The 47,480-nt window shown below is 42.9% G+C and carries 47 protein-coding genes, 1 tRNA gene and 1 pseudogene (1 of these 49 only partly in view); 47 read left to right on the top strand and 2 right to left on the bottom strand.

Annotated features, from left to right (window positions below; genetic code table 11):
• The 18 genes and pseudogenes from OI18_RS11310 to OI18_RS11230 form a co-directional block, all read left to right on the top strand.
• On the top strand, window positions 1-1,460 hold a 1,460-nt coding region (locus tag OI18_RS11310), incomplete at its 5' end, for a polysaccharide biosynthesis tyrosine autokinase (RefSeq protein WP_205410028.1).
• Window positions 1,461-1,526: 66 nt separating this feature from the next.
• The gene (locus tag OI18_RS11305) at window positions 1,527-3,320 is read left to right on the top strand and encodes an ABC transporter ATP-binding protein (RefSeq protein WP_039139916.1); all 1,794 of its coding nucleotides are present in this window, start codon (window positions 1,527-1,529) and stop codon (window positions 3,318-3,320) included.
• Window positions 3,293-3,763 (top strand): annotated as a pseudogene (locus tag OI18_RS25225) (glycosyltransferase family 2 protein); the annotation flags it as partial. The gene OI18_RS11305 and the pseudogene OI18_RS25225, both read left to right, overlap by 28 nt.
• 27 nt (window positions 3,764-3,790) lie before the next feature.
• Entirely contained in the window at window positions 3,791-4,222 is a 432-nt protein-coding gene (locus OI18_RS25220; protein ID WP_420806198.1) for a hypothetical protein, read from the top strand.
• Between the two features lie 374 nt (window positions 4,223-4,596).
• Window positions 4,597-5,349: a glycosyltransferase family 4 protein gene (locus OI18_RS11295; RefSeq protein WP_160290222.1), complete on the top strand. Its 753-nt coding sequence runs from the start codon at window positions 4,597-4,599 to the stop codon at window positions 5,347-5,349.
• Window positions 5,346-6,500 carry a glycosyltransferase family 4 protein gene (locus OI18_RS11290; RefSeq protein WP_039139914.1) on the top strand — a complete coding sequence of 385 codons (1,155 nt, stop codon included), beginning with the start codon at window positions 5,346-5,348 and terminating at the stop codon, window positions 6,498-6,500. The genes OI18_RS11295 and OI18_RS11290 overlap by 4 nt, the downstream gene beginning before the upstream one ends.
• A complete protein-coding gene (locus OI18_RS11285) occupies window positions 6,497-7,444 on the top strand; it encodes a glycosyltransferase (RefSeq protein ID WP_160290221.1) in 948 nt (315 codons plus the stop codon). Before OI18_RS11290 ends, OI18_RS11285 begins: the two co-directional genes overlap by 4 nt.
• Window positions 7,445-7,459: 15 nt before the next feature.
• On the top strand, window positions 7,460-8,368 hold the full coding sequence (locus OI18_RS11280) for a polysaccharide pyruvyl transferase family protein (RefSeq protein ID WP_082037931.1): 909 nt from the start codon (window positions 7,460-7,462) through the stop codon (window positions 8,366-8,368).
• A 29-nt stretch (window positions 8,369-8,397) separates the two neighbouring features.
• On the top strand, window positions 8,398-10,431 hold the full coding sequence (locus OI18_RS11275; protein WP_152616797.1) for a hypothetical protein: 2,034 nt from the start codon (window positions 8,398-8,400) through the stop codon (window positions 10,429-10,431).
• 27 nt (window positions 10,432-10,458) lie between these two features.
• Window positions 10,459-11,706 (top strand): hypothetical protein, encoded by a 1,248-nt coding sequence (locus OI18_RS11270; RefSeq protein WP_152616796.1) that lies wholly within the window; start codon window positions 10,459-10,461, stop codon window positions 11,704-11,706.
• Window positions 11,693-12,760: a glycosyltransferase gene (locus tag OI18_RS11265; RefSeq protein ID WP_039139910.1), complete on the top strand. Its 1,068-nt coding sequence runs from the start codon at window positions 11,693-11,695 to the stop codon at window positions 12,758-12,760. Before OI18_RS11270 ends, OI18_RS11265 begins: the two co-directional genes overlap by 14 nt.
• Before the next feature lie 95 nt (window positions 12,761-12,855).
• Window positions 12,856-13,905: a glycosyltransferase gene (locus OI18_RS11260; RefSeq protein WP_160290220.1), complete on the top strand. Its 1,050-nt coding sequence runs from the start codon at window positions 12,856-12,858 to the stop codon at window positions 13,903-13,905.
• Window positions 13,895-14,449, top strand: a complete 555-nt coding sequence (locus OI18_RS11255; protein WP_039139909.1) for a WcaF family extracellular polysaccharide biosynthesis acetyltransferase — start codon at window positions 13,895-13,897, stop codon at window positions 14,447-14,449. The genes OI18_RS11260 and OI18_RS11255 overlap by 11 nt, the downstream gene beginning before the upstream one ends.
• A 1-nt stretch (window position 14,450) precedes the next feature.
• A complete protein-coding gene (locus OI18_RS11250; protein ID WP_039139908.1) occupies window positions 14,451-15,203 on the top strand; it encodes a glycosyltransferase family 2 protein in 753 nt (250 codons plus the stop codon).
• A 5-nt stretch (window positions 15,204-15,208) separates the two neighbouring features.
• Window positions 15,209-16,324 (top strand): GDP-mannose 4,6-dehydratase, encoded by a 1,116-nt coding sequence (gmd, locus tag OI18_RS11245; RefSeq protein WP_039139907.1) that lies wholly within the window; start codon window positions 15,209-15,211, stop codon window positions 16,322-16,324.
• Window positions 16,325-16,355: 31 nt separating this feature from the next.
• Complete coding sequence (locus OI18_RS11240) at window positions 16,356-17,309, top strand: glycosyltransferase family 2 protein (protein WP_039139906.1); 954 nt, start codon at window positions 16,356-16,358, stop codon at window positions 17,307-17,309.
• 25 nt (window positions 17,310-17,334) lie between these two features.
• Window positions 17,335-18,261, top strand: a complete 927-nt coding sequence (gene fcl / locus OI18_RS11235; protein WP_039139905.1) for a GDP-L-fucose synthase — start codon at window positions 17,335-17,337, stop codon at window positions 18,259-18,261.
• Between the two features lie 67 nt (window positions 18,262-18,328).
• Window positions 18,329-18,979 carry a class I SAM-dependent methyltransferase gene (locus OI18_RS11230; protein WP_052273106.1) on the top strand — a complete coding sequence of 217 codons (651 nt, stop codon included), beginning with the start codon at window positions 18,329-18,331 and terminating at the stop codon, window positions 18,977-18,979.
• A gap of 19 nt (window positions 18,980-18,998) precedes the next feature.
• On the opposite strand, the gene OI18_RS11225 is transcribed toward OI18_RS11230, so the two are convergent.
• Window positions 18,999-19,961, bottom strand: coding sequence for a hypothetical protein (locus OI18_RS11225; protein WP_052273105.1), 963 nt, complete (start codon window positions 19,959-19,961; stop codon window positions 18,999-19,001).
• Between the two features lie 7 nt (window positions 19,962-19,968).
• Window positions 19,969-21,426 (bottom strand): MBOAT family O-acyltransferase, encoded by a 1,458-nt coding sequence (locus OI18_RS11220; protein ID WP_039139904.1) that lies wholly within the window; start codon window positions 21,424-21,426, stop codon window positions 19,969-19,971.
• Between the two features lie 84 nt (window positions 21,427-21,510).
• On the opposite strand from OI18_RS11220, the gene OI18_RS11215 reads away from it, so the two are divergent.
• From OI18_RS11215 to OI18_RS11075, 29 genes are all read left to right on the top strand, one after another.
• A complete protein-coding gene (locus OI18_RS11215; protein ID WP_039139903.1) occupies window positions 21,511-22,260 on the top strand; it encodes a tyrosine-protein phosphatase in 750 nt (249 codons plus the stop codon).
• A gap of 1,395 nt (window positions 22,261-23,655) precedes the next feature.
• Window positions 23,656-24,813, top strand: a complete 1,158-nt coding sequence (locus OI18_RS11210; RefSeq protein WP_039139902.1) for an acyltransferase family protein — start codon at window positions 23,656-23,658, stop codon at window positions 24,811-24,813.
• 375 nt (window positions 24,814-25,188) lie between these two features.
• Window positions 25,189-25,566, top strand: coding sequence for a LytR/AlgR family response regulator transcription factor (locus OI18_RS11205; RefSeq protein WP_039139901.1), 378 nt, complete (start codon window positions 25,189-25,191; stop codon window positions 25,564-25,566).
• Window positions 25,567-25,857: 291 nt separating this feature from the next.
• A complete protein-coding gene (locus OI18_RS11200) occupies window positions 25,858-26,424 on the top strand; it encodes a hypothetical protein (protein ID WP_039139900.1) in 567 nt (188 codons plus the stop codon).
• A 3-nt stretch (window positions 26,425-26,427) separates the two neighbouring features.
• Window positions 26,428-26,844: a DUF5675 family protein gene (locus tag OI18_RS11195; protein ID WP_039139898.1), complete on the top strand. Its 417-nt coding sequence runs from the start codon at window positions 26,428-26,430 to the stop codon at window positions 26,842-26,844.
• Window positions 26,845-26,856: 12 nt separating this feature from the next.
• Window positions 26,857-27,084: a hypothetical protein gene (locus OI18_RS11190; protein WP_039139897.1), complete on the top strand. Its 228-nt coding sequence runs from the start codon at window positions 26,857-26,859 to the stop codon at window positions 27,082-27,084.
• Between the two features lie 141 nt (window positions 27,085-27,225).
• On the top strand, window positions 27,226-28,176 hold the full coding sequence (locus OI18_RS11185) for a helix-turn-helix domain-containing protein (RefSeq protein WP_039139895.1): 951 nt from the start codon (window positions 27,226-27,228) through the stop codon (window positions 28,174-28,176).
• Between the two features lie 3 nt (window positions 28,177-28,179).
• Window positions 28,180-28,812 (top strand): hypothetical protein, encoded by a 633-nt coding sequence (locus tag OI18_RS11180; protein ID WP_039139893.1) that lies wholly within the window; start codon window positions 28,180-28,182, stop codon window positions 28,810-28,812.
• A 17-nt stretch (window positions 28,813-28,829) separates the two neighbouring features.
• A complete protein-coding gene (locus OI18_RS11175) occupies window positions 28,830-29,153 on the top strand; it encodes a LytTR family DNA-binding domain-containing protein (RefSeq protein ID WP_039139891.1) in 324 nt (107 codons plus the stop codon).
• 74 nt (window positions 29,154-29,227) lie between these two features.
• On the top strand, window positions 29,228-30,109 hold the full coding sequence (locus OI18_RS11170; protein ID WP_052273104.1) for a MerR family transcriptional regulator: 882 nt from the start codon (window positions 29,228-29,230) through the stop codon (window positions 30,107-30,109).
• A gap of 94 nt (window positions 30,110-30,203) precedes the next feature.
• Window positions 30,204-30,704, top strand: a complete 501-nt coding sequence (locus OI18_RS11165; RefSeq protein ID WP_039139889.1) for an RNA polymerase sigma factor — start codon at window positions 30,204-30,206, stop codon at window positions 30,702-30,704.
• A gap of 104 nt (window positions 30,705-30,808) precedes the next feature.
• Window positions 30,809-31,360 carry an isopentenyl-diphosphate Delta-isomerase gene (idi, locus tag OI18_RS11160; RefSeq protein WP_039139887.1) on the top strand — a complete coding sequence of 184 codons (552 nt, stop codon included), beginning with the start codon at window positions 30,809-30,811 and terminating at the stop codon, window positions 31,358-31,360.
• A complete protein-coding gene (locus OI18_RS11155) occupies window positions 31,293-32,168 on the top strand; it encodes an adenosylcobinamide-GDP ribazoletransferase (RefSeq protein WP_240312758.1) in 876 nt (291 codons plus the stop codon). The genes idi and OI18_RS11155 overlap by 68 nt, the downstream gene beginning before the upstream one ends.
• A 2-nt stretch (window positions 32,169-32,170) precedes the next feature.
• Window positions 32,171-32,782: an alpha-ribazole phosphatase gene (cobC, locus tag OI18_RS11150; protein WP_052273103.1), complete on the top strand. Its 612-nt coding sequence runs from the start codon at window positions 32,171-32,173 to the stop codon at window positions 32,780-32,782.
• A gap of 68 nt (window positions 32,783-32,850) precedes the next feature.
• Complete coding sequence (locus OI18_RS11145; RefSeq protein ID WP_039139884.1) at window positions 32,851-33,426, top strand: MarC family protein; 576 nt, start codon at window positions 32,851-32,853, stop codon at window positions 33,424-33,426.
• Window positions 33,427-33,457: 31 nt separating this feature from the next.
• Window positions 33,458-33,529, top strand: a tRNA-Arg gene (locus OI18_RS11140).
• Between the two features lie 274 nt (window positions 33,530-33,803).
• Window positions 33,804-34,079: a toxin-antitoxin system YwqK family antitoxin gene (locus tag OI18_RS24690; protein WP_160290219.1), complete on the top strand. Its 276-nt coding sequence runs from the start codon at window positions 33,804-33,806 to the stop codon at window positions 34,077-34,079.
• A gap of 411 nt (window positions 34,080-34,490) precedes the next feature.
• Entirely contained in the window at window positions 34,491-35,543 is a 1,053-nt protein-coding gene (locus tag OI18_RS11130) for a hypothetical protein (protein ID WP_039139881.1), read from the top strand.
• 22 nt (window positions 35,544-35,565) lie between these two features.
• Window positions 35,566-36,585, top strand: a complete 1,020-nt coding sequence (locus tag OI18_RS11125; protein WP_052273102.1) for an SDR family oxidoreductase — start codon at window positions 35,566-35,568, stop codon at window positions 36,583-36,585.
• The gene (gene murJ / locus OI18_RS11120) at window positions 36,572-38,104 is read left to right on the top strand and encodes a murein biosynthesis integral membrane protein MurJ (RefSeq protein WP_160290218.1); all 1,533 of its coding nucleotides are present in this window, start codon (window positions 36,572-36,574) and stop codon (window positions 38,102-38,104) included. The genes OI18_RS11125 and murJ overlap by 14 nt, the downstream gene beginning before the upstream one ends.
• 5 nt (window positions 38,105-38,109) lie before the next feature.
• Window positions 38,110-38,535, top strand: a complete 426-nt coding sequence (locus tag OI18_RS11115; RefSeq protein ID WP_039139879.1) for a cupin domain-containing protein — start codon at window positions 38,110-38,112, stop codon at window positions 38,533-38,535.
• 1 nt (window position 38,536) lies between these two features.
• The gene (locus OI18_RS11110; RefSeq protein WP_205410027.1) at window positions 38,537-39,646 is read left to right on the top strand and encodes a DegT/DnrJ/EryC1/StrS family aminotransferase; all 1,110 of its coding nucleotides are present in this window, start codon (window positions 38,537-38,539) and stop codon (window positions 39,644-39,646) included.
• Window positions 39,647-39,652: 6 nt separating this feature from the next.
• Window positions 39,653-40,438: a class I SAM-dependent DNA methyltransferase gene (locus tag OI18_RS11105; protein WP_039139877.1), complete on the top strand. Its 786-nt coding sequence runs from the start codon at window positions 39,653-39,655 to the stop codon at window positions 40,436-40,438.
• Window positions 40,439-41,509 carry a glycosyltransferase gene (locus OI18_RS11100; RefSeq protein WP_039139875.1) on the top strand — a complete coding sequence of 357 codons (1,071 nt, stop codon included), beginning with the start codon at window positions 40,439-40,441 and terminating at the stop codon, window positions 41,507-41,509.
• Between the two features lie 7 nt (window positions 41,510-41,516).
• The gene (locus OI18_RS11095; RefSeq protein WP_039139873.1) at window positions 41,517-42,821 is read left to right on the top strand and encodes a hypothetical protein; all 1,305 of its coding nucleotides are present in this window, start codon (window positions 41,517-41,519) and stop codon (window positions 42,819-42,821) included.
• Entirely contained in the window at window positions 42,802-44,031 is a 1,230-nt protein-coding gene (locus OI18_RS11090) for a glycosyltransferase (protein WP_039139870.1), read from the top strand. The genes OI18_RS11095 and OI18_RS11090 overlap by 20 nt, the downstream gene beginning before the upstream one ends.
• Window positions 44,031-45,116 carry a glycosyltransferase family 4 protein gene (locus tag OI18_RS11085; RefSeq protein ID WP_039139868.1) on the top strand — a complete coding sequence of 362 codons (1,086 nt, stop codon included), beginning with the start codon at window positions 44,031-44,033 and terminating at the stop codon, window positions 45,114-45,116. Before OI18_RS11090 ends, OI18_RS11085 begins: the two co-directional genes overlap by 1 nt.
• Window positions 45,106-45,867 (top strand): WecB/TagA/CpsF family glycosyltransferase, encoded by a 762-nt coding sequence (locus tag OI18_RS11080; RefSeq protein WP_052273101.1) that lies wholly within the window; start codon window positions 45,106-45,108, stop codon window positions 45,865-45,867. The genes OI18_RS11085 and OI18_RS11080 overlap by 11 nt, the downstream gene beginning before the upstream one ends.
• 12 nt (window positions 45,868-45,879) lie before the next feature.
• A protein-coding gene (locus tag OI18_RS11075) for a capsule assembly Wzi family protein (protein ID WP_082037929.1) crosses the window boundary here: on the top strand, window positions 45,880-47,480 show its 5' portion. Its footprint extends 58 nt past the window's final position; the window shows 1,601 of its 1,659 coding nt (coding positions 1-1,601); it begins with the start codon at window positions 45,880-45,882; its stop codon lies beyond the right edge, outside the window.

Genomic DNA, 47,480 nt, shown 5'->3' with positions numbered 1-47,480 from the left:
CTGAACTTTATGTCGGTTCGATGAACACACTGGATACCCGCTCAAGTGAAGTTGTTGTAAAGAAAAAAGTTCTGAATTGGCTGAAAAACTATCTCGCTGATGAAGCAAATAGAGAAAATACTGTACCTGTGAATCTCGGTATAGAGGAACCTACTTTAACGCCACTGATCGCTTCTTATAATGAAATTCAACTTCAAAGGTCAACACTGTTAAAGACGACAACTCCATTGAACCCTCGTGTTCAGGACATGGCAGTTACATTGAATAAATTAAAAGCAGATATCATCGAGGCATTGAAGAATGTAGAAAAGTCATATGATATTCTTTATACTCAATTACAACAAAAATATAACCAGGCACAGTCGAAAGCAACAAGTGTTCCGGGGAAGGCCCGTCAGTTAATTAATATTGAAAGGCAACAAAAAATAAAGGAAGAATTATATATTTTATTGCTTTCAAAAAAAGAAGAAGTAGCCATAGGTGCCGCAGCCCTGGTTCCTAATTCCGCTGTAATTCAGGCCGCAACAGAAAGGGCAAACCTGGTTTCGCCAATTGCAGCATCTGTATATCTGAAATTTTTACTTGGAGGATTGGCTATACCAATCTTAATAATAGCTGGCATCGAATTTTTTAATGATAAAATCACGGTTAAATCAGACATTGAAAATAATACCGAAACGCCGATTGCCGGTGAAGTAGGCAATTCTGATGATCCGAGTCCCCTTCTGGTCACTAAACAAAACAGAAGTTTTATAACTGAGCAATTTCGAGCTATACGGACGAACATGGCATTTCTGACGAAACAGAATGAGAAGCCGACTATTCTCGTCACATCCTCCATGAGTGGAGAGGGGAAATCATTTGTGAGCACCAATATAGGAGCAGCTTACGCTCTTGCAGGAAAGAAAACCCTGATCATGGAGTTTGATATCAGAAAACCAAAAGTAGCCTCAAATCTGGGAGTTACGAGCAGGCGTGGAATATCTACTTTCCTGGTTACCAACGACCAGGCGAATGATCTTATAATGAAGGTAAATGATGTTGATGGCCTATATCTGCTTCCTTGTGGAGTTATACCGCCAAATCCATCCGAAATGTTGCTCATCGATAAGATTGACGAATTGTTCGATTGGGCGAAGGCAAATTTCGATGTCATTATAGTTGACTCAGCTCCCGTTGGCGTTGTTAGCGATGCAATTTCATTAGGTCGGTTTGCGGATGTAACACTGTATATTATTAGGCAAGGGTATACTGTGAAAAAGGTTGTAGAAATGATCGACAAACTATACGCCAATAAAAGACTCCCGAATATGGCTATCATAATTAATGATGTATCTGCAAAACATGGCTATGGTTATGGCTATGGTTACGGATACGGCTATGGCTACGGAAAGCAGGACGGAGACTATTTCGATACCAGGCGCAAGAAAAAGAAATTTCCATTTTTAAGCAAAACCTGAGGTGGTTTAAGGCAATTGTGTAACCGTACCCTTCTTTTGAAGGCTCAAATCTAGTACTGATAAATTATGTTAAAGCGTACACTTGAAGGTCTTTTATTGATAAGAACCTTCAGGCTTCTGAGGAAAGTGATTCCGCCTCCCCTCAGGCGAAAAGGAATTGTTGCGTTGGGATCTGTATTCCTAAATTCAGTTACCGATTTAATAGGATTAGCAACCCTAATCCCACTATTTATGGTAATTATTGATGAGAGTAAAATTCATTCCAATGCATTTCTAAATTTTCTGTATAATTCATTTCATTTTAGCAGCAATAAGATGTTTGTTGTCTTTCTTTGTTGCGCAGTTTTGACCTTTATTATCATAAAAAACCTGGTCAGTATTTTCCTCATTTCTGTTCAAACTAAGTTTTCTTTTTCCTTATACAAATACTTTTCTTCAAGACTATATGCGTATTACTACTCACAGGGACTATTATATCTGAAGGAGCACAATTCAAATAAGATTGTAAATAATATATCATATAATGTGCTGAGCTTTGTTCAGAATGTGGTAATGGGGTGTCTTGGGTTGATCAATGAATTCCTGATTATCGGTTTGATAATCGTCGGGATCTTAGTTTATAACCCAACAGCAATCTTAATATTGTTACTAACTGTATTTCCAATTGTAATTATATTTTCACGGATTGTAAAAAGTAAATTGACTACACTTGGGAAAGAGATGAGTGGCTTGCACGTCAATTTGAATAAAGGTATACTTGAATCTCTCCATGGATATTCAGATTTCGTGATCAGAAATAAATCATACTGGACATATCAACGACTTTCCAGACTGTTGACTAAGATGAGTTCCAGGCAAATTAAAAAGTATGTTCTGTTACAGATTCCTGCCAAGGTTATAGAGACCGCAATAGTACTTAGCTTGATTGCAATCGTTTTGTTCAGCATATTTGTGAATGTCGACCTGGCGAATCTTAGCGTCCTGCTGGGTGTCTTTGGCTTGGCGGCTTATAGAATTTTACCGAGCCTGAATAAGTTGATGCTGTATATCATGAATATCCGCAATAATCAGTTTGTTTTTGAAATTATTGAGAAGACGGATTATAAGCAGGTTATTAAAGCCGCGCATTCCGTTCAACCAAAAGAGACAATTTCATTTAAAGAGAAATTGGAGTTGCGGAATATTAGTTTTTCATTTGACAGGATCAATAAGAAAGTGATCAAAGACTTTTCAATTGAAATACCAAAAGGTGAAAGGCTTGGAATCATTGGACGTTCAGGATCTGGAAAGACGACATTGTTAAATATCCTATTGAGATTTTATAATCAACAGTCAGGGGAGATTCTGGTTGATAACGTTGTGCTTAACGAGGAGCAGACCAGCAGGTGGCGGAATATTATTGGCTATGTGCCTCAGGAGGTTTTTATAATGGATGCAAGTCTGGCAGAGAATATTGCATTAGGTGAAGATCTTGAGAACATAGATTTCGAATGGCTTGATGTTGTTATAAAATTGGCCAGGCTTCAACCTGTAGTCAATGCACTGGATGAAGGAGTCAGGACCAATATAGGTGAACGGGGAGGTAAGTTGTCTGGTGGTCAAAAGCAAAGGCTTGGTATTGCCAGGGCATTGTACAACCGTGCGCAGATATTGTTTTTTGATGAGGCAACATCATCACTTGACAGTGAAACAGAAGAAGAAATTAATAATTCAATCTTGCATCTATCCTCCATAAATAAGGATTTGACAATAATTATAATAGCACATAGGATTTCCAGCCTTAAACATTGCTCGAGGATCATTGAGTTAGAAAATGGTTCAGTTAAAAAAGAATGGAATTACGCAGATCTGATACAGTAGTGAATATGGCAAGTTTGTTGGAGAAGCCGGTCGTAACAGTAGTTGTTCCGTCGTATAATTCAAGTTCTACAATTGAACGGACGCTACAGTCAGTTATAAAACAGACGTATTCACACCTGGACATAATAGTGGTTGACGACTGTTCTGCTGATTATAAGGAATTGAACAGAATAGTTAGTTCAATAAATGACAGCCGGATTCGGGTATTTCGTCATGAAGTTAATAGGAATGGTTCAGCAGCACGGAATACAGGCGTATCGAAAGCGTCCGGCCTGTTTGTCGCCTTTCTGGATAGTGACGATGAATGGATGCCGGATCATATTGACAGGTGTGTTAAGCTTGCAAGTAATCAGGCGCCAGGAAATGAATATTTGATTTATTCCAGGATGGATGTGAGGGGAAGAACATCAAATTATTTCTTGCCGGCTTCAGGAAAAGCACAGGAGCAATCAGTTTCCTCATATCTTTTCATGAAAGGCGGATTCATTTCTACTTGTGGTATGTTTATGCCAATCTCTACCGCCCGAATGTTTCCCTTTAATGAAAACTTAATCCGGCATCAGGATTATGACCTGGTTTTGAAATTGGAAGCAAGTGGCGTACCTTTTCTTTATTCAGATCATGTTGGCGCAATTGTGCACTGGGAAAACAGTTCACCCGCAACAAAAGGCGGCACAATTGACTTTTCACTTAACTGGGCGCTGAACAACAAGTCCTATTTTGACAAAATGGGTTTTTCGGGTTTTATCCTGAAGCATGTCGTATGGCCTTTATTAAGAAAAGGAGAATATAAAGATGGATTCAAGTTCCTGAAAAAATATTGTAATCCCTTCCTGATTACTCCATACAATTGGTACGTAACATTAACTATTATAAAAGCAAGGTTCTTTCAAAGTAGATGACTCCTCAGGTAGAGACAAATGATCTGGGTTACCCGGAGATCAGAAATTTTGTATCGTTGGCCCATGGCTATAATATAGTTAAGAAGCGGGACCTTTTTTCGATATTGCTGAATATATATTTTCGGGTATTTAAAAGGATTCACCCGGTTCTCCAGTTTTTACACTACAATCCATTCCGGAAGCAAGCGTTATACCATCTGTTCAACGGTATCAGTTTTTCCAATAGATTCATAGTTACTTTTGAAACAGTAATACCCAGGTTGGGTAAGGGTCCCCAATGGTTGATTGATCTTTGTGTTAGGCAACTGGCTTCGAAAAAATGCCTTAAGATCATTGCAATTTCGGAATGCACAAGGCGGCTTCAGCTGGAATACTTGCGAAAGAACTATCCCGCCTACCTGCCGGCAATTCAGAATAAATTGATAGTTATCCAGCCACCGCAGACCAATTTGATAAACTCCTTTACTGAAAAGAAAATTGTATCAGGTAAGATCGTGTTTTCAATTGTTGGAAAGGATTTTTTCCGCAAAGGTGGTTTTGAAGTATTGAAAACATTCAATGAATTGCTGGACCAATATCCCCAGTTAGTTCTGAATATCGTTAGTGATCTGTCTTATGCTGATTATGCGACTAAGTCTACTTATGAGGATTTTCAACAAGCACAGGATATAATTTCAAAGCGTTCTTCCAATATTCGCTATTTTAAATCGCTGCCTAACGATCAGGTCCTTGAAATGCTTAAAACGACAAATGTAGGTTTGTTGCCAACCTGGGCAGATACCTATGGTTACTCGGTCCTGGAAGCCCAGGCTGCGGGGTGCCCGGTCATTACGACAAACATCAGGGCGCTTCCTGAGATCAACAATAACGAAGTTGGCTGGGTCATTGAGGTTCCGCAACATGAAGATGGCAATGCAAAAATTGAAACTGCAGAAGAAAGGGAAATTGTATCTGCCGTCATTGCAGCAGAGTTGAAAAAAATTCTTTTAAGAATAATTGAAAACCCATCCGTCGTAGTTGAAAAAGGCGTGAAGTCATTCGAGCGGCTGAACAATAATCACTCACCGGTAAAAGTTGCCCAGGAACTTCAGGGCTTGTATCGCCAGAATTTATCTGCTCGTACATGAAAATCGGAATCATCACAACAAGCACATTGACCCCATTCGGCGGAAGCGAAGAAATTATCTATGTCCTGGCTAACACTGCCAGACAAAAAGGACATGATGTCTCTGTATCTGTATTTGATTGGGGTGTACTTCATCACAAATGGAAGTCAGCCAGGGAAAATGGAGTTACTGTTCATACGAGAACAAGGGTTCGATTCGAATCCAGGTTGAAAATGGTCATTTCAAAAATTGCCAACAGGAAAATAAGCAGGCAACAACTACAAAAGTTTAATGCCAAAGGGTTCGATCTTTTGATCGTTAATCTCGGCGGGCTTAGCTCTATCGAAGATGAAACTTATTTGGACCTGTTGGAGAACTATTCCGGCAAATACTGGATAATTTGCCATACATGTACTGAGCAACAGCATCCTCCCATATCGCTTCTCCCGAGGATAAGCAGCATATTCAAAAATGCTGCGGATGTATTTTTTGTAGCCGAACGAATCAGGCAAATTGCCGAACGAAGTATAGGGTGTCATTTGTCAAATAGTTCAATAATTGTAAATCCCGTAAATATGGATAAGGCAGGTATTCTGCCTTTCCCTTCTAATACTCAATTGAAAATGGCGGTTGTCGGCCGGCTTCTAAGCAACGTAAAAGGACACGCTCTGTTGCTTCAGGTACTGGGATCTGAAAACTGGAAGAACCGGCAATGGGAACTGGATATTTTCGGTGCTGGTCCAGACCTTGAATACCTTGAATACCTGGTAAAGTTTTATGGTCTTGAATCTAAGGTTTTTTTCAGGGGACATGTTGGCAATATCCGTGATGAAATCTGGGCGCTTAATCATGTTCTGCTGATGCCTTCATTTTTTGAGGGCATGCCGCTTTCCTTGTTCGAAGCTATGCTTTGTGGTCGAACCTGCGTCGCCACAAACGTTGGGGGTGTTGCAGAAGTTGTGGTTGACAATGGAGACGGGTTTATAGCAGATGCTCCTACCTTACAATCATTTTCAAATGCGATGGAACGGATGTGGGAACACAAGTCAGATTTAGCGGCTTTTGGAGAGAGGGCGTATTTATCTGCTGTTAGCTATATGGAAAAAGGGCTGAACGTTGATCAGCTCCTTGAAGGCCTCGAATCACAGAAGGTTAAAAAATACCAGCATTGAGCAATTTGATTTCTGTTATAATTCCGGTTAAAAACCGGATTCAGCTTTTTATTCCTGCTCTGGATTCCGTATTAAATCAACGTTATCCGTCTATTGAAGTAATTGTAGTTGACGATGGATGCAACGAGAAAGAATCTGAACATTTGGAGCAGGTTATCTCTAAAGCCAGGGGAAGGCATTCTAATATACCAATCATGATGTTGAAAGGTAATCAGCAAGGTGCAGCAAAGGCGAGGAATCTGGGTTACCTGAATGCTAAAGGAAAATACATCCAGTTTTTTGATTCTGATGATATTTTACTGGAAAACAAGCTGTCAATACAGGCGGGTATACTTGACCGACAGCCTGAATTGGACATGGTTTATACAAAAGCCCAATTTGTTGATGATGAGTTGAATACGATCAATGGTAGCTGGGGCTCAGCATTAAAAGGTAATTCGATGGACTATTTTGCCTTTACCTGGCAAACAATGTGCCCCTTGTATAGACGAGAAACCATTGACAAATTTGGTTTATGGGATGAGGAATTGTCAATTAACCAGGATTGGGAATTTTGCCTCAGATATAAATTGCTGGGCGCCCGCACACATTTCATAAATGAAGTGCACGCATATTTCCGGAAGCATACCCTTGGTAATATTGGCAACATCGGTTTAGATAACGGAAAAGTGAAAAGTAAATGGCTAAGTACATATAAGATTTTCCAACTTTGCAAAACGAAAGGTGTTTTGGATAAACCTTTGCTTGATGCCTTCATAAAGCGTTGGGCATATATAGTTTGTATGACATCGAAAGTAGGTGACAAAAGCCTCGTAAAAACCCAACTCCAGAGTATCAGGCCGGAAATCAGCAGCAGCAATTTTTTAATGTTCTCTTTACTCAGGTACAGGCTGGTAGCTAACCTGGTCTTGTCTGTTTATTCAAGGTATGGAGTTAATAAGTAACAAAAAGCGTATTTCATGATCCTTACATATCACATGGGGAAGAACTTCGGTGACGCGTTGAACCCGATTATTTTCAACCGGTTTCTCCCTGGCTTTTTTGATGACGATCCGAATGAATTGTTTTTAGGAATTGGTTCCATTTTAGGTCTCAAATCAGGTGAGAAATATCCGGTAAAGAAGATTGTCTTTAGCTCCGGTTATGCGGCAGGTCAACCCGGAACCTATGGAGCGCTGCCGGTAATAGACGATTCCTATGATGTTATTTGTGTGAGAGGACCATTAACTGCCGAGCTGTTGAAGCTTTCGCCAGATAAGGCTGTTGCAGATGGAGCCTTGCTGGTAAGGGATCTCGTTGATTATAAGCAGCCAAAGCGGTTTCGCTGTTCGTTTTTATTGCATCACAACAGTGAACATTACTTCGAATGGAAGGATTTTCTAGAAGCAGAAGGCATCCATTTTATCAGTACAAAGGGCGACCCAATCGGGATTTGTAACGAAATTGCATCATCGGAGCTCGTTATTGCGGAAGCCATGCATGGGGCGATTGTTGCAGATGCACTAAGAGTGCCATGGGTTCCAGTAAATTGTTACAACACGATCAACAATTTTAAATGGACCGATTTTGCCGCTTCTTTTGATATTAAATACGAGCCGGTATACCTGCCAGGTCCTTTCGGGTCTGACTTTCTTTTGCGAATAATGAAAGGGAAGACCAATAACGCCCTGATACAGCAACTTGGTGTGTTCCTGAAGAAGACAAAAAGTGCGCTGGTAAATGAGAGGAAATTTTCACAGTGGTTGAAAACCATTCCGCAGGAAAAAACTTTTTTGAGCAATGATACTATTTGGAACAGCAAATACATGCAGTTACTGGAAAAGGTTGATTTAGTGAAGTCGAAATATCGCAACACTGTTGAGAAATGAAAATGAAATACTTAATTGCCTGCTGCTTTTTGGTCACGACTGTCCTGGACAGTACTTCAGTCTTCAGCCAGGAGCAAAAGAAGAAAATATATCATGATTCGCGCGAATTCGCGCCTATGGCAGCATCCGAAGGCCGTAAAAAAGAGGCAATAAGCCAGCTTAGCGATTTTCCATTACCAAGGTTAAGACACGATGACAAAGTTTTGCCGAATTTTCCCTGGTTTAATATTAAATATTTGCACAGGAGTTATCAGGAGGGTTCAGGAAAAGGCGCTCCTATGAACGCAGATGCCGCAAGGAAATTAATGGAGGAGCTGACGGTAAACTGGAATTATTACATCGAAGTACCCTGCTTAAGGACTGATTCTCTTACTGCGGAACGAATTTACAATGATCCAAACAGCATTGAGTACGCGATGATTAAGTATGCCAATGAGCATCCGGAAATTCCAACTTCAACGATAACTTTTCATTTACAGAATAACGGCCAGCATCTCGGTTATATCCGGCGGAATTTCATAAAGTCACAGGACCTCGACAATAAATACTATTTATGTGATGCAACAGGCAAGCCAATTGTTTATAAAGGAAAAAAGTGGTTGAGTCCTCTTATGCCATTGGACATTGTTGAAAAAGATGCGGCAGTGACGAGAATGTATCTTCGACAATTGTTGAAACATCTGAAACGCCCCCTGAATTTTATTAATGAGAATGGAGAAGTTTATGGGCATATGAGACCGGAGGAATTACTGAAATCGGATCATAAAGTTGCCGCCGATATGGCCAAAAAGAATGTAAATAACAGTGTTTACAATGGCCTGTTTCAAAATCGGTTGGATAGTTGCTATAAGGCGCAGATTCTTTCCGAACCAGGCTTAAAGAACACATTGTTTTCTTACTATAATGTTTCATCAGTGCAAAGTGGCTACTGGCCAGACTATTTTGCAAGGAAGAACACCAACTCAAAAATTGATAATAGGTATTATTCTACGCCATCTTTTTATGTAACTTCTGCTACATCCTGGTCAACTGGCAGAGGGCCGTCAAACGGTTATGGACAGATTGCTGATGGCAGGGAACGGGAAATTTCTGCTGGCGTCAAAACATTCTCACCTTTTGTTTCAGCCGGATGGGGTAAGGAAGTAAATAATCTCAGGCCGGCCCAATGGCTGGCATTGTTGAAGGCTATGACTGTATTAGGAGCAGATTTCTTTTACACTGGCTATTTCAACGTAACTGACAAGCAGGGTTGGGCGAATGGAAAGGGTCCAAATGATCCGTGGGAATACACGTACCAGATCGCTATGCCAGTATACGCGCAGGCAATTGGTCAACAATTCCAGAAATTTGTTTCGGAAGGTGAACTACTAAAAACAAACAATCTTAAACGGATGTCAATGTACCGGATGATTACAAAAGATCCTAATCATTTGGTATTGGTACGAAAACTGGGCACAAAATATTTAATTTATGGAAGCGTACAGCCTGATACCAAAGGCAGTGATCAATATCCTGTTGTAGCGACTACTAAAATAGAAATTGAAGGCAGACATATCCACTTCAATATTCGACGCCAGGGTAGTGTTTACATTTTGGACATTACGCGTCCTGACGCACCTGTAATGACCCAGTTGGATGGTTGGCATGAGGATAGTCACCCCTCTTATTGGTCAAAGAATTCGATATGTGAATCTGAAAATGGGCTGGAGTTTCAAAACTGTACCGTAATTACGGAAGGAAAAGCAGTGAAGGGACTGGATTTTACCGACTTCCTCACTTTTATCCATTTAGGAAACAATGGCAGTTTCGCGATTGAGTACCCTGGGCGAAAGAGCAATCGTGGTACCGCAAATATCAGGGTTCGTAATACAGGCAATTTAAAGAGCTCTGTCATCTTACAGGGACCAAATGGCGACAGAATTTCCAAAGCTGTATCCGAAAAGAACTGGACTACTATTGGACTGTCACGGGAGGAAGTAGAAAGACTACGACTTAAACAGGGTAGTAAATTGATTATTGGATCCGTCGGCAATGGTGTAGATATCGACTGGATCCAATTCTGAAAGAAATCAGAAAACCACCTTCGGTAAATGCTGAGTTTAACCTCAATTCGCACAATTCAACTTCCAAGAGGGAAACTGTTTGTAGGCTCGCTGCCTGAGTTATTTCTTGTGATGTCAGTCTTTTCAAAAGAGATTGCGACCAGGAGACTTTTTGGGGTTGACTTCGATTATTTCTCCTATACATTTGCGCTGGTCTTTTTCATATTTAACCTGAAACGGATTTTGTATTTCCAGGGAACACCCTGGAAATTATATGGATACCTGGTATTTAGTTCGCTTATTTCAATAGTCACATTAAATATGGGGTATGGTGGTTTCCTCAAGCAAATTATTCCTATTCTTATTCTTTATTCTGTAAATTTTTTCATTGTTGGCTCTGGTGATTGGACTAATATTTTCAAGCTCTACGTAAAGTTTGCATATTATAGTGCCATTTTCGGAATCATTCAATTTGTTGCCTCCCTAGGAGGTATTGACCTATTGAATCAGACAGCAGGCAGGCTTGATTCAGTTGCATATGAGCCGTCTCACTATGCTGCCCTGCTTGTACCCGCAATGGTGTTTGCTTTTTTCCATTATAAAGAGTATAAATTTTATTTCAATGTCATGCTTGTGGCATTAATTCTGACACTAAATTTAACGGGATACCTTTCGTTTCTGTTTGTTATTTCTCTTGCTTATATTAATTTGGTTTATTTCATTTTTATTATTCCCCTCGCATATTTTTTGATATTTAAAGTGTTAATAGACTTTAATGAAAACTTTAATATGCGTATAGTTGATACCCTTGCTGTTTTCAAAGGAGATGTTAACGTTCTAAATAAACAGGTGAGGACCAATGGTACGACGGTTTCGTTATTCTCTAATTTAATGGTTGCAAAAAGCAATATTGAGAATTGGCATTTACTTGGTAGTGGGGTGGGGGGACACGAGGAGTCATATTATCGGTATTTTGAGAATTCCTCTTTTCGACATAATTGGTTCTTCGGATTGAACGCTCCATCCGGACATTCTTTATCAATTCGCATCTTATCGGAACTAGGTATTGTCGGATTTGTTTTATACGTGTACGTCCTTGTAAAGAATCTCCTATTGGCCGATTCAGGAATTTGCAGGAATATTTCCCTAGCCTGTCTCAGCCATTTTGTTTGTAAATCATTCAAATTGGGAGGTATAATAGATTATGGAACACCGTTCTTTTTTGCCATGCTAATAATTAATGGGATCCAATATAGATATAATCAGAATCTAAAAAAGAAGAATGATGCAAATTGAGGAACAGCGTTTCCTGTTTCTGTACACGAGGCTCCCTGAATATTTTTATCAGTGCATTTTGCAGTTGGTGCAGCGTAATGGCGGTCAGGCAAAGGCACTTATCTATTGCTATCCAAAGGATGCAAATGCACCTTATGAACTTTCCTCTCTCAATGGGAACATTACAGTCTGTACGAAGGAACAATTGGATTTGCAGGCAATTGCTGAATTCAACCCCAGTTTAATTTATATCGCCGGTTGGGGTGACAAAACGTATAATCGGATCGCTTCCAGCTTTGGAGGTTCTATCCCAGTCATAATTGGAATGGACAATCCCTGGAAGGGGACCATCCGGCAACGGATTGCCAGTATTGTTGGCCGGCTCTGGTTAAAAAAAATGGCAACATTTATATGGATCCCCGGTTATCCACAGTTTGAATTCGGTAGACGGCTGGGCTTTCATCCGTCGCGAATTTTAAAAGGGCTTTATTGTGCTGATGTCGAGCCTTATGAATCATTGCCTGTTACTTTCCATAAACGAATCCTGTTTGTCGGGAGATTGGTGGACTTCAAAAGGCCGGACTGGGTTCTGGAGGCATTTTCAAACATCATAAAACAGTATCCTGCACTGGCTGACTGGAAGCTAACCCTCGTCGGAAATGGTCCAATGGAGAAGGAATTGAGAGCCAGGTATGGACAAATTCCACAGATAGAATTTGTGCCATTTGTGCAGCCGAATCTGTTACCTGCCTACTATGAGAGTGCTGGTGTTTTTTGTTTGCCGAGTGATAATGAACATTGGGGCGTAGTGGTACATGAAGCGGCATCTGCCGGCCTTTCACTTTTGTTGTCTGATACCTGTGGTGCAGCAACTGAGTTTTTAATCCCAACATTCAATGGATTGATATTTAAATCACTTTCCAGTTCAGACTTCCAGAATCGGCTGTTTCAACTGCTTTCATTGCCTGAAAGTGAATTATTGGAAATGGGAAAGAACAGTCGGATTATAGCCCGTCGTGTAAACAAGGAAATGTGGGTGTCTACTATCCTTGGATCACTTGAAAATAAGTCATGAAGGTTTTGATTTTTACTGATTGGTATTACCCCGGCTATAAAGCAGGCGGTCCTATTCAATCCTGCCGCAACCTGATTTCAACTTTGCGGCAACACATGAATTTTTTTGTTGTCACATCTGACAGGGATCTTGGCGAAAACAGCCCGTTTGAAAACATCAGTGTAAATGAGTGGATTCCGGGTTTAAATGGTGAACAGGTATTCTATATGTCTCCGTACAAAAAGGCCTTTGCAAATACACTGCAGTTATTGAAGTCGGTGAAACCGGATGTTGTTTACTTTAATAGTATGTTTTCCAGTCGGTTCACTATCGCTCCGCTGATTGCAATTAAATCGGCTGGTTATAAGGGCAGAGTTATATTGGCTCCCCGTGGAATGCTGCATAAGGGTGCCCTGGGTTTTAAGTCCGGAAAGAAAAAGCTGTTTCTTTCCTTGTTTAAAACGCTTGGTCTACATAAGAAACTTGAGTTTCATGCGACGGATCAACAGGAATATCACGATATCATGCTATTTTTTCCCGGCAATGAGTGTTCAATAGTTGAAAATATCCCGGGTATGAACTCATTGCAAGCCAGCCGAATACCAAAAGCGTTGGGGGAGTTGCGGCTGGTCTTTGTTTCCCGGATCCATGAAAAAAAGAATCTGCATTTTCTTCTTGAAATTCTGGGTCAGGCCAACCTTCCCGGTTCCGTTCTCTTTGACATTTATGGCTATGTGGATGATAAAGGATATATGGCAAAATGCTCACGGATACTTGCGGGTCTTCCCGGGAATATCAAAGTACAGTTCAAAGGGCCACTTCCTAATGCCGATGTGTACAACGTACTTCCCAACTATCATTTATTCGTGCTGCCAACATTGGGCGAAAACTTCGGACATGCAATTTTCGAAGCACTTAATGCAGGCGTTCCGGTAGTAGTGAGTGATAGAACACCATGGCGAAACCTTAAGGAAGAGAATGCGGGGTGGGACCTGCCATTGGAGAATGGGAGTGCCTTTAAATCCGCGATCGAAGAAGTTTTCGTAATGGACGACACGGCCTTTACCGTGCTGTCAGATGGAGCAAAAACGAAGGCAAAGAATTTTTTCGAGAAAATGGATTACCAACATAAGTACATGAAATTGTTTAGACCCAATGAAAGTTGACCTGAAATCCTATAATAACCGCTGGTTTGTTGCAGAACTCGGCGGCTCACCGCTGAAGAGGGGCCTTTGGTATTTAACTAATGAGCTAGTTTTCTCGAATGGCCTTTTCCCTTTTTCGAGGTTGAAAGTTTTACTTTTGCGCCTCTTCGGTGCCAATGTGGGACAATCCGTTGTAATAAAACCACGCGTCAGGATCAAATATCCCTGGAAGTTATCTATTGGGGACAACTCCTGGGTAGGCGAAGATGTTTGGATAGACAATCTGACGAAGGTGGATATTGGTTCTAATGTATGCCTGTCGCAGGGAGCGTTTTTGTTAACCGGCAATCATGACTTCAGCAAAACGACATTTGACCTGATGGTTAAAAATATCGTTTTGGAAGATGGCGTATGGATCGGTGCGCAGGCAATTGTTTGCCCGGGAATTGTATGCAGGACCCACAGCGTATTAACTACACGCAGCGTTGCCTCGCGTGACCTTGAGCCATACAAAGTCCATTCTGGAAATCCGGCAATTCCCGTTAAAGAAAGAATAATCAGTTAAGATGGGGAGTAAAATTTCAATTATAACCGCAACTTATAATAGTTCAGCTACGGTTAGGGACACCCTTGAATCAGTAAAATGTCAGACCTATAAATCCGTAGAACACATCATTGTCGATGGGCTTTCCACTGATTTGACCTTAGATATTGTGCGGCACTTTCCTCATGTACATAAGATCATAAGTGAAAAGGATAAGGGGATTTATGATGCAATGAATAAAGGAATTGCGATGTGCTCGGGTGATATTATTGGCATACTCAATTCCGATGATATTTATGCAAATTCGCATGTGTTGGAAAAAGTCGCCGCGGCGTTCGAATCAGAATCCATCGACGCTTTGTATGCAGATTTGTTTTATGTTGACCATGCTGATACAGACAAGGTAATACGCTATTGGAAGTCCGGTAAATTCCAGCCAAAATCTTTTTACTATGGTTGGATGCCGCCCCACCCCACATTTTTCGTTCGTAAGAAACTGTATGATCAATTTGGCGGGTTCAATTTATCGCTTCGATCGTCGGCTGATTATGAACTGATGCTGCGTTTTCTATTGAAAAATAATGTTCCTGCAACGTATCTGCCTGAAACAATAGTCAAGATGCGGGTAGGTGGAATGAGTAATCATAATTTAGCAAACAGGTTCAAGGCCAACCGGGAAGACCGCATTGCATGGCAGTTAAATGGCCTCGAGCCGTATTTTTTTACAATACCTTTGAAACCTCTTAGGAAATTGGGTCAATATATATTTAAATAGTTACAATGTCAAAAGTTGCTTTAATTACCGGAATTACAGGTCAGGATGGTGCATATCTGGCGGAGTTGTTATTATCTAAAGGATATTTTGTGCATGGTATTAAACGTCGGGCGTCCCTCTTCAATACCGACAGGATAGATCATTTGTACCAGGATCCTCATGAAAAAAATGTAAGGTTAAAACTGCATTATGGTGACCTGACAGACAGCACCAATCTCATCCGCATAATTCAGGAAACGCAACCAGATGAGATCTACAACCTCGCAGCCATGAGTCATGTTCATGTGAGTTTTGAAGAACCGGAGTACACCGCAAATGCAGACGGAATTGGTACGTTGCGGATACTTGAAGCTGTTCGACTATTGGGTTTAACCAGGAAAACAAGGATTTACCAGGCATCTACTTCAGAATTATATGGCCTCGTGCAGGCTATTCCACAAAGTGAAACAACACCGTTTTATCCCCGGTCACCTTATGCAGTAGCAAAAATGTATGCATACTGGATCACGGTAAACTACCGGGAAGCTTATAACATGTTTGCTACTAACGGAATCCTATTCAACCACGAATCACCTTTACGAGGCGAAACCTTCGTTACCAGGAAGATCACTCGCGGGGTGGCCAAGATTTCACTGGGCATGCAGGATAAAATATTCCTGGGCAATCTGAATGCGCAGCGTGACTGGGGTCATGCCAAGGATTATGTGGAAGCCATGTGGCGCATTTTGCAGCAGGATAAACCTGAAGATTTTGTAATTGCCACAGGTGTTACAACTTCAGTACGTGACTTTGTCAGAATGGCGTTTTCTGAAGTGGGAATTGAACTTGAATTCCATGGTGAAAATGAAAATGAAGTAGGTGTAGTGTTAAGTTGCAGCAACCCGGATTTCCAGCTGGAAAAGGGTAAGGAAGTGGTAGCTGTGGATCCCCGCTATTATCGTCCAACTGAAGTTGACCTGCTGGTCGGCGATCCTTCAAAAGCAATGAAGAAGTTAGGATGGACACCGAAATATGATCTGCCTGCATTAGTGAGCGAAATGGTTGCAGCTGATGTGGAAGCATTCAGGAAGGAAAAGTTGCTGAAAGAGAGCGGTTACTATGTAAAAAATCAATTCGAATAAGTCACTCCAGGGTCTAACAATTCTGTCAGAGATGCAAAGTCCCCATACATTGGTATATTTCGTCATTGTAACATATAATGGCGAGCAATGGATTCATAAATGCCTTGATTCAGTTTTCAGAAATCAGGACATGAGAGTGAAGGCAATTGTCATAGACAATGGCTCACAAGATAGAACAGTAGAGGTGGTCAGGGACAACTACCCCCAAGTAAAGCTGATTGAAACAGGAAGGAACCTTGGATTTGGGCAGGCGAACAATATAGGAATAAAAGTGGCGCTCAATGATGCGGCAGATTTCCTGTTCCTGCTTAATCAGGATGCCTGGTTGGTAGATGATTGTTTATCTACTATGATTTCATTCCTTGAATCTCATTGGGAGATCGGAGTTTTGAGTCCTGTTCATTTAAATGGCACAGGAAACGATATAGATAGAAATTTTAGCGATTATTTACAACAATCGGATTTAAAGCAATTCTTCCAGCAGGTATTGATGTCTCACAGCTTCAAGGCAGGATATATAGAAACCGAATTTGTAAACGCTGCAGCCTGGCTTGTGTCACGTGAGTGCATTGAAAAGGTTGGCGGGTTTGATCCCGTGTTTTTCCATTATGGAGAGGACAACAACTTTTTGCAACGGGTAAAATACTGGGGATATAAGATTTGTATTCTTACGAGTGTCTATATCTGCCATGACCGGGAACAAAGACCGGTAATTCCAAAAGTTGATTTCAATCATAAATTGAAACGGGACTGGACAATCTTCATGGGAACAGCATGTAATGTAAATAACCCATTATTCTATTCAGTCATTTTTTCAAAATTCATTCGTCATCTGGCCGGCTTCTTCAAGTCGTCGTTCCTGCTTCGATTCCCGCAGGCACGTTATAACCTTAGTTTCTGTCGGAAAATTTTGGCAAATCTTTCCAAAATTCGAAAATCACGAAAGGGTAATGTGCAGGGGCTGAAGCTTATTTATTTAAAATGAAGTAAATAATTATCAATAAAAATTGATGCTGCAAAACTCGAAAGTATATATTGCCGGTCATAGAGGAATGGTCGGCTCCGCCATTCATAGGAAACTTATCAGCGAAGGGTATGGAAACATTGTTACCAGGAAATCAGAAGAACTGGATCTGCGTGAGCAGACTGCAGTAAGGCAATTTTTCAATTCTGAAAAGCCCGAATATGTATTTCTTGCTGCGGCCAAAGTTGGTGGCATACTTGCCAATAATACATACAGGGGGGAATACCTTTATGATAATCTCATGATCCAGAATAATGTAATTCATTCTGCCTATGAGAACAATGTAAAGAAATTATTATTCCTTGGCTCCTCATGCATATATCCCAAACTTGCTCCACAGCCATTAAAGGAGGAATTTCTGCTCACAGGTGAACTTGAACCGACGAATGAACCTTATGCTATTGCTAAGATTGCTGGTATAAAGTTGTGCGATGCTTATCGCTTTCAATATGGATGCGATTTTATTTCCGTAATGCCAACAAATCTGTATGGTCATAATGATAATTATGATTTGAAAAAGTCACATGTATTGCCGGCACTGATCAGGAAGTTTCATGAGGCAAAAGAGCAAAATGTTCCCAGTGTTGTAATCTGGGGGACAGGTACACCACTCCGTGAATTTTTACATGCGGATGATTTGGCAGATGCGTGCTACCATTTGATGCAGACTTACAGCGGTTCGGGTTTTGTAAATATTGGTGTAGGAGAAGATATTTCAATTAAGGACCTGGCATTGTTGGTAAAAGGTGTAGTTGGTTATACCGGAGGGATTGAACATGATTTATCCAAGCCGGATGGCACTCCCCGCAAGTTGATGGATGTTTCCAGGCTACATTCACTTGGTTGGAAGCATAGGATAACTCTTGAAGAAGGAATCAGGTCGGTATATAATGAAGTAAAAGATAGGTTGTAGTCAGCTGCCAGCCACTTTTTGTAGTTTACATTACAATTGCTATAATTTTAACCATATCAAGAATATCATGAAGTTTAATGCGTCATATATCGCCCCAAGGGTTGACATAGCTGCTGATATTGAAGGGAAAGGACTGAAAATTTTGGATATCGGATGTTCGAATGGGGCAAATGGCAAATATTTAAAAGAGGCTGGTATTGCATCCTGGGTCACCGGAGTAGAATATGACCATGATATGGCAAAGGCTGCTTTAGACATACTTGATGAAGTTCACCACGGCAGTATCGAATCAACGGAACTTATAGACCGGCTACCGGATGATTTTTTCGATTACGTGCTTTTTGGCGATGTGTTGGAGCACCTCGACAACCCCTGGGAAGTGCTGTCCAGGTTAAGAATGAAACTCAATAGGTCGGGAAAGGTAATAATCTCAATTCCCAATTCCGGGCATATAGATGTAGCAATCCATTTATTATTTAAAAAGTCATGGCCTCTTAATGAACGGGGCATCTTTGATAGAACCCACAGACGTTTCTTTGCCTATAATGACATTGAAAGCCTGGTTGGTCGGGGAGGGTTTCAAACCTTAAGCATTAAACGGAAATTCAGATATAGGGACCAGCTGGGTTCCAAATTTCCGTTTTATGGAAGATTTTTGAAAAAATTACTTCCGGATTGGTATACTTTTCAGTTTGTGATAGTGGCAGGTCAAAAATAAGATGACTGTAGTATTCATGTTACTCTTTAGACAAGAGATTGAAATTACTTTTAGAAATAACCTGATCTTTGAAAAGCTGTTTTACCAGTTCTTCATTAAAAATTTCGACACCGTTTTGAGTGAGGTGACTATCGTCAAAGAACAGACTGTCCCCTAACTTCAACTTTTCACTATAGTTGTAGTATTTTCCAAATTCAGAAAAATATTTGTCCATTTCTTCATTCTTTCTAAAAGCAAGATAGGTTTTTTGTGTAACCGGGGCCTGTACAAGTGTGTAAGTAATGTTTCTTTTTTTAAGCTCCGAAATAATTGCCTCAAATGCTTCCAATTGTTTAGTTAAAGTGGGCTGATTGTAATTCCTTTCAAGCGCCTCTGGTTTATATTTGTTTTTTTTCGTCGCTACGTAACCTCCATTGACATATGTGTCATCCCCTTTTTCATTCGGCTCCTTAAAGTGTTTCTTTTTCCCAATTAAGTTCACAAACGCGTTAAAAATTAACGTATTGTAGACTTTAGCATTCTTCGTTGATAGGGCAGCGGGGTAAATCTCTCTAGGATCATCCATATTGGAAATGATATCCAATAAGGATTCTACTCCATCATTACCGAACAACACTGGATATACGTCAAATACTACATGTTTAGGTTTTATCTTTTCAAGGTAACTGTCCACTAATATTTTTGTTTCGATGGGTGTCTGCGCGCTGGATCCAAGGTTGAACGCCTTTAGACTATACCGTTGGAAAATCCTGGGATCATACCCGCGATAGGCGTGCGAAGAACCCAAAAACAATATATCTACATTTCTAACTGTATCAGCTTCCCGGAGCCTGGTAAACATATATCCTGGTCCGCCCATCTTAAAATTCATATTTTTCCTGAATGTTGTTGGAGCACAGGTTCCCCAGACAATCAGAAATATCACATATGCCACAATGCTAAAAGCCAAAAACGCAAATAATTGTTTCACAAATCGAACCATAACCTAATTAAAATTGGAAGTAAATAAATGCAGATTCTTTCGTTTGCATGAAAACACCTATAGAGAAAACCAATAACGAATAAAAGGCCCATCTGACTGGTCTAGGCATATTTAGGAAAGAGGTTTCTATAGCATATTTATTCTCACGTCCCAGCCATTCTATTATCATAAATGGAATTAAAAGTGCAATTACAAGAATTGAACGGATAAATTCAGGGTTACTAATAAAAGGGTTGGTAAATAGTGACATAGAAAATATTCCAGATAAGTAATCAAATGCATGACCAACAGTCTCAGCTCTAAAAAATATCCACGCAAGGACTGTGAGGGAAAATGTAAGAGTCATTTGTGCTAACTCTTTTATGGATGGGAAAAGGCGACCTTGGGCTATTATTTCAAGATGCTGGCGGTTAGTTCGAAACACTATAGAAGGTATGATATATATCGCATTTAGAAATCCCCATACGACAAAAGTCCAGTTTGCTCCATGCCAAAACCCGCTTACCAGAAATATGATGCATGTGTTTCTGATCTGCTTAAACAATCCACCTTTACTTCCGCCCAATGGGATATACAAGTAGTCTTTAAACCATGAACTTAGTGATACATGCCACCTTCTCCAGAATTCGGCGATATCCCTGGAAAAGTACGGGAACTTAAAATTTTGCAGAAGTTCGAAACCGAACAGTCTGGCAGTTCCCAAGGCAATATCTGAATATCCCGAAAAGTCACAATAAATCTGGAATGTGAAAAACAAAGCGCCTAGAACCAATGTGCTTGCACTATAACTGTCGGAATTGTTGAAAATAATATCCGCATATTCCGCACAATTGTCCGCAATCACCATTTTCTTGAAAAGTCCCCATAAAATTTGTCTCAGACCGTCGGTTAATTTTGAATAGTCGAATGTCCGTTTCTGTTCAACCTGTGGCAAAAGGTGCGTCGCTCTTTCAATTGGTCCGGCAACTAATAATGGAAAAAAGCTTACAAACAACGAATAATCCACCCAGTTAGTTGTTGGTTTGATCTTTCGGTTATAAATGTCAAAAACATAAGACATCCCATGAAATGTATAAAAAGATATCCCAACCGGTAATATGATCCTTAAAGTTGGATGATCCGCGTTCAGCCCAAATTGATGAACTAGGCTCGCAAACGAATCTGCAAAAAAATTGTAATACTTGAATAAGCCCAAAAAACCAAGATTGATCCCTACACTAAGGATTAGCCAAAATTTTCTTTTGGCTTTGTCACTCGAATGGTAAATTTTTAAGCCTGTATAGAAATCAAGGAATGTTGAAAAAGCCAGTAAAAAGAGGAAACGCCAATCCCAGCATCCATAAAAATAATAGCTGGCAAGTAATAGAAGTATGTTCTGGTATGCCAGTTTCTTATTTTGAAGCGTCCAATAGAATATGAACACTATCGGTAAAAAAAAGGCAAAATTTAAAGAATTAAATAGCATGTATGTTCCTCTTAAAGTGGTAAAGATATTTTAATATAAATTTGTGCCAGAAATTTGAATATAATTTTTCGTAATCTTCAAGGGATGTTTCACATTTTCCGGAGAAAAAATCGGGACAATTTAATTGATTTATCGGGTATTGCTATAGATATGCACTCACATCTGCTTCCTGGCATAGATGACGGTGCAGCGGACGCATCGACTTCAATAGCACTTTTAAATGGACTAATACAAACGGGGCTTAAGGGATTTATTACCACACCACACATTCTTTGGGACCTATACAGAAACGATGATGTTTCCATAGGCAACGCATTAGATACTCTAACGGAGACTGCGAAAATTCAAGGTTTAAATTTTTCTATTTCCGCTGCGGCTGAATATATGATGGATGATCATTTTACCAGCCTGGTAAATAATAAGTCCGATTTGCGACGGATTGCTGATAACTATGTGTTGGTCGAATTTTCCTTTGTTGGGTTACCATATAACTGGAAGGAACTTTTCTTCAACCTCCAGCTACAGGGTTATCAGCCAATTCTGGCCCACCCGGAGCGTTATGGCTTCCTCAGTGCAACCCCGCAGATTTTTCAGGAAATCGTTGCAATGGGAGTGCTTTTACAAGTAAATCTCAATTCCCTTACAGGTTACTATGGTAAATCTGCATACCAATTAGCGCAATATCTCTCCAAACACAAACTCGTCTCCTTCCTGGGAACAGATCTTCACCACCAAAGGCACATTGACGCACTTCTTAATTCGAATACTCTTATGCCCGAAATAAATACTATTCTGGCCAGCGGCAAGATTTTAAATTCAAAACTTTCCGAATAGAGAAAAATGCTGAAGTCAACACATAAATTGAAAAAAGTGAAATTTTATTGGTACAGATAAGTTTGGCAAAGCATGGTTTGCAAAATCTCGTCTTTTTGTATCGTCAATCTTTGCTGGTATAGTTAGAAGTTATGATTTGCATCATCAGAATTCCATTCAAATTCTGACGGGTTTTCATTCATGTATCGGAACTTGAATCCTTCATATGCTTCGCAATAGGATTCAATAACTGGAATTGCGCCACATAAAACAGATTCGAAGAAGCGATAAGACAATATTTAATCGCCGGAAGGACATAGCACAAATTCCGAATCACAGAGGACCTTAAAATATTCAGTATCCCAGGATTTAGTCGGAAAACTACGCCCCCTTTTTGAAGATCAGATTTGTAGGCTACCAATTTTTTTGATCTCTTTTTTTCTAAGTCCGATTTTATAGAAAATTTACTAATTAATTTTTTTAGATTTTCTCATTATCAGGAGGTTGAAACTTCTTATGGGATAAGCTAAAATTTATCCAGGATTCAATAACACCTTTACGCTCAGGTGTAACCAATCCGGAAAATGAATATGGGTATTTTCTTTTTTCAGGCCATGTGCTTCTTACATGTACAGGTATAGCATAATGCTGGATTTGTTCACTAATTTTAATCCAGTCAGCTAGTAGTTTGCTTACTTCTTCTCCTAATTTCCTGTAAATATGATATAATGAAAGTGTCCTACTAACTAAAGCGGATCGCTTTGCACAACGCAGTTTCAAACAGCATGTATTTACCATTACCACGCATCATGTGCAGGAAAGCCACGTAAGTTACTTTGAACAACAGCTGAACCCCGGAGTATTTTCTGAGGTGAGCCGCTACACTAACCTTGTAACTACCGTAAGTAATGGCTTGAATAGATCAACAATCCACAGTTGCGGAAATAATCCGTGACAGACTGATAGTCAATGGGCCATATAATAGAGGTGCCGAAAGGCGAGTCAATGAGAAGAGAAAATCTATAGCTAATAGCTAACTGCTGTATCGTGTAACTGCAAAAAGCTGTTACCCATATTGCCTGTTTCGCTACGGTATGACAGAGCGGTGATCATGATCAGAATTTTATATTATGCCAATCTGGGAATTATAACCAATTTTAATATATATTCGGCCCTTGGTAAAAGTGAGAGGAACAAATGAATACAGAGATACTATCTATCGCCGGACACTTTCATGTGAAATAAACTGTTGATCGTTTCGAGGCATGAAAAAGAGATATAAGGTGGTTGAGTATGTGATTCCTGGAGATACGTGTGGGATACCCCAGGGACTGATTTGAAGACTTTCCTCAAAGATTCACAGGAGTAATAACAGTTTTGTCGCAGACAAACATTTACTTAAGATTTTAGATAGTAATGAAAATCTTCCGAATTGAGATTGATAAGGATAGAATATTTGGGTTAGATATCTTGCGGAGTCTGGCAATACTATTTGTTGTAGTTGAACATGGTAAGTACTTGCTTCCAAAAAAAATGCGCCAGATTAATGACCTTATTGTTTTTGATGGTGTGTCTATTTTTTTTGTCCTGAGTGGGTTTTTAATTGGTGGAATTTTGCTCAGGACATTGGAGAATCGCGGTATGTCTGTGGGGGTATTAATGGATTTCTGGATCAGGCGTTGGTTTAGGACAATACCGAATTATTTTCTTATTCTAACGTTATTAGTTACACTGCAAATTTTATTTGGAAGTGGTTTTTTCAGCGGAAGTTTTTATCAGTATTTTTATTTTTCTCAATGTTTGATTAGCCCGCATCCAGCTTTCTTTCCTGAAGCCTGGAGTTTATGTGTTGAAGAATGGTTTTATCTTGTTACACCGATTGCTATATTTATTGTTGCTTTTGCCGCAAATGGAAAACACCGTATTGGCATAGCAAGCACCGCCGCTTTTATTATTATCCTAGTGACATTTTTCAGATTTTACAAATTCACTATAGTCCCGATTGAAAATTTTCATGATTGGGACAAATTGTTTAGAAAGCAGGTAATAACAAGGCTAGATAGTCTCATGTTTGGAGTTGTAGGGGCATATCTGAATTTCTACCATAGAGATTTATGGCTGAAACGAAAGCATATTACATTTGCTTGTGGTCTGAGTTTAATGCTTGCTACGAAGTACATCTTTCCCATGATTTCATCGGAAACGGGGGTTTATAATACAGTTTTTAGCTTTAGCCTAGTTTCTCTCTCAACTCTTTTAGTCTTGCCTTTCCTTAACTCAATTAAAGCCGGAAAAGGTTTGATAGCGAAATTGTTTACTTATATAAGTCTGATTTCCTATTCAATGTACTTGCTGAATTTGTCAATAGTGCAATATTGGATAATCGGCAAAATACCTTGGACATTTTTCATTTCGAATTCTTATCTGCTTGTTATTACGAAATACTTATTTTATTGGATTTCGGTACTTTCACTATCAATTTTACTTTACAAATATTTTGAAATTAAAATGACGAAATGTCGCGATATGTTTAATCCTATTAGGAACAAGTTGACCGTATCAAAGAAAAACTAAAATCACAATCTCCTTCCTGGGCACCGACCTTCACCACGAGCGACACCTCGACGCGCTGCGGAATTCCCCTCATTTAATGAAAGAAGTAAATACAATTCCCGACAATGGAAAACTGTTGAATCAAGATCTTTCTGCCAATTCCTGATTTCCCCTTGATATCCAGAAACCTGTTTTTCTGTCTGAAAAACCTGTTTTTCAGTCAATTTTTTACCGGCGATTTTTGGCGCCATTGTAGCACCCCATGATTTTATCTGCCGAGTAACAGCCGGATAATCGCAGTTTGATGCAACTCAATCACAATTATCTGCATTTGGATCAAAATGCTTGGAAAAGTCATGCCTGCTGGTTATAGTTATTTCAACAAAATCACAGCACATGAAATCTACACTTTTGAATGAAGAACATGTTTTCTTTAACGTTGAAAACCGCATCGTACGGGTGAGCATCGCGGATATAATCTTCATCGAATGCAATCATCCCCGACTATTGATTATTACAACCGACGACGTCTGGACTGTTCGGATGTCCCTGGATCATCTTCAGCGTGAATTGCCTGCTGAAAGGTTTGTACGCGTAAACCGATCCTTCCTGGTTGCAATTGCGCATATCAGCTATTATCACAATGGTGTTGTACACATGGGTGATTTTGAAATTCCCGTTCAGTATGGTTGGGTAGGACTCTTCAAAAGCAAACTCAATATTATCAATAGCATTCAAAGGGTAGCACCAAAAAAGATTAATAATGACTCGTAGCCTGTGTCGCAGTACCGGCTTCAATCTCATTAACCGGACCGTGCAATGAGCGCCTGCCCGCTCGGCTTACCGGGAGGAGCGGCCCCGGTACCCAGCGCTTAACGATTCCGGTTATGCCAGTATGACAGCTAAAAGCCTGGCCGACAACTGGCGATTGCCAGGAGTACTTTAAGTATAGGATAGCAATAGGATGGCAATAGGATGGCAATAGTATTAAAATCTTAGAATATCCCCCTTAAAGTCTTCCAAAAACGTAAAATCCATTTTTTTGAAAAATTAAAAACAGACAAAATGTCCAAAGCAAATGATAACGTGATCACTCGAAATATGAGTGGCATGTTTGGTGACCAGGTAGTTTTCCGTAAACGTGGGAGAAACACAATTGCCTGCAAACCACCGGTATTCAATAAAGGGTTGGAACCAACTGCCAATCAGCAGGAAGCCCGAATGAGCTTTCGGTTGGCCCAGGCGTACGCAAAAAAGGCAATTAAGGATTCTTTGGTAAAGCAGGCCTACCAGGCCGTGGCAAGCCCGGAGCAATCTGCCTTTAACGTCGCTTTCTCTGATGCCTACCTGGCACCCCAGATCCTGGGTATCGATACAGAAGCTTACAAAGGGCTGGTGCAGGATACTATCCTGGTCCGTGCACTGGATGATTTCAAAGTGACCGGGGTAAAAGTGGCGATATTCTCGGTTGATCAGGAACTGCTGGAAGAAGGCGACGCAATCGAGACCGACAATGGGATCGACTGGAGTTACACCGTGAAAACCGTGAACCCTTCCCTTACCGGCACCATCATCAAGACTACGGCTATGGATCTGCCCGGCAATAAAACCTTGCTGGACAAAACCCTCTAAGCCATGGAACTGCAACTGGAACGTGAATACCTGACCGAAGGTACGAACGGACTGTTGTGGGCAGATGACAGGATCCTGTGTTACACAATTGAGTTACCCTGGCGGAACAATATCAGAATGCGTTCATGTATACCGGAAGGACGCTACCAATTGGTGCGGCGCTATAGCGAAAGGCACAAGACTCACCTGCTCGTGCGGGATGTACCTTCCAGGACCTTGATATTGATTCATCCGGCCACCTATGCAGAAAAAGAACTCAGGGGCTGTATAGCCCCGGTTTCAAAGCTGAATGGACCCGGCAGGGGACAAGGATCCATAAAAGCATTTGCCCAATTGATGGGCCTCGTTTCTAAAGTTCTGAAATCCGGAGAAACCGTGTGGCTGACAATCGGACACAAGCCACCTGAAGATCACTCTTAAAACAAACAGTGTATGAAACAAAAGGATATCGACAAACTGACCCTGGCGGAGCGGGTTTCCATGCCTACTCCCACCTTGTTTACAAGGATCCGCAATATTGGCCTTATACTGGCTGCTGTCAGTGGCGCAGTACTTGCGGCTCCCGTTGCACTGCCAGCTGTTGTTACCACCATCGCGGGGTACCTGGCGCTCGCTTCGAGTGTTGCAAGCGCAGTAAGCCAGGTCGCAGTTAAAGGTTGAGTAGGTGAATAAGTAGGGTTGAATTCCTGAAGTTTTTGCCATTCTTAAGCCCTGGCCATTCCTGGCCGGGGCCTTTAAAAAAAATCTTTTTCAAATACTTGCATTATTCAAAATCACTTTCTAGCTTAAACGAGCCTCTTTGTGATAACAGAGTTCTTTCATAATCGTCTTGGCAGGATTTCCCTGGCTCCTTTGGATGTAAGCGACCATCCAAAAACAAGCCTCAGTCTGCATTCTATTCTGGAGGCGAAGCGGTTCCACGGAGACATGCGTATTCACAAATACAACGCTGACCACAGCCCGCTTTTCTTATACTCATTCCGGTTTCAACCTGCTGTCGAACTAAGAAAGCAGCATGATAGGAACTCCCTTAAAATGTTGCTGGTGACTGAGGGCAATCTCAACTTACGGCTTGGCACAAACGAACGACTGTTTTTGCCCATCGGTAACTTCTGTGTTTTTCGGTCAGACAATTACCATATTGAGTTGCCGGACAACTGTAATCTGAAATACCTTCTTTATAATGTTGAGCCGCTTGCAAAGCACATGAAGATTGATGGTTTCGTGGAAGGACGCTACAGCATATCTCCGGCAATGAGATCTTACCTCATAACTATTTTACAGCCACCAAGTGAACTAGAATATCCTGAACAGTGGCTTTCGCTTCAATTGTCAAATCTTCTATATTATTTGAGAGCAGAGATCAGGAGATCCGAAATTGTAGGTGGCAAACGAAACCACCAGGCCGATTATGCATTGGCAGCAGATGCCATTATCCGGAACGATCTCTTGTCGAACTATTCAGCAGAAGAGATTGCAGGGATGTTGGGAATCAGTGAATCGACCTTGTCCAGGGCATTCTCAGAATATTTTAATATGGGAGTGGCACAGCGGCGAAATCAGTTACGCATAGAGTATGGTTCTGAATTAATGTTACAGTCCGATGTACAGCTTTCCGAGATAGCCAGGTTATGTGGGTATCCGAATGTCGACACTTTTCGCATCAATTTTTTCAAGATAAATGAACTCAACCCATTCGCCTGGCGGAAGCGATATCAGGCTCAAACCCGTCGTATGACGGAAAAAGCATAAATTATGAATACGCTTAGTCTACTAATAGAAGCCCTTGCGCCGCATGCGAACCTGACACCGCGGGCGATATCACTGTTGCAGAGCTTCTTCCTGCATAATACGACGGATGAAGAAGAGAAAGAACTAACTAACTGGATGCACGAAAGCGAGCATAATAGTAGGCTGTTCGAACTTTTGGTTGAGTTCAATTCCAACGGCGCAGGCGCTTCCTTTATGTATTTGCTATCCGGAGGTTCTAAAAAACCCAAACGCAAATGGTACAAACTCGGCAGGAAAACAAAGATTTGGATTATCGTTATTGCACTGCCGTTTGTCATACAGTTGTTAGTCGATGCATTTACCGGCCAATTCCGTGATTACACGGTCAGCGCCGGTGATGAGACAAAAACCATCTGGATTCCTGCAGATAGTACCCGGGTCGACCTCCAGCCCCACTCGACAATTACCTACCCAAGTAAATTTCGGGCGTGGAGGCTGGTAAAATTGACCGGCACTGCAAGATTTGAAGTAAAATCAGCCTGGATTGGGGGCCTTTGGGTTGTAACTACACCATTTGGTTTGACAAAAATTAAACATGGAGTTAAGGTCGTAAGGTCAGACAGCTCCGTATTCGATGTACAACAATCTATTCGGTAATTTCCAATCATTAATCTATGAATTTTGAGCCGCTGATGTTGAAAATGGGCCGGGCCTACGAAAAGGTCCCTGTCCTAAATATCCTTTACATTATCTGCGTGAGCAGGCTGCGAAAAGTTGTGACGATTGATAATAAGGTCTATTTGATAAATACCAGCCTCGAAGAACTCAGATCCAAGCTGCCTGACGCCGAGTTCATGAAGATCCATAAAAGCAGCCTTATTTGCCTGCGACATGTCAGCTCTCTCAACAGTGAGACTGTAATAATCGCCGGCCGTCCTTTAAAGGTTTCCCGCAGCTACAAGGCGGAACTCCACCGCAGGTTCAATAAACTGAGATGACTTTCCCAGAACTTTTTCTCCCCCTTATTGTTTAAATTTATGCGATCTATTTTTAAACATTAAGGCTGACTGGTATGAACGCGTTCACAATCAAGGACCTGGAGAATCTTTCTGGCATCAAGGCCCATACCATCCGCATCTGGGAGCAGCGGTACAACTTCCTTAAACCCCAGCGCACCCAGACTAATATCCGCACCTACACCTGCGATGAACTGAAGGCCGTCCTCAACATCGCCCTCCTCAATAAATACGGTTATAAGATCTCCCATATCGACAAGATGTGCCCGGAAGAGATCCGGGATCGCATTGTGAGCCTGGGTAACGTACAGGCACAGCAGGAACGTATCGTAAATGAGATGATCCAGCATATGGTCGACCTCGAAACCGGTCCGCTCGAAGACGTGCTCGACAACTACATCAGCCTCAGGGGAATTGACAAAACAATAACACAGGTTATTTTTCCATTCCTCGAGAAAATCGGAATCTTGTGGCTGACGAATCACATCAATCCGGCACAGGAACACCTGGTTTCCAATATTGTACGGCAGAAATTGATTGTAGGGATCGAGGGCGCTTTCTCCCATGTCAATGTAAACAAGACAGTCCTCTTATTTTTACCTGAAGGAGAAAACCACGAGATCGGATTACTTTACACGTATTACCTGCTCAAAAGCCGCGGTGTCAATGTACTATACCTTGGTGCTAATGTTCCCCTGAAAGACGTGGAATTCGTCGCAAACCTGAAAAAACCGGAATACCTGTACACACACCTTACGTCGGTCGCACATAATTTCAATTTCGAGAAGTTTCTCAATGAATATACGTTGCGCCTTGGTACAAATAACCTGGTCGTTTCAGGGTTGCTCGCCCAGCAATACAGGAAAAAAGTGCCGGAAAATGTGCATTTCAAATGTTGCCTGCCCGAAGTCTTCGAATTCGTCGCAATGATCAGCTGAACCGCCCATTTTTAACATTTGATACCCAACAATTTCCTTGGTAAGCGCTGGTATTTTGTTTAAATTTGTTAGTGAAACTATTAAACATTTGGCTATGTCTAACGTAGAATTCAATGAGATGCTGGTGAACAATGCAGAGTTTCTCCGCCCTTTTGCTATTACGTTAACGCGGGATAATGAAGCGGCGCAGGATTTATTCCAGGAGACGATGTACCGGGCAATCGCCAACAAGGAAAAGTATAATGTAGGAACCAATATCAAAGCATGGCTTTACACGATCATGCGGAACATCTTTATCAATAACTACCGCCGTAAAGCCAAGCAGAATACCATTTTCGATAATACACCCAACGACTTCCTGCTTAACTACAACCAGGCTACAACGGCTAACGCTGCCGAAGGAAACCTGAAACTGAAAGAGATCCAGGAAGCAGTTCACAAGCTGCCGGCTATCTTCAGGAACCCGTTCCTGCTGTATTTCGATGGGTTCAAATACCACGAGATCGCTGATATGCTTGGTGAGCCCCTGGGTACCATCAAGAGCCGGATCCACTTCGCCAGGAAACTGCTGAAGGCCCAGATCCAGCGTTATTAATGTCGACGCGGGACCTGTCGTCCCGCGCTGAGTCGTTGCCGTTATAAAAAATCCGGCCTCGTCTTCCAAAGCAATCTATTATTGGTTGTACCTTGAGGCCTGAAATGGAAACTTCCTCTCCCTTTGTTGTTCTCGTTGATGATTCCGATGCCGTAACCGGCATCATGGAAAAAATGGAGGCCCATCGTAAAGGCCTGCTGCATCGTGCTTTCAGCGTGTTTATCTTTAATGCTAAAGGTGATATGCTGTTGCAGCAACGTGCAACAAACAAATACCATAGTGCGGGCCTGTGGACCAACGCCTGTTGCAGTCACCCTGCCCCCGACGAGCCGGTTGAAGATGCAGCTGGCCGCCGCCTGCAGGAAGAAATGGGTTTCACAACGCCTCTCGTGAAAGCGTTCTCTTTTATTTACAAAACGGAATTTGACAACGGTCTTACTGAGCACGAATTCGACCACGTCCTCATCGGTGAATACGGTGGTTCGGTTACTCCCGCTCCCTCGGAAGTAAAAGACTATTGTTTCCTGGGCATCGAAGAAATAGAAAAAGCCATCCTCTCACACCCACAGCGCTTCACCACCTGGTTCCATGTCGCCTTTCCGCGTGTCGTGGAGTGGAGAAAATCGCAGCACGCTGAACAACCGCATGTCGATTAAGAACGAATACAATATTTTCCTTTCTGCTGTCCAGTTCCTGACCCGCATTAAGGTTCCTGGTTCATTCGTTTACAAACAGGAATACCTGCAGCAATCATCCCGGTACTTCCCGCTTGTAGGCATTATTGTCGGCGCCATCAGCGCCCTCATTTACCTCGTGCTGAACAAGTATCTTTCCAACGACCTCGCGATCCTGGGATACATGCTCACCTCGATCTGGATCACCGGCGCCTTTCATGAAGACGGGCTCGCCGACGTATGCGATGCCTTCGGCGGCGGCTGGAACAAGGAAAAGATCCTGGTGATCATGAAAGACAGCCGCCTCGGAACCTTCGGCCTCATTGGCCTGCTGGCAGCATTTGCAGCTAAGTTCCTGTTACTGAAAGAGTTGCCTGGTTTCATGCCCCCGGAAATAACGCCATCGCTCAACCCGCTGGTAAATTATAAGACCATGATCCTGCTAATGATCGCTGCACATTCCCTCAGCCGGTTCATGCCTGTCACCATCATCCAGCAGTATGCTTATGTGGCTGATATCGACCTTAGCAAGTCAAAACCCCTGTCAAACTCAGTGCTTTCGTCGCTTTCCCTGGTAATTGGACTGGCATTCGCAGTACTTCCCCTCTTGTTTTTGTCCCCCTGGTACCTACTTGTGCTCGTACCCATGTACCTTTGCCGCACTTCGCTGGCCCGGTTTTTCGTGAAATGGATCGGCGGGTATACGGGCGACTGCCTCGGGGCAACCCAACAGGTTACCGAGCTTGTTTTTTATTTGAGTGCCCTTATTATCTGGCGTTATATTGTGTGAACATGAACATATATCTCATCCGGCATACAAAGCCGCTCGTAGAAAAAGGGATCTGCTACGGACAGTCAGATCTCGATGTGGTGGAGACTTTCAGTGAGGAGGCGGCCGTGATCCGGAATGTACTGCCGCAGGAAGGGATCAGGAAAGTTTACTCAAGCCCGCTGATACGCTGCCGGAAACTTGCCGAGCACCTCTTCCCCCAACCCCAGCCGATCAGTTTCCACGACGACCTGATGGAGCTGAACTGCGGTGAGTGGGAAATGCAGCACTGGGACAAGATCCCGCGCGAAACCCTGCTTCCCTGGATGGAGGATTTTGTGCAGGTACGGGTACCCGGCGGTGAAAGCTACCAGGACCTCCACTCGCGTACTGTTGCCCGTTATGAAGCCATTGCAACGCTCGATTTGCCCGCGGCCATCGTCGCCCATGGAGGCGTGATCCGCAGCATCCTCTGCCATGTAAGCAACACCCCACTGAAAGATTCTTTCCAGCGTTTTCCCTTATTTTACGGTTGTGTGGCAAAGGTAGATACGAAATCAGGGGAGATTGAGATGCTCTCCAATATCGAAATCGTAGGAGAGCAGCATCGGCCTTCGGAGTGGGTTAAAAAGTAAAAATTTAAATTTCAAAATGGTCGATCTTCGGATGGCACTTTTGTCTTTTAAATTTTGAATATTCCACCATGCCCAATTTCGACGAACTCCTGACTGTCACCTTCACCCTCTTTGCGGTGATTGACATACTTGGTTCCATTCCCCTGCTCATCACCCTGAAAAAGAAAATGGGCGAGATCCAGGAAGCAAAAGCAACACTCATTTCCGGTGCGCTAATGATCCTGTTCCTGCTGGCGGGTGATAAATTCCTTTCTATTCTCGGGGTGGATGTGCGCTCATTTGCCGTCGGCGGCTCCATCGTGATCTTCATCCTCGGCCTTGAAATGGTATTGGGCATTGAGTTTTTCAAAAGCGAAGACGATGTAAAATCCGGTACCGTCGTTCCCATTGCCTTCCCGCTGATCGCAGGCTCTGGAACACTTACCACCATCATTTCACTGAAGGCCAACTACGATAACATCACAGTATCTGTTGCCATCATATTAAATCTCCTGATCGTATATATCGTACTGAGATCATTGGCCTACATAGAAAAAATCATCGGTCCGGGCGGATTGCTTGCCATTCGTAAGTTTTTTGGCGTAGTTTTGCTCGCCATTGCGGTAAAGATCTTTGCGACAAACGCAAGCGGGCTCATCAAATAGCCCCTGTCGCAGGCTCACCGCAGTACCTCCCGGCCTTGTAGTACAATGGATAGTATAAGAGTTTCCGAAGCTCCAGATCCAGGTTCGATTCCTGGCGAGGCCACACTTTCAAAGTAAAAATTGGAAAATAAAAAAAGTCAAAACCCTTGCAGACACTTGGTTCTGCCGGGGTTTTTTCTTTTTGCCCAAGCGTTTGATTTTTAATAATTCTGGCGATGAAATATTGTTATTGTTTTTTTGTTGGCTTGCTTTTTCTGTGTGGCTGTAATCCAGTGAATAAGCGAAGTGCGGAAAAATATATCCGGGTAACATCCGATGCTGATTCTTTGCGTGAGAAGTACGTACTATATAGGTCAGAAGGAGACACCTCGAAAAGTATGATTAAGTTTTATTGGGACAACGGCAGCCTTCAAACGATTAGTTTTTTCACGAAAGGCAATAAGAGCGGGCACTGGTCCCATTACTCAGAAGATGGCAAACTTTCTTTCGAAGGCGACTTTGTTGAAGGAAAAAAATCTGGTGTACATAAAATTTATCATTCGACTGGAAAGGTAGCCATACAGGAAGAATACCTGGATGGTGAGAAAACGGGTACGTGGCATTTTTACAACGCAGAAGGCACACTGTTATATACGGAGAATCATGAGCATTGAGGATGCCATATGGTACAAATATCTAATAGATTTTGCTTCTTTACTTTCTACCGTATAATATTTGAATCGTAATCTTCGCTTGACTGAATGTCCCGGTTTTCACTGGTTCTTTCATGTAGGGTAAACCGCTAATTGACCCTGCCTTACCTCCCCGGCCGCTACCGGCCTTTGTTTTCTTACTTCAATTTGTATATTTGCGTGCATTTTGGAATGACAACCTAAACCTTTGCCTGCAGCAGATAGCATGCTGTAAAATCCAATGAAATATGAAATACATTCTGCCACTCTCCCCACCTGCAATAATTTATTACTTCATACAGATGCAACAGTTTTGATATGAATTGCCCTCAATGGGTAAATCTATTAATTGCCCCCGTCAACTTAAGTTTTTCGCTAACTGCTAAATAATATATGCACACTAATCTGCATAAAGAGGAAGAAGAAGTATCCCTGAAAGAATTTATCAGGGGATCCATCAACTGGTGGAAAAGCCTGATTACTGCTAAATGGATGTGGATCGCAGTTGCTGGTCTTATCGGTAGTGCCTTCGGTGTGGCAATAGCATGGCTCCAACCTAAAAAATATGCCTCCCGCCTGAGCTTCGTTGTCGAAGAAGGCAAAGCCTCAATGGGTGGACTCGCCTCGCTTGCGGGTCAGTTTGGTTTCGATATCGGTGGAAGCGCAGGTGGTGGTGTCTTTTCTGGAGACAATATCCTGCTATTCATGAAGAGTGAAAGCCTGTGCCGTGAAACGCTTCTTACCCCTTATGATTCCGGCCGTGTACTGGCAGACCGGTATATCGAAGTGACCAAACTGAAAAAATCCTGGGAAGACAATAAGAAGATCGGCAAGGTCAGCTTTTTTACTTATTCAAATGGAAAGCTGCCACGGATCGAAGACAGCCTGATGCAGGTAATGGTTGAACGGATCCTGGAAAAGGATCTCGTAGTGAACAAACCTGACAAGAAAGCTTCCTTTATTGAAGTTATCACGGTTATGCCCGATGAACTGCTGAGCAAGCAATTCAATGACCGCCTGGTTAAAATTGCTACTGACCGTTATGTGGAATCGAAAGTGAAAGTGAAGGCGCTCAACGTCGAAAAGCTGCAGCATAGGGCCGACAGTCTTGAAGCCTTGCTGAACAGCAGAACTTATTCAGCTGCCAGTTCACAGCAAAACCTGGTAGACCTGAACCCCGCTTTAAGGATCGCACCAGTAGCCGCTGAGATTTCCGGAAGGGAAAAAACAATTGCCGCCACCATATTCGGCGAAGTGACCAAGAACCTGGAGATCGCAAAAATTGCGCTGAGCCAGGAAACGCCGGTCGTGCAGATGGTAGACGTGAGTACGCTGCCGTTGAAAGTAAAAAAACAAAGTAAACTGGTTTCGCTGCTGGTTGGCGGATTCCTGGGGGCTTTCGCATACGTGCTTTATTTAATATTCATTAAATGGTGGAGATCATAATTCTCAAATTCAAAAGATTACAATGATTCATATACGGGACCTGTCCGGTTCAACTTTTCTGATTACTGGCGGCGCAGGATTTATTGGCTCGTCGATCGTCGACTACCTTATGGAAGGCAATCCGAAACTGGTACGCGTACTTGATAACCTCTCCACCGGGAAGATTGGAAATATCGAAGCTCACCTTCACAAAAGCAACTTTGAATTCATTGAAGGCGATATCCGCGACTATGAAACCTGCCAGCGGAGTGTCAGGGGCATACAATACCTGAGTCACCAGGCTGCATTGGGTTCTGTTCCCCGTTCCATTAATGATCCGCTGCAAACGAATGACGTCAACATAAACGGGTTCCTGAATATGCTTGAAGCTGCCAGGAATGAGCCTTCCATTATTAAAATGGTGTATGCAGCAAGCAGTTCAACTTATGGCGACCACCCTGGCCTGCCGAAAGTGGAACATCAGATCGGTAAACCTCTTTCTCCGTATGCTGTTTCAAAACTTGTGAATGAACTTTATGCAGACGTATTCTCTAAAGTATATGGCTTCAATACTATTGGGCTAAGGTATTTCAATGTATTCGGACCCAAGCAGGGCGCGGACAATGCTTATGCAGCTGTGATCCCGCTTTTCCTGAAAGCTGCTAAAACAGGTAATTCTCCCACGATCAATGGCGATGGCGAAACATCCCGCGATTTTACATATATAAGTAACGTGGTGAATGCCAATATGCTTGCATTGTTCGGGTCAGGAAAGATCCAGGGTCACGAAGTAGTTAATATCGCATGTGGCCAGCAGACAACTTTGAACCAGTTATGGGTTTTGATCTGCGAAGCTATGAAGGTGAATATTGAACCGTCTTATGGTCCGCATCGGAAAGGAGATGTGTTGCACAGTCTCGCCAATATCGAAAAGGCGGAGGGCCTGTTGCAATACACACCTGAAGTACTGGTGAAGGAAGGAGTCGAATTGTTGGTGAAAGCTTATGTGGGAGCGTATGGAGATAAAAAGAAAAATCACGAATCGGTTAATGCGTTTATCTGATTTTACAAGATCGAATATTCTCGTAACCTGTTGTTCGCTGTTGGGTGTAGCAGTGAATTTTGCGAGCCAGGTGCTGATCGCCTATTATTTTGGCGCTCAGGCAGAACGTGATGCCTATTTTACGGCAATCACAGTTCCGACCTACCTGGTTACACTCTTTGTAGGATCAGTATCAGTCGTGTTCCTTCCTTTTTTCGTGAACTTCCGTAAGAACCATTCTGAAGAAGATGTTCAAAAGTTTGTCAGCAGTATCTCCGGCATTTTACTGCTATTCCTGTCACTACTCACATTGGCCGCCTTTTTATTTGCAGACCAGGTGATACATGCCTCGGCACCCGGATTTACAGAAGAGCAAATGTCGCTGACGGTGAAACTCTTTCGTATTCTTATTTTTTCAGTCACCTTTCAATGCCTGGCAAGCATTTTCTCTGTCTTTCACCACATTAACGGGAAATTTATTTTACCGGCGATAAGCCCTATTGCCCTGCCAGTTGCAGGTCTCATTTTCGTTGCTTTATTTCATAACTATGGTATGGTAAGCCTCGCAGCCGGAACGCTTGTGGGATCTGCGATTTCTGCGTTGCTGCTGCTATCCCCCGTCCTGAAGCAGCTGCGGCTTCGCTTCCTTGGTTTCGTTTCCAACTCACCGGCACTGCATATACTGAAAATATCCGCACCGTTGTTCCTGACAGGCATCCTGTTCCGGTTAACAACCATAATCGAAAGGATCTTTGCTTCGCATTTGCCAGCCGGAAGTATTTCTTACCTGGGTTATGCAAACCAGCTTTACTTACTGATGGCCACCATCGCAACAGGAAGTATCGCTACTACTTATTATCCTGTTCTCGCTGCCGCATGGGCTGATAATAAGAAGGAAGAGTTTGAAGGACATCTGCAAAAGGGGATCAGCCTGATCCTGCTGATTACCCTGCCGATCGCGGCAGTATTCCTCGTATTGGCGAATCCCATCATCAGGATATTGTTTGAACGGGGGGCATTTGACAGCAATGCCACAGCAGCTGTATCATTTTCTCTTGCCATCCTGATGGGTGCTTTCCTGTTTGGCAGCATCGGGAACCTGCTGATGAAAGTTTTTTATATCGCCGGCAAAACCACGGCCAATTCGCTGATCAATATTGCTGAGCTGGCTGTGTATATCCTGCTGGCCTGGTGGTTTGCTGGTAAGTTCTCTTACCTGGGACTTGCACTGGCATTAACGCTCAGCAAAGGATTTTCAATCCTGGTATCAGCTATCTTATTAAAGCGCTGGAACTGTATCTCTTCAGGCATGTTTTCATCAGAACTTTTGAAGTTGCTGGCGGCTGCACTGGCATGTGGTACGGTGTCTTACCTCGTTTATCACCAGTTGGAAAAACAACCGGCTTTCCTGGCAGCATCTGTCAGTGGATTGGCTGGTATGCTCATATATGTGTTGATGGTTTTCCGGGTGTTGCCCATTAAGGGACTTCAACTCAATTTCGGATCCTCTAAACTGATTTCCTTATCTAACAATAATTAAAAAAAATGCTTACCGAAACTACTTTAGGTGTTGAAGTGATCTTCGACAAAGACAACACAATCCCGATCTGCCATATTATTCGCGCAGGTTATGCACCGGAAAATACCGAGTTCTTTACACCCGGGAATTATTCACAGCAACTTGGCATCATCAAATATCCTAAAGGAGGTTCCATTAAACCGCATTATCATAATAAAGTGGTGAGGGAAGTACATTTTACCCAGGAAGTACTGGTAATAAGGAAAGGGAAAGTAAAAGTAAACCTGTTTGACCACGAGTTGCAATATATAACCCATGTGGTCCTGTCGCGTGGTGACGTGATTCTGCTCGCTTCCGGCGGACATGGATTTGAAATGCTCGAAGATTCCGAAATGCTTGAAGTAAAGCAAGGTCCTTATAATGGTGTTCAAGCCGATAAAACACATTTTTGATATGATACCTGTAAATGAGCCATTACTGAATGGCAATGAAAAGAAATATCTGAACGAGTGCATCGATACAGGATGGATCTCTTCCGAAGGCCCATTTATCAAGGCGTTCGAGGAGAAGATGGCTGCCCGTGTAGGTCGTAAATATGGTATCGCCGTTTCCAACGGTTCAGTTGCCCTGGATGCGGCAATTCTCGCCCTGGGTATTGGAAAAGGTGACGAAGTGATCATGCCTGCTTTCACGATCATTTCCTGCGCCGCTGCCATCGTTCGTGCAGGCGCCGTGCCTGTGCTGGTGGACAGCGACCCTGAAGACTGGAACATGGATGTGACCCAGATCGAAGCAAAGATCACACCCAATACAAAAGCCATCATGGTAGTTCATATCTACGGCTTGCCTGTTAATATGAAAGCGGTTATGGAAATCGCGGACAAACATGGACTTCGGGTAATAGAAGATGCCGCGGAACAACATGGCCAGACTTATAATGGAAAGCCAATCGGAAGCTTTGGTGACATCAGCACATTCAGTTTTTACCCAAACAAACATATCACAACCGGTGAAGGTGGAATGATCGTGACCGATAGCGAAGAACTTGCTGAAAAATGCCGGTCACTCCGTAACCTTTGTTTCATCCCGGAAAAACGTTTCCTGCACCACGAGCTGGGACACAACTTCAGGATGACGAACATGCAGGCCGCACTCGGACTAGCACAGCTCGAACGCCTGGACGAATTTGTGTCAATTAAACGGACAATGGGAAAAAAATATACCGGCATCCTGAAAAACCAACCAGGGATACAGCTTCCGCCTGAAAGTAATGAAGACGCGGAAAATATCTACTGGGTATTTGGTGTCGTGCTCGATGACAGCATTCCCTTCGATGCGGAAACTGCCATGAAAAAACTGGGTAGCATGAAAATCGGCACACGCCCGTTTTTCTGGCCTATGCACGAACAACCGGTTTTCCAGAAAATGGGCCTGTTCGCCGGCGAGAGCTATCCAATTGCTGAAAGAATAGCCAGGAGAGGATTTTACCTGCCCAGCGGCCTGGCACTTAAAACCGGTGATATCGATATTGTTTGCAAAGCGGTAGCTGAAATTTTAAACTAACGGGAAATGGCAACAAATGCACAATTCGTTGATTACGCAGCGTATTACGACTTATTGTATAAAGACAAGGACTACCAGGGAGAGGCAAACTACATCGATGAGCTGTTGAGCCGGTACCTTCCCAAGGAAAAAAGCGCGGCTTCACTGATAGACCTTGCCTGCGGAACAGGGAAACACCTCTTTGAACTTTCTGAAAAAGGTTATGGTCACCTCTGTGGAAGTGACATTGCAACGGCAATGATTGATATCGCCAGTGAAAAGGCGATTCTTCTTGACCGCCCTGTAAGTTTTTACAATCATTCCTTCCAGGAAGCTCATAAGATCGACAGGCGTTTTGATGTGGTGATCTCGATGTTCTCCGCATTCAACTACCTGACAACTTATGCCGACCAGAGTAAAGCGCTTTCGAATATTCACGGCCTGCTGGAAAAGGACGGCATATTTGTTTTTGATTATTGGAATGGATGTGCTGTCACAGAACTTTATTCGCCCGTAAAAGTGTTGCGGAAAAAGAAAGACAATACCGAATTAATAAGAGTCTCTGAAACCTCACTTGATCTTGTTGCCCAGTCGGCAACCGTAAAGTTCACCTGCAGCTTTTTTGAAGGCGACCAGCGAGTATCAGAGTTTGTAGAGACGCATCACCTCCATTATTATTATTTCGCAGAGATGATGAACCTCCTGCAAAGTCACAAATTCGAAGTACTTTATGTTTCCCCATTCATGCAACCTGATAAACCTGTTCAGGCAAACGATTGGAACATTAGTATCGTAACAAGAAAAATCAGTTAAATGCGAGTTCGGATCGTTTCTTACGAGGATGTCAATGCCTGGATCCTGGGCAAGTTTGCCCGCCGGATGAACGAAGAGCTTCTGAAGCTTGGTGTTGATTCAGATATTGCCAATGTGCCTGATCCTTCGGCTGATATCAACCATCATTTGATTTTCACCTACTGCATGCCGGAAGACCTTAACAGTAAGGATACACTGATGGTGACCCATGTAGATGAGATCTCAAAGTCAGTCAGGCTGAAGAACCAGTTGAAACGCGCAAGTCTCGGCATCTGCATGTCTAAAGGAACAATGGATGAACTGATCGCAATAGGCATACCTGCAGACAGGCTTAGTTTTGTCAATGCTGCCCATGATAATGTAATGCGACCCCGGCGTACCGTAATCGGTATAACCAGTAAAGTTCAACCTACCGGCTGTAAGCGCGAAGAAATGATTTTTGAACTGGCTGAAACACTGGATCCCTCGCTGTTCGAATTCGTTATAATGGGTTCGGGCTGGGAAAGTATCATCGCGTCCATCAGGAACCTGGGTATAAACGTTACCTACCACGATACATTTCAGTACGATAAATATGTAGAGATCATGCCGTCCTTCGACTATTATCTCTATACGGGGCAGGACGAAGGCTCTATGGGTTTTATCGACGCATTGGCTGCCGGTGTAAAAACGATTGTAACGCCGCAAGGGTTTCACCTTGATGCCACAAACGGAATTACACACTCTTTCAATACTATCGAAGAGCTGAAGTCGATTTTCGGGTCAATCAGCAGCGAAAGACTTAAACTTCTTAATGCGGTGGCTGACTGGACCTGGAAAGACTATGCCATTAAACACCTGGAGCTGTGGAAACACATTACTGGGAAGGGCACTGTTGAAAGCCAATATAAAGACGGCCTTAACTCACTGCTTAACAGGGAACCGGCCGAGATCGACGTAAAAGCTTACAAAAAAAGTCTTTACAATGGCTCTATCCGGAGTTACAGGCACAATGGTTGGCGCAAGATGATGCGCCTTGGTGATCCAAAATGGCTGATGCAGAAACTTCGGTCACAAATGAAGGCGAAGTAACTCTACCGTGAAGCGACTGATTCAGAACATACTGTTTTTCCTGGCCGTCTACTGGGTGCTGATCTACGATAATTCGAGAATGCTCGACAACGTGCCTACTCAACAGTTTGTCCGGATTTTTCGCATCCCCAGGGAAGTGCGGATGCTGGAGCTTCTTTCGCTTACCGGAATTACTTTCTACCTGATTGCCGGAAACTTTCGCCGGAAAATGATGCCGGTGATACTGGCGTTTTCAGGCTTTTTCTTAATTGGTGTCGGCGGAATATTATTGAATCATATTTCTGCTTCTGCATTCCAGGACCTGTTCATCCGGATCGTACCTTTTCTCCTCTTTATTTCTTCGGCAATTGTTGGAGTTAAGGAACAACACCTGGAGCAGGGTAGTAAGGTATTCCTTGCATTCATAGGGGCAAGTGTATTTATCGCATTTGCTTTGCAATTGCCGTATACATTTTACTTCGAAGATTTTATCAGTGGTTTTTTTGCGAATGCTCACAATTTTGCGACCTGGCTTTCTATTATCTCGATTGTTTTCTTTTACGATTATGTCACAACCAGGAAGTTTACAAGCCTGTTAGTATCGGTAGTTTCGATCGCCTTTTCAGTTTTGCCCAGTAATGAAAAAGTATTCTTTTTTACCCTGATCATACTAGCCAGCATGTTCATGAAGCATGTGGTAGGTAACTGGACAAAATTGAAACGTAATGCCTTTTATACCTGCCTGGTGTTAATATTCCTGGCAGGCATTTTCAAAGTGCGTCAGTTTCTGGAAGGAGATTCGGGAGGAAGGCTGCTGATTGCCATCAATCATGGATTACCAAACCTGGGACCGGTGGCGGCCTGGCCAATTGCGTTCCAGGAAATCACTGCCTCACCGCTGCGGCTTGCAGGAGGCGTTGGAGCAGGACAGTACGGGTGGATCGCTGCAGGACGGGACGTGGCAGAAGGGAAAGGGAGTATCCATTCCAACCAGTTCGATATTGAATTCTCTACGGAAAACCTGAACAACTCAGGGTTTCTCTTCCGCACAAACACCTGGTCGTCGCTCCTGGCTGAATATGGCTGGCTGGGTTTTATTATGTTTAGCGTTCTCTTATGGTTGATTGTGAATGGCGTACGGCAGGCTGTTCCGCAGAGCCGCCTGGAAGCCAACCTTCGCATCGCCTTTTTTGCAATTGTCGGATTGGTGATCTTCCAGGGATTCTTTACCCCATACTCAAATTGGAGTGAATCCGTGCTGATGTTCCCGGCGATGTTTATTGCCTCATATTTTTTTAACCCAATCAGAAAAAGTGCAAGACAGGAAATATAACATGCGGGTAGTGCATATCGGCAATGTGGCAAAGGGAAAGGATGGTGAGATCTATTGCCTGAAAAACTATGCAGCCTTCTATGAGGAGCTGGCAGGTTATATTTCAAATCCTGAAGTTTATGCCGGCTTTATTGAAGAAGGTGATATGGGCTTTGATTTCCTGAACGAGCAACCCATTAGCAGGCAGATCAACTTCACGCTTGCGCCAGGCAATACACCCGATACCGCAACCGGATCCTTTTTCCTTAATAACTTCAGGCTGATCTGGCGATTGTTGCGCTTCTCTGGAGCGAAACAACATTATTTCGTATTCCTTCCTTCACCACTTGGCATTTTTAGTGCCTGGGTAGTAATGAAACTTAAAAGGAAGAAATCGCTGGGTATATATATCGGGGGCTACTATGGCCGGGAACAGCAATATGAAACCAGGAAGCAAGGAATTAAGAGGGTGATCAAACGATTCATGTCAGATCGGATTGACAGGTACATCACATCCCTTGTAGAAAAAAGCGATTACACCATAACTTCTTCTTACGAGTATTTCGAACAGTTCAAAATGTATGGCAGAATTTTTCTCACGCCACCTCTGATGAATGTGGGTGTTACGGATCTTGTGCCGGTAGAAGGATCACAACAAAGGAGTAAGTTCATTACGTATTGTGGCGAATTGCGACATGCAAAAGGAATCATTGACCTGGTGAATGCTTTTGTTGTGCTTTCGAAAGAAGAAAAATTCAGTGAATATAAACTCAAGATCATCGGCAGTGGCCAGGCACTTGAAGAGCTTAGGAATATTGTGGATTCAAACGGGCTGGGAGACCGGGTTGTATTTTGTGGCCAGGTGAAAAATGCCCTCCGGTTGAAACAGGAAATTGCCGACAGTGCATTTTTTGTGCTTCCATCCTATAGCGAAGGATTTCCCAGGGTCGCATATGAATGTTTCACACTCGGGGTGCCGACAATTCTTACCCCCGTTGGTGGCATTCCCTTCCTGGTGAAAGACAGGGAACATTGCCTCTTTTGTAAGCCTGGCGACACAACCAGTATTGTTGAAGCAATGCGGGATATGGTAACGGACCAGCAATTGAGGCAAAAGCTCGCTGAGAATGCGCGTCGCCTGATGTCGCAAAATATTTTTCCGCGGATACAGCGCGATGTTTCACTGGCAAACATGATCGTTAATAAAGTGGAACAACTAAATACCGCTTAATGACAATACTCTTCTTAAGCATAGAGTTCAATTATTGCTGCGGTATTTCCAGGAGCATTTTTTCCCTGGCCCGCGGACTGAAAGAACAGGGTCACAGGATCATCCTGGGCTGTCCCGGTGGAACTATGACCGGTGAATTCAAAGAGGCTGGAATGGATTACGTGATGATGCCTTTTTACCCTGATCGGAAAAAGCCCGCAGACCTTGTTGCTGCTTCAAGGCTTATTTACACTACAATTAAAAAGTATAAGGTTGATGTGATCCATAGTCATCACCGCCTGCCTGAATTGTTGTCTGTGGCTATAGGACGTTTGTTGCGGATCCCTACTGTAACCACATGCCATGCGATTATCTATGGAAAAGCATCATTGAGTTTCAAATCAGACTATGTCATCGGTGTCAGCAATGCAGTAAAAAATAACCTGGTCGATTATTTCAGCATCAACTCCGGCAAGATCAAAGTCGTTCCAAATATTCCACGTGAGTTTCCTTCGGTTTCAGCCGAAACGATAACAGCGTTTAAAAAGGAACATGGTATCTCCGCCGGCCAGTTTGTGGTGACCGGGATAGGCCGGTTGCACCATGAAAAGGGGTTTGATCTGCTGCTCAAAGCAGTGACTATGATGCATGACATGAACATTCGCACTATCCTGGTGGGTAAGGGCGGAGAAAAACAAAAACTCAGGGATCTTGCCCTGGAAAATGATGACCGTATCATCTTTATCGACGAAACACAACACCTTGAAACGATCTATGCTGCTTCTGATGTAATTGTGGTTCCATCCCGCATGGAGTCGGCCGGACTTGTACCGATCGAAGCAGCTTTTTTTAACCGGGCAGTGATCGCGGCGAAAGTGGGTGGACTTATTGAACATATTGAGGATGGAATCAACGGAATTCATGTAGAGCCCGAAGATCCCGCAGAAATCCTGGCAGCTATACAAAGATTGTATGATGACCCATCGTTAAAATCTCAAATCGGAGGCCGTCTTAATCAATCAGTACGACAACAATATAACGGCGGTTATATTGTTGAACAGGTTCTTGAAATCTATAAAAAAACAATTGAGAAATATGAAGCTTGAGAATAAGGTCAGTTTTCTTGGAGTGGATATTACGATTACCAATGTCCGGGAACTGCTGGCCTACGTATCATCCGTCCTTAAAAAAACCGGTTCACAAAGTCCCTGCCTGGTAAACTATGTAAATGTTCATGCGTACCACCTGAGCTTTAAAGACCAGGCCTTCCGGAATATTTTGAACAGGTCTGATATAGTTTTTTGTGATGGTTTTGGGGTGAAACTTGGTGCAAAAATGCTTGGCCTTCGCCTCGGCGAAAGAATGACCCCACCGGACTGGATAGACGAACTTTTCGCAATGTGCGAAAATGAGAAAGTGAGCATATACTTTCTTGGCGATGAGGATTATGTGGTAAAGCGTTTTACTGAAATGGTGGGTGAAAAATTTCCCAATCTCAGGATTGCCGGCTATAACAATGGTTTCTTTAGTAAATCGAGTGACGAAAACAATCGGGTGATCAATGACATTAATGCATCCGGAGCTGAAATATTAATTACCGGGATGGGAATGCCATTGCAGGAAAAATGGGCGTTTGAGCATCGTGAACAGCTGCGCCCCAAAGTTGTCATCGGAGCAGGCGCTTTGTTTCGCTGGTATGCAAAGATTGAAAAAAGAGGTCCCCGCATCGTAACTGATAATGGGTTTGAATGGTTGTGGCGTCTTTTTGTTCAGCCGAAGAAAGTCTGGAAACGTTACATAATTGAATTGCCCTATTTTTTTATGGTGGTGTTGAAATATAAATTCACCGGAAAATAAATCTAGCTGGTCATGAGTCTTTGGTTTCGCGTATTAGTAATTGCAATGCTGGCCACGGTGCCGGTTTTTACCATGGCACAGACGCTGCCGGTAACATCTTCAGTACTTGAAAACTATTACCGTATTAAGCAACTCCAGGGGCAACGCGACAGCAATTCATCATTGATGATCCGCCCCTTGCACGCTAATGAAGAAACTCAATGGGATACCTTTAATGAACCATTTTCGCATAAGGGTACATCTGTAAAGAGCAATCGTTTCTCATTCAGGCCGCTTCCCATCAATCTCGACCAGCAATACAATACTCACCACCCCTACGGCTGGAACGATGGGTCGATGATCCCGGCAAAAGGTTACCAGTCACGGTTGTCTGCTGGTGTCTATGCTTCAGTCGGTTGGCTTTCTGTGCAATTGCAGCCTGAATTCGTGTTCGCAGAAAACAAGCCTTTCGAAACATTTCCGGTTACCCATACCGACAGTATGTGGAAACACTACTATTCAGTATTGAACGATATCGATAACCCCGAACGTTATGGCAGTGGAGTGTATACAAAACTGTTCCCGGGCCAATCGAGCGTCAGGCTCCATTATAAAAAACTTTCACTGGGATACTCAACCGAAAACCTGTGGTGGGGGCCCGGGGTGCGCAACAGCCTGGTGATGTCGAACAATGCCCCGGGCTTCGGTCATATCACCTTCAATTCGACAGCGCCGGTTAAAACGCCGGTAGGACATATAGAATGGCAGGTGATTGGCGGGATCCTGAAAAATTCCGGGATTCTACCTCCCGATACTGGCCGCACTTTCGAAGGCCAGCCTCTCTACATCCCGAAACCGGAAAGCGACCGCTACATAAATGCATTTGTGATCACCTGGCAGCCTAAATGGTTGAACGGCCTCTTCCTCGGATTTTCCCGTTCCTTCTACCAATACAACGAAGACCTGCCCCGCAGCATGTACGGCTACCTGCCCGTCTTTACCTCCTTTTTTAAAGGAAGCACTAAAGATGATGTGGGACTGGGGCGCGACCAGCTGCTGTCCTTTTTCTTCCGCTGGGTGCTGAAAAAAGAACAGGCCGAGATCTATGCTGAATATGGCCGCAATGACCATTCGCAGAATGCAACAGATCTTGCACTGGAGCCGGAACACAGCCGGGCTTATCTTATTGGTTTCCGCAAACTGTTTAAAAACGGTAAGGATCGAGACGTGGAACTGATGTTTGAAATGGCCAACCTGCAATCGCCCGGCACTTCCCAGCTCCGGGCCGTTCAACCCTGGTATGCACATTACCAGACCCGTCATGGATACACCAACCGTGGCCAGGTAATGGGCGCCGGTATCGGTCCCGGCAGCAATAGCCAGACTCTTGGCATTGCCTGGAACAGGGGCATCCGCAAACTGGGTTTCACCTTTGAGCGCATTGCGCGCAACAATGACTTCTATTACCGGGCATTCACTTCCATGCAGAACTACGACAGTCATTGGGTCGATCTCTCACTCACCGCAACCAAAACATTTACCTACAGGCAATTCCTCTTCGGTGCCAACCTGTCTTTTGTGCGCTCACTTAACTACCAGTGGCGTTACGAACAGAACCCGGCATCATTGCTCGA

Source organism: Flavihumibacter solisilvae, from assembly GCF_000814475.1.
In the GTDB taxonomy this organism is placed as follows: domain Bacteria; phylum Bacteroidota; class Bacteroidia; order Chitinophagales; family Chitinophagaceae; genus Flavihumibacter; species Flavihumibacter solisilvae.
Note: the sequence above shows the minus strand (reverse complement) of the source record. Positions and strands in the feature narration are given on the sequence as shown.

Excerpts from the sequence above, each read along its gene's own strand:
- OI18_RS11305 (WP_039139916.1), top strand. The coding sequence starts at position 1,527 with ATGTTAAAGCGTACACTTGAAGGTCTTTTATTGATAAGAACCTTCAGG.
- OI18_RS25220 (WP_420806198.1), top strand. The coding sequence starts at position 3,791 with ATGAAAGGCGGATTCATTTCTACTTGTGGTATGTTTATGCCAATCTCT.
- OI18_RS11290 (WP_039139914.1), top strand. The coding sequence starts at position 5,346 with ATGAAAATCGGAATCATCACAACAAGCACATTGACCCCATTCGGCGGA.
- OI18_RS11280 (WP_082037931.1), top strand. The coding sequence starts at position 7,460 with ATGATCCTTACATATCACATGGGGAAGAACTTCGGTGACGCGTTGAAC.
- OI18_RS11270 (WP_152616796.1), top strand. The coding sequence starts at position 10,459 with ATGCTGAGTTTAACCTCAATTCGCACAATTCAACTTCCAAGAGGGAAA.
- OI18_RS11265 (WP_039139910.1), top strand. The coding sequence starts at position 11,693 with ATGATGCAAATTGAGGAACAGCGTTTCCTGTTTCTGTACACGAGGCTC.
- OI18_RS11260 (WP_160290220.1), top strand. The coding sequence starts at position 12,856 with ATGAATTTTTTTGTTGTCACATCTGACAGGGATCTTGGCGAAAACAGC.
- OI18_RS11255 (WP_039139909.1), top strand. The coding sequence starts at position 13,895 with ATGAAAGTTGACCTGAAATCCTATAATAACCGCTGGTTTGTTGCAGAA.
- OI18_RS11250 (WP_039139908.1), top strand. The coding sequence starts at position 14,451 with ATGGGGAGTAAAATTTCAATTATAACCGCAACTTATAATAGTTCAGCT.
- gmd (WP_039139907.1), top strand. The coding sequence starts at position 15,209 with ATGTCAAAAGTTGCTTTAATTACCGGAATTACAGGTCAGGATGGTGCA.
- OI18_RS11240 (WP_039139906.1), top strand. The coding sequence starts at position 16,356 with ATGCAAAGTCCCCATACATTGGTATATTTCGTCATTGTAACATATAAT.
- fcl (WP_039139905.1), top strand. The coding sequence starts at position 17,335 with ATGCTGCAAAACTCGAAAGTATATATTGCCGGTCATAGAGGAATGGTC.
- OI18_RS11230 (WP_052273106.1), top strand. The coding sequence starts at position 18,329 with ATGAAGTTTAATGCGTCATATATCGCCCCAAGGGTTGACATAGCTGCT.
- OI18_RS11225 (WP_052273105.1), bottom strand. The coding sequence starts at position 19,961 with ATGGTTCGATTTGTGAAACAATTATTTGCGTTTTTGGCTTTTAGCATT.
- OI18_RS11220 (WP_039139904.1), bottom strand. The coding sequence starts at position 21,426 with ATGCTATTTAATTCTTTAAATTTTGCCTTTTTTTTACCGATAGTGTTC.
- OI18_RS11215 (WP_039139903.1), top strand. The coding sequence starts at position 21,511 with ATGTTTCACATTTTCCGGAGAAAAAATCGGGACAATTTAATTGATTTA.
- OI18_RS11210 (WP_039139902.1), top strand. The coding sequence starts at position 23,656 with ATGAAAATCTTCCGAATTGAGATTGATAAGGATAGAATATTTGGGTTA.
- OI18_RS11205 (WP_039139901.1), top strand. The coding sequence starts at position 25,189 with ATGAAATCTACACTTTTGAATGAAGAACATGTTTTCTTTAACGTTGAA.
- OI18_RS11200 (WP_039139900.1), top strand. The coding sequence starts at position 25,858 with ATGTCCAAAGCAAATGATAACGTGATCACTCGAAATATGAGTGGCATG.
- OI18_RS11195 (WP_039139898.1), top strand. The coding sequence starts at position 26,428 with ATGGAACTGCAACTGGAACGTGAATACCTGACCGAAGGTACGAACGGA.
- OI18_RS11190 (WP_039139897.1), top strand. The coding sequence starts at position 26,857 with ATGAAACAAAAGGATATCGACAAACTGACCCTGGCGGAGCGGGTTTCC.
- OI18_RS11180 (WP_039139893.1), top strand. The coding sequence starts at position 28,180 with ATGAATACGCTTAGTCTACTAATAGAAGCCCTTGCGCCGCATGCGAAC.
- OI18_RS11175 (WP_039139891.1), top strand. The coding sequence starts at position 28,830 with ATGAATTTTGAGCCGCTGATGTTGAAAATGGGCCGGGCCTACGAAAAG.
- OI18_RS11170 (WP_052273104.1), top strand. The coding sequence starts at position 29,228 with ATGAACGCGTTCACAATCAAGGACCTGGAGAATCTTTCTGGCATCAAG.
- OI18_RS11165 (WP_039139889.1), top strand. The coding sequence starts at position 30,204 with ATGTCTAACGTAGAATTCAATGAGATGCTGGTGAACAATGCAGAGTTT.
- idi (WP_039139887.1), top strand. The coding sequence starts at position 30,809 with ATGGAAACTTCCTCTCCCTTTGTTGTTCTCGTTGATGATTCCGATGCC.
- OI18_RS11155 (WP_240312758.1), top strand. The coding sequence starts at position 31,293 with ATGTCGCCTTTCCGCGTGTCGTGGAGTGGAGAAAATCGCAGCACGCTG.
- cobC (WP_052273103.1), top strand. The coding sequence starts at position 32,171 with ATGAACATATATCTCATCCGGCATACAAAGCCGCTCGTAGAAAAAGGG.
- OI18_RS11145 (WP_039139884.1), top strand. The coding sequence starts at position 32,851 with ATGCCCAATTTCGACGAACTCCTGACTGTCACCTTCACCCTCTTTGCG.
- OI18_RS24690 (WP_160290219.1), top strand. The coding sequence starts at position 33,804 with ATGATTAAGTTTTATTGGGACAACGGCAGCCTTCAAACGATTAGTTTT.
- OI18_RS11130 (WP_039139881.1), top strand. The coding sequence starts at position 34,491 with ATGCACACTAATCTGCATAAAGAGGAAGAAGAAGTATCCCTGAAAGAA.
- OI18_RS11125 (WP_052273102.1), top strand. The coding sequence starts at position 35,566 with ATGATTCATATACGGGACCTGTCCGGTTCAACTTTTCTGATTACTGGC.
- murJ (WP_160290218.1), top strand. The coding sequence starts at position 36,572 with ATGCGTTTATCTGATTTTACAAGATCGAATATTCTCGTAACCTGTTGT.
- OI18_RS11115 (WP_039139879.1), top strand. The coding sequence starts at position 38,110 with ATGCTTACCGAAACTACTTTAGGTGTTGAAGTGATCTTCGACAAAGAC.
- OI18_RS11110 (WP_205410027.1), top strand. The coding sequence starts at position 38,537 with ATGATACCTGTAAATGAGCCATTACTGAATGGCAATGAAAAGAAATAT.
- OI18_RS11105 (WP_039139877.1), top strand. The coding sequence starts at position 39,653 with ATGGCAACAAATGCACAATTCGTTGATTACGCAGCGTATTACGACTTA.
- OI18_RS11100 (WP_039139875.1), top strand. The coding sequence starts at position 40,439 with ATGCGAGTTCGGATCGTTTCTTACGAGGATGTCAATGCCTGGATCCTG.
- OI18_RS11085 (WP_039139868.1), top strand. The coding sequence starts at position 44,031 with ATGACAATACTCTTCTTAAGCATAGAGTTCAATTATTGCTGCGGTATT.
- OI18_RS11080 (WP_052273101.1), top strand. The coding sequence starts at position 45,106 with ATGAAGCTTGAGAATAAGGTCAGTTTTCTTGGAGTGGATATTACGATT.